The sequence below is a fragment of the Flavobacterium sp. UBA6135 genome, assembly GCF_002428305.1.
In the GTDB taxonomy this organism is placed as follows: domain Bacteria; phylum Bacteroidota; class Bacteroidia; order Flavobacteriales; family Flavobacteriaceae; genus Flavobacterium.
Genome location: NZ_DIVJ01000023.1, coordinates 115,344 through 173,014, shown reverse-complemented (window position 1 = coordinate 173,014; position 57,671 = coordinate 115,344). Strand labels below are relative to the sequence as shown.

General features: G+C 33.7%; 51 protein-coding genes and 2 tRNA genes (2 of these 53 cut by a window edge). 25 read left to right on the top strand and 28 right to left on the bottom strand.

Annotation, left to right across the window (positions count from 1 at the left end):
• From B3L86_RS06635 to B3L86_RS06620, 4 genes are all read left to right on the top strand, one after another.
• On the top strand, window positions 1–345 hold the 3' end of the coding sequence (locus B3L86_RS06635) for an Mrp/NBP35 family ATP-binding protein (RefSeq protein ID WP_291116652.1). The gene continues 798 nt to the left of window position 1, outside the view; only the last 345 of its 1,143 coding nucleotides appear in the window; its start codon lies off the left edge, out of view; its stop codon occupies window positions 343–345.
• Entirely contained in the window at window positions 345–584 is a 240-nt protein-coding gene (locus tag B3L86_RS06630; RefSeq protein ID WP_291116649.1) for a NifU family protein, read from the top strand. Before B3L86_RS06635 ends, B3L86_RS06630 begins: the two co-directional genes overlap by 1 nt.
• Window positions 585–845: 261 nt before the next feature.
• Window positions 846–1,904, top strand: coding sequence for an NAD(P)/FAD-dependent oxidoreductase (locus tag B3L86_RS06625; RefSeq protein ID WP_291116647.1), 1,059 nt, complete (start codon window positions 846–848; stop codon window positions 1,902–1,904).
• Window positions 1,905–1,908: 4 nt separating this feature from the next.
• Entirely contained in the window at window positions 1,909–2,241 is a 333-nt protein-coding gene (locus B3L86_RS06620; protein ID WP_291116645.1) for a 2Fe-2S iron-sulfur cluster-binding protein, read from the top strand.
• On the opposite strand, the gene B3L86_RS06615 is transcribed toward B3L86_RS06620, so the two are convergent.
• Both B3L86_RS06615 and B3L86_RS06610 read right to left on the bottom strand, forming a co-directional pair.
• Window positions 2,242–2,955 carry an SGNH/GDSL hydrolase family protein gene (locus tag B3L86_RS06615; RefSeq protein ID WP_291116642.1) on the bottom strand — a complete coding sequence of 238 codons (714 nt, stop codon included), beginning with the start codon at window positions 2,953–2,955 and terminating at the stop codon, window positions 2,242–2,244.
• A 27-nt stretch (window positions 2,956–2,982) separates the two neighbouring features.
• Complete coding sequence (locus tag B3L86_RS06610; protein WP_291116639.1) at window positions 2,983–3,768, bottom strand: DUF3050 domain-containing protein; 786 nt, start codon at window positions 3,766–3,768, stop codon at window positions 2,983–2,985.
• Between the two features lie 434 nt (window positions 3,769–4,202).
• On the opposite strand from B3L86_RS06610, the gene B3L86_RS06605 reads away from it, so the two are divergent.
• Window positions 4,203–6,035: a secretion protein gene (locus B3L86_RS06605; protein WP_291116636.1), complete on the top strand. Its 1,833-nt coding sequence runs from the start codon at window positions 4,203–4,205 to the stop codon at window positions 6,033–6,035.
• A gap of 49 nt (window positions 6,036–6,084) precedes the next feature.
• Here the strand turns inward: B3L86_RS06605 and B3L86_RS06600 are convergent, their stop codons facing one another.
• The 4 genes from B3L86_RS06600 to B3L86_RS06585 form a co-directional block, all read right to left on the bottom strand.
• Entirely contained in the window at window positions 6,085–7,263 is a 1,179-nt protein-coding gene (locus B3L86_RS06600) for an acyl-CoA dehydrogenase family protein (RefSeq protein WP_291116633.1), read from the bottom strand.
• Window positions 7,264–7,403: 140 nt separating this feature from the next.
• Complete coding sequence (locus tag B3L86_RS06595; RefSeq protein ID WP_291116630.1) at window positions 7,404–8,111, bottom strand: tRNA1(Val) (adenine(37)-N6)-methyltransferase; 708 nt, start codon at window positions 8,109–8,111, stop codon at window positions 7,404–7,406.
• A gap of 131 nt (window positions 8,112–8,242) precedes the next feature.
• Entirely contained in the window at window positions 8,243–8,767 is a 525-nt protein-coding gene (gene rimM, locus B3L86_RS06590; protein WP_291116627.1) for a ribosome maturation factor RimM, read from the bottom strand.
• A gap of 12 nt (window positions 8,768–8,779) precedes the next feature.
• Window positions 8,780–9,358, bottom strand: a complete 579-nt coding sequence (locus B3L86_RS06585) for a 30S ribosomal protein S16 (RefSeq protein WP_291116624.1) — start codon at window positions 9,356–9,358, stop codon at window positions 8,780–8,782.
• Window positions 9,359–9,557: 199 nt separating this feature from the next.
• On the opposite strand from B3L86_RS06585, the gene B3L86_RS06580 reads away from it, so the two are divergent.
• The 8 genes from B3L86_RS06580 to B3L86_RS06545 all read left to right on the top strand — a co-directional run bounded on the left by B3L86_RS06580 (window position 9,558) and on the right by B3L86_RS06545 (window position 18,717).
• A complete protein-coding gene (locus B3L86_RS06580; protein ID WP_291116621.1) occupies window positions 9,558–10,037 on the top strand; it encodes a DUF6252 family protein in 480 nt (159 codons plus the stop codon).
• 162 nt (window positions 10,038–10,199) lie between these two features.
• The gene (locus B3L86_RS06575; protein WP_291116618.1) at window positions 10,200–10,574 is read left to right on the top strand and encodes an RNA recognition motif domain-containing protein; all 375 of its coding nucleotides are present in this window, start codon (window positions 10,200–10,202) and stop codon (window positions 10,572–10,574) included.
• Window positions 10,575–10,734: 160 nt separating this feature from the next.
• Window positions 10,735–15,249: a DNA polymerase III subunit alpha gene (gene dnaE, locus B3L86_RS06570; protein WP_291116615.1), complete on the top strand. Its 4,515-nt coding sequence runs from the start codon at window positions 10,735–10,737 to the stop codon at window positions 15,247–15,249.
• 117 nt (window positions 15,250–15,366) lie between these two features.
• The gene (gene trxA, locus B3L86_RS06565) at window positions 15,367–15,684 is read left to right on the top strand and encodes a thioredoxin (RefSeq protein WP_112085032.1); all 318 of its coding nucleotides are present in this window, start codon (window positions 15,367–15,369) and stop codon (window positions 15,682–15,684) included.
• A gap of 179 nt (window positions 15,685–15,863) precedes the next feature.
• The gene (locus tag B3L86_RS06560) at window positions 15,864–16,658 is read left to right on the top strand and encodes an SDR family NAD(P)-dependent oxidoreductase (protein ID WP_291116612.1); all 795 of its coding nucleotides are present in this window, start codon (window positions 15,864–15,866) and stop codon (window positions 16,656–16,658) included.
• 67 nt (window positions 16,659–16,725) lie between these two features.
• On the top strand, window positions 16,726–17,652 hold the full coding sequence (locus B3L86_RS06555; RefSeq protein WP_291116609.1) for a DUF58 domain-containing protein: 927 nt from the start codon (window positions 16,726–16,728) through the stop codon (window positions 17,650–17,652).
• An 86-nt stretch (window positions 17,653–17,738) separates the two neighbouring features.
• Window positions 17,739–17,812, top strand: a tRNA-Asp gene (locus B3L86_RS06550).
• 293 nt (window positions 17,813–18,105) lie between these two features.
• Entirely contained in the window at window positions 18,106–18,717 is a 612-nt protein-coding gene (locus B3L86_RS06545) for a pseudouridine synthase (RefSeq protein WP_291116606.1), read from the top strand.
• Window positions 18,718–18,729: 12 nt separating this feature from the next.
• On the opposite strand, the gene B3L86_RS06540 is transcribed toward B3L86_RS06545, so the two are convergent.
• Together B3L86_RS06540 and B3L86_RS06535 are read right to left on the bottom strand one after the other, a co-directional pair.
• Window positions 18,730–20,016, bottom strand: a complete 1,287-nt coding sequence (locus B3L86_RS06540) for a hypothetical protein (RefSeq protein ID WP_291116604.1) — start codon at window positions 20,014–20,016, stop codon at window positions 18,730–18,732.
• Between the two features lie 67 nt (window positions 20,017–20,083).
• On the bottom strand, window positions 20,084–20,560 hold the full coding sequence (locus tag B3L86_RS06535; protein ID WP_291116601.1) for a TspO/MBR family protein: 477 nt from the start codon (window positions 20,558–20,560) through the stop codon (window positions 20,084–20,086).
• 84 nt (window positions 20,561–20,644) lie between these two features.
• On the opposite strand from B3L86_RS06535, the gene B3L86_RS06530 reads away from it, so the two are divergent.
• The 5 genes from B3L86_RS06530 to B3L86_RS06510 all read left to right on the top strand — a co-directional run bounded on the left by B3L86_RS06530 (window position 20,645) and on the right by B3L86_RS06510 (window position 24,995).
• A complete protein-coding gene (locus tag B3L86_RS06530) occupies window positions 20,645–21,733 on the top strand; it encodes a diphosphomevalonate/mevalonate 3,5-bisphosphate decarboxylase family protein (RefSeq protein ID WP_291116598.1) in 1,089 nt (362 codons plus the stop codon).
• Between the two features lie 30 nt (window positions 21,734–21,763).
• Window positions 21,764–22,702, top strand: a complete 939-nt coding sequence (locus B3L86_RS06525) for a mevalonate kinase family protein (protein ID WP_291116595.1) — start codon at window positions 21,764–21,766, stop codon at window positions 22,700–22,702.
• Between the two features lie 77 nt (window positions 22,703–22,779).
• A complete protein-coding gene (locus B3L86_RS06520) occupies window positions 22,780–23,700 on the top strand; it encodes a geranylgeranylglycerol-phosphate geranylgeranyltransferase (protein ID WP_291116592.1) in 921 nt (306 codons plus the stop codon).
• 56 nt (window positions 23,701–23,756) lie between these two features.
• Window positions 23,757–24,632: a pseudouridine synthase gene (locus B3L86_RS06515; RefSeq protein WP_291116590.1), complete on the top strand. Its 876-nt coding sequence runs from the start codon at window positions 23,757–23,759 to the stop codon at window positions 24,630–24,632.
• The gene (locus B3L86_RS06510; protein WP_291116587.1) at window positions 24,633–24,995 is read left to right on the top strand and encodes a nuclear transport factor 2 family protein; all 363 of its coding nucleotides are present in this window, start codon (window positions 24,633–24,635) and stop codon (window positions 24,993–24,995) included.
• Window positions 24,996–25,058: 63 nt separating this feature from the next.
• Here the strand turns inward: B3L86_RS06510 and B3L86_RS06505 are convergent, their stop codons facing one another.
• The gene (locus B3L86_RS06505; protein ID WP_291116585.1) at window positions 25,059–27,185 is read right to left on the bottom strand and encodes a M3 family metallopeptidase; all 2,127 of its coding nucleotides are present in this window, start codon (window positions 27,183–27,185) and stop codon (window positions 25,059–25,061) included.
• Between the two features lie 118 nt (window positions 27,186–27,303).
• Window positions 27,304–27,385: transfer RNA gene (locus B3L86_RS06500), tRNA-Leu, on the bottom strand.
• A 138-nt stretch (window positions 27,386–27,523) separates the two neighbouring features.
• Between B3L86_RS06500 and B3L86_RS06495 the strand changes: the two genes are divergently transcribed.
• Together B3L86_RS06495 and B3L86_RS06490 are read left to right on the top strand one after the other, a co-directional pair.
• Window positions 27,524–28,912: a dipeptidase gene (locus tag B3L86_RS06495; RefSeq protein WP_291116583.1), complete on the top strand. Its 1,389-nt coding sequence runs from the start codon at window positions 27,524–27,526 to the stop codon at window positions 28,910–28,912.
• Between the two features lie 231 nt (window positions 28,913–29,143).
• Complete coding sequence (locus B3L86_RS06490) at window positions 29,144–30,244, top strand: DUF4407 domain-containing protein (RefSeq protein ID WP_291116580.1); 1,101 nt, start codon at window positions 29,144–29,146, stop codon at window positions 30,242–30,244.
• A 32-nt stretch (window positions 30,245–30,276) separates the two neighbouring features.
• On the opposite strand, the gene B3L86_RS06485 is transcribed toward B3L86_RS06490, so the two are convergent.
• The 5 genes from B3L86_RS06485 to ruvC form a co-directional block, all read right to left on the bottom strand.
• Complete coding sequence (locus B3L86_RS06485) at window positions 30,277–30,636, bottom strand: MmcQ/YjbR family DNA-binding protein (protein WP_291116577.1); 360 nt, start codon at window positions 30,634–30,636, stop codon at window positions 30,277–30,279.
• Between the two features lie 9 nt (window positions 30,637–30,645).
• Window positions 30,646–31,410 (bottom strand): cyclase family protein, encoded by a 765-nt coding sequence (locus B3L86_RS06480; RefSeq protein WP_291116574.1) that lies wholly within the window; start codon window positions 31,408–31,410, stop codon window positions 30,646–30,648.
• An 87-nt stretch (window positions 31,411–31,497) separates the two neighbouring features.
• Window positions 31,498–32,631, bottom strand: a complete 1,134-nt coding sequence (hemW, locus tag B3L86_RS06475; protein ID WP_291116572.1) for a radical SAM family heme chaperone HemW — start codon at window positions 32,629–32,631, stop codon at window positions 31,498–31,500.
• 104 nt (window positions 32,632–32,735) lie between these two features.
• Window positions 32,736–33,104, bottom strand: a complete 369-nt coding sequence (locus tag B3L86_RS06470; RefSeq protein WP_291116569.1) for a four helix bundle protein — start codon at window positions 33,102–33,104, stop codon at window positions 32,736–32,738.
• A gap of 89 nt (window positions 33,105–33,193) precedes the next feature.
• Window positions 33,194–33,748 carry a crossover junction endodeoxyribonuclease RuvC gene (gene ruvC, locus B3L86_RS06465; protein WP_291116566.1) on the bottom strand — a complete coding sequence of 185 codons (555 nt, stop codon included), beginning with the start codon at window positions 33,746–33,748 and terminating at the stop codon, window positions 33,194–33,196.
• Between the two features lie 54 nt (window positions 33,749–33,802).
• On the opposite strand from ruvC, the gene B3L86_RS06460 reads away from it, so the two are divergent.
• Both B3L86_RS06460 and B3L86_RS06455 read left to right on the top strand, forming a co-directional pair.
• Window positions 33,803–34,735: a lysylphosphatidylglycerol synthase domain-containing protein gene (locus tag B3L86_RS06460; RefSeq protein WP_349679481.1), complete on the top strand. Its 933-nt coding sequence runs from the start codon at window positions 33,803–33,805 to the stop codon at window positions 34,733–34,735.
• The gene (locus B3L86_RS06455; RefSeq protein WP_291116560.1) at window positions 34,732–35,823 is read left to right on the top strand and encodes a glycosyltransferase; all 1,092 of its coding nucleotides are present in this window, start codon (window positions 34,732–34,734) and stop codon (window positions 35,821–35,823) included. The genes B3L86_RS06460 and B3L86_RS06455 overlap by 4 nt, the downstream gene beginning before the upstream one ends.
• Here B3L86_RS06455 and B3L86_RS06450 read toward each other — a convergent pair.
• Window positions 35,820–36,296, bottom strand: a complete 477-nt coding sequence (locus B3L86_RS06450; protein WP_291116557.1) for a hypothetical protein — start codon at window positions 36,294–36,296, stop codon at window positions 35,820–35,822. The genes B3L86_RS06455 and B3L86_RS06450 overlap by 4 nt on opposite strands.
• Before the next feature lie 59 nt (window positions 36,297–36,355).
• Between B3L86_RS06450 and B3L86_RS06445 the strand changes: the two genes are divergently transcribed.
• Entirely contained in the window at window positions 36,356–36,859 is a 504-nt protein-coding gene (locus tag B3L86_RS06445) for a DUF456 domain-containing protein (protein WP_291116554.1), read from the top strand.
• Window positions 36,860–36,897: 38 nt separating this feature from the next.
• Here B3L86_RS06445 and B3L86_RS06440 read toward each other — a convergent pair whose 3' ends face one another.
• From B3L86_RS06440 to B3L86_RS06410, 7 genes are all read right to left on the bottom strand, one after another.
• Window positions 36,898–38,850 carry a T9SS-dependent choice-of-anchor J family protein gene (locus tag B3L86_RS06440; protein ID WP_291116551.1) on the bottom strand — a complete coding sequence of 651 codons (1,953 nt, stop codon included), beginning with the start codon at window positions 38,848–38,850 and terminating at the stop codon, window positions 36,898–36,900.
• A gap of 150 nt (window positions 38,851–39,000) precedes the next feature.
• Window positions 39,001–41,271 (bottom strand): DUF7619 domain-containing protein, encoded by a 2,271-nt coding sequence (locus B3L86_RS06435; RefSeq protein WP_291116548.1) that lies wholly within the window; start codon window positions 41,269–41,271, stop codon window positions 39,001–39,003.
• Between the two features lie 48 nt (window positions 41,272–41,319).
• A complete protein-coding gene (locus tag B3L86_RS06430) occupies window positions 41,320–42,528 on the bottom strand; it encodes an NAD(P)/FAD-dependent oxidoreductase (protein WP_414655124.1) in 1,209 nt (402 codons plus the stop codon).
• Complete coding sequence (locus B3L86_RS06425) at window positions 42,528–43,214, bottom strand: glycerophosphodiester phosphodiesterase (protein ID WP_291116545.1); 687 nt, start codon at window positions 43,212–43,214, stop codon at window positions 42,528–42,530. The genes B3L86_RS06430 and B3L86_RS06425 overlap by 1 nt, the downstream gene beginning before the upstream one ends.
• Before the next feature lie 257 nt (window positions 43,215–43,471).
• The gene (locus B3L86_RS06420) at window positions 43,472–47,185 is read right to left on the bottom strand and encodes a BamA/TamA family outer membrane protein (RefSeq protein WP_291116543.1); all 3,714 of its coding nucleotides are present in this window, start codon (window positions 47,183–47,185) and stop codon (window positions 43,472–43,474) included.
• Window positions 47,186–47,307: 122 nt separating this feature from the next.
• Window positions 47,308–47,631, bottom strand: coding sequence for a hypothetical protein (locus B3L86_RS06415; protein WP_291116540.1), 324 nt, complete (start codon window positions 47,629–47,631; stop codon window positions 47,308–47,310).
• Window positions 47,632–47,738: 107 nt separating this feature from the next.
• On the bottom strand, window positions 47,739–48,293 hold the full coding sequence (locus tag B3L86_RS06410; protein ID WP_291116536.1) for a hypothetical protein: 555 nt from the start codon (window positions 48,291–48,293) through the stop codon (window positions 47,739–47,741).
• Window positions 48,294–48,483: 190 nt separating this feature from the next.
• On the opposite strand from B3L86_RS06410, the gene B3L86_RS06405 reads away from it, so the two are divergent.
• Window positions 48,484–48,822, top strand: a complete 339-nt coding sequence (locus B3L86_RS06405; RefSeq protein ID WP_291116533.1) for a type II toxin-antitoxin system RelE/ParE family toxin — start codon at window positions 48,484–48,486, stop codon at window positions 48,820–48,822.
• Window positions 48,823–48,824: 2 nt separating this feature from the next.
• A complete protein-coding gene (locus B3L86_RS06400) occupies window positions 48,825–49,124 on the top strand; it encodes a helix-turn-helix domain-containing protein (RefSeq protein WP_291116531.1) in 300 nt (99 codons plus the stop codon).
• Between the two features lie 55 nt (window positions 49,125–49,179).
• Here B3L86_RS06400 and B3L86_RS06395 read toward each other — a convergent pair whose 3' ends face one another.
• From B3L86_RS06395 to pgmB, 5 genes are all read right to left on the bottom strand, one after another.
• On the bottom strand, window positions 49,180–50,829 hold the full coding sequence (locus tag B3L86_RS06395) for an alpha-amylase family glycosyl hydrolase (RefSeq protein ID WP_291116528.1): 1,650 nt from the start codon (window positions 50,827–50,829) through the stop codon (window positions 49,180–49,182).
• Window positions 50,826–53,225 carry a TIM-barrel domain-containing protein gene (locus B3L86_RS06390; protein WP_291116525.1) on the bottom strand — a complete coding sequence of 800 codons (2,400 nt, stop codon included), beginning with the start codon at window positions 53,223–53,225 and terminating at the stop codon, window positions 50,826–50,828. The genes B3L86_RS06395 and B3L86_RS06390 overlap by 4 nt, the downstream gene beginning before the upstream one ends.
• A 3-nt stretch (window positions 53,226–53,228) precedes the next feature.
• Entirely contained in the window at window positions 53,229–55,091 is a 1,863-nt protein-coding gene (locus B3L86_RS06385; RefSeq protein ID WP_291116522.1) for a glycoside hydrolase family 13 protein, read from the bottom strand.
• 76 nt (window positions 55,092–55,167) lie between these two features.
• Entirely contained in the window at window positions 55,168–57,471 is a 2,304-nt protein-coding gene (locus tag B3L86_RS06380; RefSeq protein WP_291116519.1) for a glycoside hydrolase family 65 protein, read from the bottom strand.
• Window positions 57,472–57,539: 68 nt separating this feature from the next.
• Window positions 57,540–57,671: the 3' end of a beta-phosphoglucomutase gene (pgmB, locus tag B3L86_RS06375; RefSeq protein ID WP_291116516.1), read on the bottom strand. 525 nt of this gene lie beyond the right edge of the window; 132 of the gene's 657 nt are visible here — the last part of the coding sequence; its start codon lies beyond the right edge, outside the window; its stop codon occupies window positions 57,540–57,542.

Genomic DNA, 57,671 nt, shown 5'->3' with positions numbered 1-57,671 from the left:
ATAAATGTTCCTGTTTTGGGAATAATAGAAAATATGGCCTATTTTACACCGGAAGAATTACCTAATAATAAATATTATATCTTTGGTAAAGAAGGAGCAAAAAATTTGGCTGAAGATTTAAATGTACCTCTTTTGGGGGAAATACCGTTAGTTCAAAGTATTCGTGAAGCAGGAGATTACGGACGTCCGGCAGCTATGCAAACCGGGACTGCTTTAGAAGCCGCTTTTGAAGAAGTGACAAGAAATGTAGTACAACAAGTTGTGAACAGAAACGAAGGTTTGCCTCCAACTGAAGCAATAAAAATCACAACAATGGCTGGATGTTCAGCTGTAAATAAGAAATAATGACAAAAGAAGAAATTAGATTAGAAATCGAAAAAGCATTAGATGAAATCCGCCCTTTTTTAGAATCAGATGGTGGCAACATCTCTCTAATTGACGTCTTGGATGACAAACATGTAAAAGTTCGATTAGAAGGTGCTTGTGTTGGGTGTAGTGTGAATCAAATGACCCTTAAAGCAGGAGTTGAAACAACAATAAAAAAATATGTACCACAAATTGAAACCGTTGAAAACGTAGCCTAAATTTTTTTGATGTAACTATAAGGGGTGGACTATCCACTACGTCCCGATAGTTATCGGGATTGCTTCAATTCTGCAAGTTCCTTCGTAGCTTTGGGCTTTCCGCAACAATCACTTACGCAATTTGTGCCAACTGATAAATGTCATATACAAAAGAAAAAAGAAAAACTACTTTCGCCAAGTAAACCTAAAAAGAACTCAGCAACTCAGCTTCTCAGTAACTCAGAATCTCAGTAACTCAGAATCTTAGCAACTTAAAATAGAATGATACAAACTGATATACTCATTATTGGTGCTGGCCCGACAGGGCTTTTTACTGTTTTTGAAGCAGGACTTTTAAAATTAAAATGCCATTTAATTGATGCTCTTCCGCAACCCGGAGGTCAGTTGGCAGAACTTTATCCCAAAAAACCTATTTATGATATTCCTGGTTATCCCGAAGTTTTAGCAGGTGATTTAGTAACCAACTTAATGGAACAAATTAAACAATTCCAACCCGGATTTACTTTGGGAGAAACTGCTGAAACAATCGATAAATTAGAAGATGGAAGTTTTATTGTTACCACAAACAAAGGAACGCAACATCATGCAAAAGCGATTGCTATTGCCGGAGGATTAGGAACTTTTGAACCTAGAAAACCTTTGTTGAAAGATGTAGAGTTTTATGAGAAAGAAGGTCGTGGAATTGAATATTTTGTTAAAGACCCGGAACTTTTCAGGAATAAAAAAATTGTAATTTCAGGAGGGGGTGATTCTGCATTAGACTGGAGCATCTTTCTTTCTGACGTTGCTTCAGAAGTAACTTTGGTTCACAGAAGAAATGAATTTAGAGGAGCTTTAGATTCCGTTGAAAAAGTACAAGAATTAAAAAACGAAGGGAAAATAAAATTAATTACACCGGCAGAAGTAGTTGGTTTCAAAGGATCAGAACGAATTGAATCCGTTGATATAGAAATTAACGGAGCTCGAATGAATGTGGAAACAGATTATTTTATCCCCTTATTCGGACTCACGCCAAAGTTGGGTGCCATTGCAAATTGGGGTTTAGAAATCGAGAAAAACGCCATTAAAGTGAATAATGCTCTAGATTATCAAACCAATATTGAAGGAATTTATGCTATTGGTGATGTTAATACCTATCCCGGAAAACTAAAACTGATTTTATGTGGGTTTCACGAAGCCACTTTAATGTGTCAAAGTGTTTACAGCAGATTAAACCCCGGTAAAAAATATGTTTTAAAATATACAACGGTTTCCGGTGTAGATGGTTTTGATGGGACACGAAAAGAAGCTGAAAAAGCAGTTGTTAAATCGATTGAATAAAAATATGTCAAAAGACATCACTATTAAAATTACAGACCGAAATGGAGTTCAACACGAAGTGCAAGCTCCAACAGACATGAACATGAATCTTATGGAAGTGATTCGTGCTTTTGAATTGGCAGAGGAAGGAACGATAGGAATATGTGGGGGGATGGCAATGTGTGCTTCTTGTCAATGTTATGTTTTAAATGAAGTACCCTTGCCGGAAAAATCTCCTGATGAAGAGGCAATGCTCTGGGAGGCTTATCATGTTCAAGAAAACAGTAGATTAGGATGCCAAATTCATATTAATCAAGAAATAGAAGGTTTAGAAGTTCAAATAGCACCAGAACAATAGTTAAATCCCCAAAATATTTTTCGCATCAGGTAATATCCTTTCAACAAATTTTGAATAAGCTAATTTTGACGGATGTAAATTATCTGAAGCAACCAAATCTGGATTATTCAGTCCATTTCGTGTAATATCGGTAATGTTTATAAAAATTATTCCTTGAGATTCCGCATAATTTTTAGCAAACAAATTATAATTGTCCAATTCATTTGAAATTGATTGCGGATTTGAGCTTGATTGTCCAAAAGGAGTAAAAGCATAATCCGGAATAGAAATTACAATTACACGATTTTTATTTCCTTTTGCCAAAATAATTGCTTTCTGAAGTAACTCAGGAAATTCAGTTTCGTACAACAAAAAAGGTTTGTTTTGATATTGGTTATTAACGCCAATTAATAATGTTACCAGATCATATTCTGAAATTAAATTTTCATTAGTAATTGCTGTTTTTAAATTGCTCGTAGTCCAGCCGGTTTGAGCAACTACTTTTACCGTAATTTTGTCTGAAGCATTTAAATGATTTTTCAAACTGTCTTTTAATTGTTCAGGAAACCGACAAGTCTCACAAACACTTTGACCGATGGTATAACTATCCCCTAATGCTAGATAATGGTATTCATTTTGAATTTGAATTTCTTCTGTTTCCAAATGGTTTTCATTGTCAGAGCATCCTAATAATGTTAGAATGGTAAGAAATAGGCAAGCGAAAACTTTTCTCATGAATTACAACTTTTACTTTTTAAATAACTAGGGATGACAAACTTCTTTTTGAAGAATTTTCTCCTCTATTGCATCCCAAAGGCCAATACGTTTTTCTAACGCTAAAACAGAGACTTCTGCTACTTCTTTCCATTTTGTTTCATTTTCGCCACATAATTCTGCTATCATCTTCATAGCCATCGGGCCATGTTCGTCGCCATCTAATTCAATATGTCTTTCAAAATAGTAGATAAGTTTTGCTAAATTAGTTTCAGGGAAGTTTTCTTGGAAGTTTTTAAGTATTGAAGTAAACATATCCGGAATTAAATCTTCTCTGCCAAATGTAAAAGCAGCAGCGATTTTGTGAGGTTTTCCCTCTTCAATTATTCTAAAAGTAAAATCTAAAAATGATTTTATTTTAGGGTCTAAATTACTTTGCTTAATCGAAACAAAAATGTTTTGAGTTTCTTGAATGTTTTCTAAAAATCTAGCAACCTCTTGGGTGTTAGAATCACACGTATTCATAGCGTCTAAATACATTTCAAAGTGACTTTGTCTTTTTCCGTCAAGTGAAATATCTGTTTCTTCTGCCAGTACAATCTCGTTAATCAAATACCTAATCTCTGGATTTCCATAGGGAATCCAAGGTGTTGTAGTGCACGTTAATTTTGATTGAAGTGCCTTTAAAAGAGACATAAAATCCCAAACAGCATAAACGTGGCCTTCTAGAAAGCTATGTAAATCGTCTGCAGTTTTTATGTTTTTGTATAAAGAATGATTTAAAAGTTGTAAACGAAGTGGCTCAATAGTTTGCTTAATGTTGTTAAAGTTCATAGCTTTTTTACTTCAAAAATAGAAAAGCTTCATGGTTTTACGAAATTTATATGATTGAAATTAATTATACACCGGTTTGATTTACTTATCAAAAGAAACACCAGCACTTTTTTTCAAAATAGAGAATATAAATCAACCTCTTTAGTAATTAAAATCAAATTTTTAAGAATTTTAATATAATTAATGAATTAAAGAAATAGTAAATATGTAATGGATTGCATAAATATTTATAAAAAATTAATAATAATTAAATAAAAAGTTTAAAATTTACGATTATCATAATAAACAAACTTAATTACTGTTAAAATAATGATTATTTTGATTAATATACTATTTTTGGTTACCTCAAATTTAATATAATCTAGTTTTAACGAAGCCTTTTTATTCTTTACACTGAAAAGATAGATTTTAAATAATTTAATATGATATTAAAAATGAGAAAAGCAGTATGCTATATTTTACTATTTCTTCCTTTTTATGTAAAAGGACAGCTATATGTAAAAAATAATTCGTTTTTGTATGTAGACAATCAATATATAACTGTTAGTAGTTATTTAAACTTAGCACCATCTGCAGCAGTTTATCTGAGGAATAACGGACAATTATTACAGAAAGAAGTTGCTTCAACAAACGAGGGGTTAGGGCAATTGTCTGTTTATCAAGAAGGAACGGTAAACAATTTTCAGTATAATTATTGGTGTTCTCCAGTGGGTAGTACTTCTACGTTAGGTAATAATCCTTTTGGTATTACTTTATTTCAAAGACCGGTAACTAAAACACAAAGTTTACCTGTTGTAACAACTGCTTCAAATAACGGATCAACAACAGATACAAGTTTAACTATATCTTCAAAATGGATTTATCGATTTTTATCTTCTGAATTTTATTCGCAGTGGTTGCATACAGGTGCTGCAATAAATATTGTAACTGGACAAGGATTTACAATGAAGGGCAGTTCAGGTTTTGATTCCACACAGCCTTATGCTGGGATAGTTCCAAACAATGCATCTGGGACAAGTCAACGCTATGATTTTAGAGGTAGACCTAATTCAGGCACAATCTCTATTGAAGTAGCAGCAAATAAATTCACATTAACCGGAAATCCATATCCTTCTGCGATTGACTTAAACCTTTTTTTAACGGATTCTGAAAACACACCTTTTATTGACGGAACTGCTTTATTTTGGGAACACGACAAAACGGTGAATTCACATGTAGTATCGAATTATCGCGGAGGTTATGGTGTTTATAATGGTTCAACTAGTGTTTATACGCCTGCTACTTTTTATAATTATGATATTGGCGGAAATCAAGGCACCGTTGCCAGCAATCCATTGAATAGTTACGAAAGACGTTTTTCTCCCATAGGACAAGGATTCATGATAAGAGGTTTGGCAGACGGTACGGTTAAAATGAAAAATACCCATAGAGTCTTTAGAAAAGAAGGCTTTTCAAATCAATCACAATTTGAACGTAATGCTAACACTGCTTCAACTAGTAACCCTACTGAAGATAATGAAAGTGATTTCTTTGGAGAAATTCCAAATTTAGCAGGTATTGATTATACACAAATTAATAAAAAACCGGCTCCTCACATTAAAATAAATACGCTTTTGAACAACCAAGCAATTAGACAATATGCAATTTGTTTTCTTTCTAATGCTACAGAAGGTTTGGATAATGCAGATTCAAAATCAGGCGATGGCACCAATTTACCTTTTGATTCTTATCTTTATTTAAATCAGCAAGAATACGTTCATTCAACAATGCCTTTTGCGGTTACAAATGTGTATCCAATAGGATTTAAATGTAACACTGAGGCAACTTTCAAAATTGGAGTTGTTGAAATGTGTGGCGTTTCCGGGTTTTTAGATGTTTATTTACATGATAAAGTTACAGGGGTGTACTATGATATAAAAAATAGTGAACAAACAATAATATTACCTGCCGGCACAAACAACACGCGTTATGAAATTACTTTTTTGAACGCTACTTTAAATGTCCCTGAACTTTTGGATAGCCAACTACTTGGGTATTCCAATTTAAAAGATAATTTATTGGTTATTAAGAACCCTAAAAATTTAGAATTAAACACTATTGATTTATTTGATCTTTCAGGAAAAAAAGTACTTCATTTTAAAAATATGGGATCCAACAGTAACTATGAATTTGATACAAGTTTGTTAGGTGATAGCATTCACATCCTTCAAATTACAACAAATGAATCTAAAAAAGCTTATACTCAAAAAATACCAATTTTTAAATAATTAGGTTGTAAAGAAAAAAGTCCTTCTAGGTTTAGAAGGACTTTTTATATTATTTAAACGCTTGTATTCCAGTTATATCAGCTCCCGTAATCAATAAATGAATGTCGTGTGTACCTTCATAGGTAATCACTGACTCCAAATTCATCATGTGTCTCATGATGGAATATTCACCGGTAATTCCCATCCCTCCTAAAATTTGTCTTGCCTCTCGTGCAATTTCAATTGCCATATTTACATTGTTTCTTTTTGCCATAGAAATTTGGGCAGTTGTTGCTTTTCCTTCATTACGCAAAACACCTAAACGCCAAGTTAATAATTGGGCTTTTGTGATTTCTGTAATCATTTCAGCTAATTTTTTTTGTTGCAATTGTGTTGCTCCAATTGGTTTGTCAAATTGAATTCTTTCTTTGGCATAGCGTAATGCAGTATCATAACAATCCATTGCAGCTCCAATTGCACCCCAAGCAATTCCGTATCTTGCAGAGTCTAAACAGCCAAGTGGAGCACCTAATCCTGATTTATTGGGTAATAAATTTTCTTTAGGAACTTTTACATTATCAAAAATTAATTCACCTGTTGCCGAAGCACGAAGTGACCATTTATTATGAGTTTCAGGTGTTGTAAAGCCTTCCATTCCTCGTTCTACAATCAAGCCGTGAATTCTTCCTTCTTCATTTTTTGCCCAAACAATAGCAATGTCTGCAAACGGAGCATTTGATATCCACATTTTAGCTCCATTCAATAAGTAATGATCGCCTTTGTCTTTAAAGTTTGTAGTCATTCCGCCCGGATTTGAACCATGATCAGGTTCAGTTAATCCAAAACAACCCATCATTTCGCCTGTGGCTAATTTGGGTAGGTATTTCATTCGTTGTTCTTCGTTTCCATATTTCCAAATAGGATACATAACCAACGAAGATTGAACAGATGATGTAGAACGAACTCCTGAGTCTCCTCTTTCAATTTCTTGCATGATTAATCCATAAGATATTTGATCTAAACCTGCTCCGCCATATTCCTCAGGAATATAGGGACCAAAACCGCCAATTTCTCCTAAACCTTTAATGATTTGAGTTGGAAATTCAGCACGTTGAGCATAATCTTCAATAATAGGTGATACTTCACGTTTCACCCATGCTCTAGCAGAATCACGCACTAATTTGTGTTCCTCGGTTAATAAATCATCTAGTAAGTAATAATCAGGAGCTTGAAATAAATCTGGTTTCATAAGTTGTGCTTTTATGAGGCAAAATGCAATCTCATCTTGGTTAATATTGATAACGAAAACGTTTGCAAAAGTAAGTAAAGAAATGTAACAAATCAATTAACGATTGTTATAATTTCCAAAAACAGACAATAAAAATGAAGTTACATTTTTAAATAAAAGTCTTTTGTTAAATCAATGTAGTCATTTGTATATTGATGCCGAGCTGTTTCAATAATCACTTCGTCAGCTTCTAAAGTGCTTAGTTCGTATCGTTTAAAAGCCAACAAACTTCTGACAATTGGAGTTGAAGAATTGCCTCTTACTCTTGTAATTTTCACGGGAAACAATTCAAATTCAGCACATAAATCAATAAATCTCTGTTCTTCTTTAAAAGGAAGTATTACTGCAAAAATTCCGTTTTCAGAAAGTAACAAATCTGCAGCTTCAATTAATTCGTCAAAAGGTAACGCATCTTGAAATCTTGCTAAATCCCGTTGCGAATTTTCAGTTTTATAATTTTCAGTATAGAAAGGAGGATTGGAAATGATTAAATCATATTCATCTTCGGGCTCATCAATAAACTCATCCAAGCCGGCATGAAAGCAAAACAAACGATCACTCCAAGGAGAGTTTTCAAAATTTTCAACACACTGTTCATATGCTTCTTCATCAATTTCCAGAGCATCAATTTGTTCTGCATTGCTTCTTTGTGCCAGCATTAAAGCGAGTATTCCTGTGCCAGCTCCAATATCTAAAATTGAAATGGGGTTGTTTTCAATCGGACACCAAGCACCCAATAAAACGGCATCCGTTCCCACTTTCATGGCACATCGGTCTTGTTGAACAGAAAATTGTTTGAATTGAAACATTTGAAATTAAAAGGAGGAAGTCCAGTGGGCTTCAGGTATTTTTTAAGAATTACAAAATCAAAATTAACGATTTTTGAATGAAGATTTTTGATTTCAATACTTGAAACTTGAAACTTGAAACCTGAAACGTTCTAAAGATACATCTCCACCAAACCTTCCGGTAAATTCATGATTACCTTTTTATTTTCACGATCAATTTTAACCAAAAAGTGATCAATCATTGGAATAAGCATTTCCACCGCACCATTCAAAACTTCAAAAAGTGGCTGAGCGGTTGAATCGTTTATAGAAACAATTTTTCCAAAAACACCAAGACGTTGGTCTTCAATTTCGAAGCCAATTACTTCGTGATAATAAAATTGATTTCCTTCTAATTTTGGAAGAAAAGAGAGAGGCAAATAAAGCTCGCAACCCATAATTGCATCTGCATCAGCTTCATTTTCTACATCTTCAAATTTAACCCTGAGAAAATCATTTTTGTGTAGCGAACTATTTTCAATAAAAAATGGAACCAAGTTTTTGTTTAATTCAACAAAAACTGATTCCATATTTTCATATAACTCGGGTTCGTCAGTGTCTAAATAGACTAACAATTCCCCTTTGAAACTAAATTTTTTAGCGATTTTGCCAAGATAGAAACATTCTTCTTTACGCATTATCGCAATTTATTAAGCTTCTTTTTCTTCATTTGATTCTTCAACAGCAGGAGTTTCTTCTGCAACTACCTCAGCAGCCACTTCACTTACTTCTTCTGTCACTTCTTCAGCAACCTCTTCAGTTACTTCTTCAGCTTTTAAAGCTTCTGCAGCAGCATTTGCACGTTTGTCATTAGCCGCTTTTTCAGCTTTTAATGCTTCCGCTTTTGCTTTTTCTTGTGCTTTGCTTAAACCTTCTTTTTTAGAAGTAACTTTGTTTGCTTTTTCTTCAATCCAAACTGCTAACTTAGCATCTGCTTGTTCTTGAGTTAAAGCTCCTTTTCTAACGCCGCCATCCAAGTGATGTTTCAATAACGCTCCCTTGTAAGAAAGGATTGCTCTTGCTGTATCTGTTGGTTGAGCACCATTATGTAACCATTGAACAGCACCATCAAGGTTCAAATCAATAGTTGCAGGATTTGTGTTTGGATTGTAAGTTCCTAATTTTTCTAGAAATTTACCATCTCTTTTTGAGCGAGCATCTGCTGCTACGATCCAGAAAAAAGGTTTTCCTTTTTTTCCGTGTCTTTGTAATCTAATTTTTACTGACATAATCTTGTGATTAAATTTTGAGGTTCTCGACCTCTGTTAATTAAGGGTGCAAATATACAAAAGTTTTCAATGTGCCCAACTCTAAACTGTCTTTTATTAAAAAATGTTCTGTTTTTCAAATTTTTATACAAATATTGAGGGCTATTTCAGTAGAAAAACTATTTTTGTATCACTAATGCAATTCAAATTTACCGAAATAATGAAAAAAATAGTTTCTTTTTTTGTAATGATAACACTCTTAAGCTCCTGCGAAGAGAATGTTAAATTCAATAACCCTTCTGTTCAAGGAAGATTGGATAATGCTACTTGGAGAGCCATAGATTTTCAAGCTTTTGTTGATTTAAATGGAGCTTTGACTATAAATGCATATACTTCCAATCAAGAATTAATTTTAAAAACCCCTTCACGTAACCCCGCCATATATATTTTAGGAGAAAATAGTGCAAGAAGTGCTTCTTTTACAACTAATTTTAGTGGCACTCAATTGATTTATGCAACTGGTGCAAATATTGGTGGTGACGGACAAATTGTAATTGATGAATACGATGCAGTTAATAATACAGTATCCGGTGAATTTAGATTTAATGCCGTAAATATTGAGAATAATCCTTTAGGGGCTGAATTGCTTAATATGCAAGAGGGTGTTTTTTATAAAGTACCTGTGTTTCCGGCTCAATAAATTCTTTATGAGTATAGATAATACAAAGGCGTTCATGTTTAAATGAATGCCTTTTTTTATGTGTAAGGATGGGTTTAATAGCTTGAAATTCAAAATAAAGACAAAAATATTCAGTTGCATACTAAAATAGATTACCTTTGTAGGGAATTTTAATTTCAATTTATGAATATTTTTGTTGGAAGTCTTCCTTGGAGTATTGAGGAAGCAGATTTAAGAGAGTCTTTTGAGGCTTATGGTGCAGTTGATTCTGTAAAAGTTGTAACTGATAAATTTACTGGAAGAAGTAAAGGGTTTGGTTTTGTTGAAATGCCAAATGACGAAGAAGGTCAGAAAGCAATTGACGAATTAAACGGAGCTACTGTTCAAGGACGTGCTATCGTTGTAAATAAATCAGAGCCAAAACCGGAAGGTGAAAGAAAAAGCTTTAACAGCAACCGTTCAGGCGGTGGTGGTTACGGTGGTGGTGGAAACAGTCGTGGTGGCGGTGGCTACAGCGGAGGTGGAAACAGTCGCGGTGGCGGAGGAGGAAGATACTAAGAATTTTTCTTTATACGATATTAAAAACCATTCACTAAAGTGAGTGGTTTTTTGCTTTTTGTTAATAACTAAAGTTGATTTCTTCCCCCTTAAAATGTATTTTTGTTTCTATTCAAATTACTGCTTTTGGCCATTGCCTTTTGCCTAATTCGCTTCTAAAATGTATTTAATCTTCGATACTGAAACCACCGGCTTGCCCAAACGATGGGATGCACCACTAACCGATACAGACAATTGGCCCCGCTGCATTCAAATTGCTTGGCAATTGCATGACGAAATGGGGAATTTGGTCGAAAATCAAGATTATCTTGTGCAACCGGACGGGTTTAATATTCCATATGACGCTGAACGAATTCACGGTATTTCAACCGAATTGGCTCAGCAAAACGGAATTTCTTTAAATGAAGTACTCAAAAAATTCAACATCGCTTTAAGTAAAGCCAAATTCATTGTTGGTCAAAATGTTGGATTTGATGTGAATATTATGGGATGCGAATTTCATCGGATGAATGTAAATTCTCTACTGACTTCTAAACCGGTTTTAGATACTTGTACCGAAGTGACTGCAAATCTGTTGAAACTTCCCGGCGGACGTGGTGGGAAATTCAAATTACCAACCTTAACCGAATTACATCAATATCTTTTTGGCGTTCCTTTTTCAGAAGCTCATAATGCAACTGCCGACGTTGAAGCAACAACACGATGTTTTCTCGAATTAATCAAAAGAGAAATTTTCACCAAAGAAGAACTCGATGTTCCGGCAGATTATTTCAAAAATTTTAATGAACACAATCCGAAAGAAATTCAACTAATCGGATTAAAACATATTAATTTGAAAGAAGCTTCTGAAGTAATTCGGAAACAATTTCAAAAAGAACAACCAAAAGAACTTCCTAAAAAAGACTTAGTTGAAAACCAAAAAACATTAGTCGATGTTGATTTTGTGCATTTGCATAATCATTCACAATTTTCCGTTTTACAATCGACAATTTCCGTTGCTGACTTGGTGAAAGCGGCGGTTAAAAATAAAATGCCGGCGGTTGCTATGACCGATATCGGGAATATGATGGGAGCTTTTCATTTTGTTCGAGATGTTTTATACCATAATAAATCTGCCGAAGCGAAAAACAAAGCAGCAATTGAAGCCGGAGAAAATCCCACAGAAACAATTATCAAACCCATTGTAGGTTGCGAATTTTTCGTCTGCGATAATCACAAAGATAAAACCCGAAAAGACAATGGCTATCAAGTGGTTTTTCTGGCTAAGAATAAAAAAGGCTATCACAATTTAGCCAAAATGTCATCCATTGGTTATACGGACGGATTTTATTATGTTCCCCGAATTGACAAAGAAGTAATTCAAAAATATAAAGAAGATTTGATTGTTTTGTCGGGAAGTTTGTCCGGCGAAATTCCGAATAAACTTTTAAATATTGGCGAAAATCAAGCCGAAGAAGCCTTGCTCTGGTGGAAAAATGAATTTGGTGATGATTTGTACATCGAATTGATGCGACACAATCAAGAAGATGAAAACAGAGTGAATACATCGTTGATTTCATTAGCCAAAAAGCATGACGTAAAAATGGTGGCTACGAACAACGTTTTTTATGTAGATAAAGAAAATGCCAATGCTCACGACATTTTACTTTGTGTTCGCGATGGTGAAAAACAAGCCACACCGATAGGAAGAGGTCGTGGTTATCGTTACGGTTTGCCTAATCAGGAATATTATTTTAAGTCGGGCGACGAGATGAAAAAACTCTTTGCCGATTTACCGGAAGCAATTTTAAACATTAGCGAAGTAGTCGATAAAATTGAAATTTTCGATTTAGCTCGAGGAGTTTTACTTCCAAAGTTTGATATTCCTGAAGAATTTTTAGTTCCAGAAGATGAAGAAGATAGTGGGAAAAGAGGTGAGAATTTATATTTGAGACACCTCACGTATGAAGGTGCTAAAAAACGCTACGGAACCATCACTCCGGAAATTGAAGAACGTCTTGATTTTGAATTAAAAACAATTGAAAACACGGGTTATCCCGGATACTTTTTGATTGTTCAAGATTTTATTAGAGCCGCTCGTGAAATGGATGTTTCGGTTGGACCCGGTCGTGGTTCGGCTGCCGGTTCAGTGGTGGCGTATTGTTTATGGATTACGAACATTGACCCATTAGAATACGATTTGCTTTTTGAGCGTTTCCTGAATCCTGACAGGGTTTCGATGCCCGATATTGATATCGATTTTGATGATGAAGGTCGTGGTCGCGTGATGCAATATGTGATTGATAAATACGGTTCAAATCAGGTGGCTCAAATTATTACCTATGGTAAAATGGCTACTAAATCCTCGTTGAGAGATACCGCTCGTGTGCTCGATTTACCACTTTTTGAAGCGGATAAATTAGCCAAATTAATTCCGGGAATGATGCCTGGAAAATGGAGTTTAGCCCGATTTTTATCCGATTCAATCGAAGAAGTAAAAAAAGCCGTCCGTTCTGATGAATTTGATAACATAAAAGAATTAATTGCGATTGCCAATCAAGGTGAATTAGCCGGAGAAACCATTCAACAAGCAAAAGTATTGGAAGGTTCGTTGCGAAATACCGGAATTCACGCCTGCGGAGTGATCATTACGCCAAGTGACATTACAAATTTCGTTCCAGTAGCAACCGCAAAAGATTCGGATTTATATGTCACTCAATTTGACAACTCGGTGGTAGAAAGTGCCGGTTTGTTGAAGATGGACTTTTTAGGATTAAAAACCCTTACGTTAATAAAAGATACAGTTAAATTAATTAAATATCGAACCGGAAAAGAACTCGATCCGGATGCTTTTCCAATTGATGATGTTAAAACCTATGAGTTATTTCAACGTGGTGAAACAGTTGGAATTTTCCAATATGAATCGGTTGGAATGCAAAAATACCTTCGTGATTTAAAACCAACTGTTTTTGGTGATTTAATTGCGATGAATGCCTTGTATCGTCCTGGACCATTAGAATATATTCCGTCTTTCGTTCGCAGAAAAAATGGCGAAGAAGCGATAGAATATGATTTAGAAGCCAACGAAGAATTTTTGAAAGAAACCTATGGAATCACAGTTTACCAAGAGCAGGTAATGTTACTTTCGCAAAAATTAGCCGGTTTCTCTAAAGGTGATGCCGACGTACTTCGTAAAGCGATGGGTAAAAAGCAAAAAGATGTTTTGGATAAAATGAAATCCAAGTTCATTGATCAGGCTGTTGAAAAAGGTCATGATGCTAAAAAGTTGGATAAAATTTGGACAGATTGGGAAGCTTTTGCGAGTTATGCCTTCAACAAATCGCATTCCACTTGCTATGCTTGGATTGGTTATCAAACGGCTTATCTTAAGGCTCATTATCCTGCAGAATATATGGCAGCGGTGCTTTCTAACAACATGAACGATATCAAACAGGTTTCGTTTTTTATGGAAGAATGCAAGCGAATGGGTATGAAAGTATTGAGTCCCGATGTAAATGAATCGTTTTATAAATTCACCGTAAATGATGATGGTGCGATTCGTTTTGGAATGGGGGCAATCAAAGGAGTTGGAGCCGGTGCGGTAGAAACCATCGTGCAAAACCGATTGAAAGACGGAAAATATAAATCCATTTTTGATTTAGCAAAACGAATTGATTTACGTGCAGCCAACAAAAAAGCTTTTGAAAATTTAGCTTTAGCAGGTGGATTTGATGGTTTTTCGGCAACGCATCGAGCACAATATTTTCATCATGACGGTGATAATATCACGTTTTTGGAAAAAGCGATTCGTTACGGAGCAAAATTTCAGGAAAATGAAAATTCAGCTCAAGTGAGTTTGTTTGGTGAAGCAAGTGATGTTCAAATTGCGGAGCCGCAAGTTCCGCCTTGCGATGAATGGAGTACGATGGAAAAATTAGCTAAAGAAAAAGAAGTAGTCGGGATTTATATTTCCGGACATCCGTTAGATGATTTTCGATTTGAGATGAAATATTTCTGTAATTCAAAATTAGAATACCTTAAAAATTTAGAGCAACACGTGAATAAGACGTTGACTTTTGGCGGAATTATAACCAATGTGCAGCATCGTGTGGCTCAAAACGGAAAAGGCTGGGCATCCTTTGTATTGGAAGGATATGATGAAAGTTATGAATTTAGAATCTACGGAGAAGAATATTTAAAATTCCGTCATTTTATCATCCAAAATAATTTTACGTTTATGAAAGTGATGGTGCGTGAAGGATGGGCAAACAAAGAAACAGGTAAAAAAGGCGATCCGAGAATTACATTTCAATTGATTCAATATTTGCAAGATGTTTTGCCACAGTTCGCCAAAAAGCTTATCATTCAGATGAATATTGCAGACTTAAATAGTGCTCTTATTTCAGAGTTAAGTACTATTTTTAAATCCTATCAAGGTGATAACTCGGTAACTTTTGAAGTGTTAGAATTGGAAAAAATGATAAAAGGAATTGAGATAAAACCAGTTGTAATTGCTTCTGATGAAGATTTAGATATTGAAAATTTGGAAGATATTGAAATGGAAATCGAAGCTCCAAAAGATGATATCCAATTGGTGACAAAGTTAACGATGCCAAGTAGAAAGCTGAAAGTTCGAATTACAAATGAATTATTAAATGAGTTAGAAAAAAGACAAGTTGACTTTAGGTTGAACTAACCATCAATTCCACAAATACCTTCATAATCAAAACTAATTTTCAATTAACACTTCATTAAGTTTTAAATTTTTAAATTTGCATTATCAATAAATGAATATTAATTAAAAAAATATAAAATGGCATTAGCAATAACAGATGCTACTTTTGATGAAGTAGTTTTAAAATCAGATAAGCCGGTAGTAGTAGATTTTTGGGCAGCTTGGTGCGGACCTTGTAGAATGGTAGGGCCGGTTATCGACGAAATCGCAACAGAGTATGAAGGGAAAGCGGTAGTTGGAAAAGTTGACGTAGATGCAAACCAAGAATTTGCAGCAAAATATGGCGTTAGAAATATTCCAACAGTTCTTGTTTTTCAAAATGGAGAAGTGGTAGGAAGACAAGTGGGCGTAGCTCCAAAGAAAAATTATACTGATGCAATTGATGCATTGTTGTAATCTAAAAATTATATTTTACAAATTAAAGGTCCAACGAAAGTTGGGCTTTTTTTATTTTAAATGATTGATTTTCAGAATTTATTACTGATATTCTATTTGTTTTTTGTAATTTCAATTTTTGTAATTTAATTAATTTACTTTCGATGTAAAAAGATGTTGTTCATTTAAAACCTTAATCAATGAATTTTAAAGATCAAATCGTTTGGATTACCGGTGCTTCTTCTGGAATTGGAAGAGCTATGGCATTAACGTTTTCCAAAAACGGAGCTATTGTTGCCGTTTCCGCACGAAGAATGGTTGAATTAGATAAATTAGTTTTAGAAATTGAAAGTTCAGGCGGTAAAGCAAAAGCATTTTTCTGTGATATTTTGGATGAAGTTAGTATTAAAAACTGTGTGAATCAAATAATTGACACATTTGGTAAATTAGACGTAGCAGTTGCCAATGCTGGTTTTGGAGTATTTGGTAAAATGGAAGATTTGACGCAAGAAGAATGGCAACGCCAATTGCAAGGAAATGTAATTGGACTTGCTTTAACGGCCAAATATGCATTACCTCATTTAAAACAAACCAAGGGCAGACTCGCTTTAGTTGGAAGCGTTGGTGCTTATCTTCCAAATCCTTATGTTGGAGCTTATGGAGCTTCAAAAGCTGCGGTGAATTCCATTGGATTGACTTATCAAGTTGAATTACTTGATACCGGAGTAAGTTGTACCACGTTACACCCCGGTTTTGTTAAATCGGAAATAGCCCGAATTGATAACGAAGGAGTTTGGCATCCGGATCGCAAAGATCCCAGACCTGAAAAAATGATGTGGCCCACAGAAAAAGCAGCACAAGTTATGGTTTCAGCCATTTGGCAAAGAAAACGCAATTATATTTTTACGGCCCATGGCAAAATTTTCATAGGTATACAACGCTGGTTTCCGGGTGTTATGAGAAAAATGATGGCAAAAGGTCCTAAACCATCTTAACATAAAATTAGCGGAGTCTTGTTCGATTTTCTTTTGTAGCTCAAATGGGATTTGATATCTTTGAAAGATGAACATCGAATCTCAAAAAGAAATAATATCCGGATTTAAACACTTAGAATTACTTGCCAACCAAGTAGTAGAAGGCTTTATTTCCGGTATGCACAAATCACCTTTCCATGGGTTTTCTGCCGAATTTGCTGAGCATAAAGTCTATAACAAAGGCGAAAGCACCAAACACATTGATTGGAAATTATTTGCTAAAACAGACCGTTTATACACCAAAAAATATGAGGAGGAAACCAACCTTCGATGTCATTTAATTATTGATAATTCTTCTTCGATGCATTTTCCGAAGTTAAAAGATGACGAACCATTTTATGAAAGTAAAATAGGATTTTCGGTTTTAGCGTCTGCGGTTTTGATGAATTTGTTAAAGAAACAACGCGATGCCGTGGGTTTAAGTGTTTATTCAGATATGTATGAATACTATGCTCCCGAAAAAGGAAGTGATCGCCATCATCGAATGGTTTTAAATAAATTAGAAGAATTACTGGAAAAACCAAAAGAATCAAAACCAACGGAAACCGTTACATTTTTGCATCAAATTGCCGAAAAAATGCAACGCCGTTCCATGATTATTTTATTTACCGATATGTTTCAAAATGGCGATGAAGAAAAGCTTTTTAATGCTCTTCAACATTTGAAACACAACAAACACAAAGTGGTTTTATTTCATGTTGTGGACGAAAAAAGAGAGTTAAATTTTGATTTTGATAATGCTCCACGTAAATTTATTGATGTTGAAACTGGAGAAACTGTCAATTTGTTTGCCGAAAACATCAAAAAGGCTTACGAAAAAAGTGTCGATTTCTATTTCAAAAAAGTAGCGATGACTTGTGCTCAAAATAAAATAAAATATGTTCCGGTGAATGTTGGAGCAGATTTTGAAAAAATACTAACCACATATTTGGTTGAAAAACAATTGTTTGGATAGTATTGGGTTTTTTGAAGAAAAAAAAGTAAAAAAAATACTTGCGGATATAGAAATCAGTTGTATATTTGCAACCGCAATAAAGCGATGGTTTGGTAGTTCAGTTGGTTAGAATACATGCCTGTCACGCATGGGGTCGCGGGTTCGAGTCCCGTCCAGACCGCTAAATTGGGAAAAGCGATTCAGAAATGAATCGCTTTTTTGCCCAAAAAAGCAAATGCTATGCATTCGCCGAACACACATTAAAATAAAAGTTCAGTGAGGCATTTAAAATAGTTGTGTTGTTTTGGACGACCGTAAGGAAGTCTCGGTTTAGTAGTTAGACCAATGAAAAGCTTTTCACCTTTTGGTGAATGGCTTTTTTGATTTAAGGAAGTCCCTGTTTAGTAGTGAATTAAGGGTCTAGAAACTAAATCTGGGAGTTTAAAGTTGTATGTCAAAATCTACCAACTGTGAATGAAAACTGAAAAATGGCGAATGCCAACTCATAAAAGCATGACAAACCACCGTCACTTCTTAATTCACAAACCCTACGGCTACCTTAGTCAGTTTATCTATGAGCTAAAGCGGACCAAAAAGTTATTGGGAGAATTATACGATTTTCCTCCTGGAACTATGGCAATTGGTCGTTTGGACGAAGATTCAGAAGGCCTACTCATTCTTACCACAGATGGCATGATGAGCGAATTGGTGCGAAGCAAAAAAGTGGAAAAAGAATATTATGCTCAAGTGGATGGTATTTTCACTCAAGAAGCCGTTGACCAACTTCAAAACGGTGTTTTAATTGGTTTTAAAGGAACCAAATACAAAACCAAAAAATGTCAAGCTAAATTAATTGACGCTCCAAATCTTCCATTGCGTATCCAAAAAATTCGTGATGAACGACACGGACCCACTTCTTGGGTTTCCATTACACTTACTGAAGGAAAGTTTAGACAAGTGCGAAAAATGACTTCTGCTGTAGGTTTCCCCACTTTGCGATTGGTTCGAGTTCGAATTGGAAACTTCCATTTAGATAATTTGCAATCGGGAGAAGTTATGGAGATTGAAAGTGTTTTTGGTGTTTAATTTTTTTTGGAATTATAATATAGGATAAAATAATATGTTGAACAGAAAGCCTGATGATTTATCTCTTTTGTCAATTAATTTTTTTTGCTTAATTAGATTTGACTTCTGAGGCTCGTAGTAAAGTGTGTCAATTTCATAAATAGTGATAATTTCATTTTCATTAATCTTTAAAGGTTCAAGATGAGTTTTTTTATTAGTCAATATTTTTAATATGGAATCATTATTAACATAAGTCGAATAATATTTTTCTAAATATTTGAAATATGCCTGAAAATACTGCCTGTTGCTATTAAATTTCGCATGCAGTCTCAAAGAATCTGATACTTTCATATCAGTATCAACAATTTTTGTAAAAGATTTTTTAAGTGAATCTAACCTCATTTTTGTTGATTGAGCTTTTGTATTTGAATTTTTGGTTAAATTTAAACTTGATATATGAGATTTTTTTAACGAGAATAAAATAGAATCATATTCAATTAATTTTTTTTCACTTTTAATTTTAGATAATTCATAAAATTCACCTAATAGTTGATGATTAACAAATTGAGGACTAAAATTAATTAGCTGATTTAATTCATCAACTTCTAATAATACAAAATATTTATCATCTAATATAAATCTTTCAGCATGAGAAGAATTTATGAAAAAATTTCTAAATTCCGTAGTTGGAGTATTTAAAGTCGAATAATCGTCAGCATTTTTTAATTCAAAACTAATTTCAAAAATTGAAAAAATTAAGAAAACGGAAATAAAGATGACATAATTTATAAAAAAGCTTAATACTTTAACCCAAAGTTTCATTTTAGCAACTAGTAAGTATACAATCATATAACCTATAAGAACTAAAACGATAAAATTTTCAATTACAATAAATAAATTTTCTGAATCAAACCAATTTGTCATTAACAAAAAGAGAATTAATATTGGTGTACTTTGGAATTTAAAAATCAAAAATAATCTAAAAAGTCTGTTACTTTTTATTCTCTTCTTAGATAAAAAAATGCAAATTTTAAAAGATGGGTAAAATAAAATGAAAGGAACAATTGTAGTTAACAAGTCTAAAAATAATAACTGAATTGTTTTTTGTGGTTCTTGAATTATATAAAATAAAAAAATTCCATAATAAATAATGTTTAATATAATAAAATCAAAACTAGATTTTCTAATATTTATGGCTTTCATCCAAGATTTATAAGGATGAGTGAAAAGGCTGACATAAGTAGACAGATGAACTCCAAATTCCTTTATGGTCAATTTATCTATTATAGTTTTAGTTAAATCATGTTTTGATTTTTCCATTGATTGTTCATTGTAATTATTGTTAGATAAAGGGAATATTCTGTAAATTTTCAAAAATATTAAATATTTACCTATTCAACCACCAAATGCTTCCATTCAAAATCGTTGCAAAAACAACCCAAAGCAAATACGGAATCATCAATTTTGCAGCTAGAGCATCAATGGGTTTGAATTTTTTGATAGTTTCTAAAATCAATAATCCCAACAATAAAATTTCAATCAAGGCTAATAAAGTGTTGTTTAATCCAAAAAATAAAAAACTCCAAATGGCATTTAAAATTAATTGGATACTAAAAAGCAGTAAAGCATTTTTGACCAAATCTGGCGATTGACTTTTTTTTGACCAAATCAATCCGGCACTAATTCCCATCATTATGTATAGAACAGTCCAAACCGGTGCAAAAATCCAATTAGGCGGATTAAAAAAGGGTTTTGTCAAAGTTGGATACCAAGTTTGAATAGATGATTGTGTTGCCATTCCCGAAGCATATCCAACCGAAAGACAAACAACTACAGCGATTATAATTTTAATGGTTTTTGACATAATTCTTTTTTTTCAAAAGTAACAATTCTAGTTGCTAAAAACAGCTACTCCATCAAAAAATGTATCTTTGCCAAAAAAAGAAATATGCTGTCTTCTTCAGATTTTATTCCTAAAAATTATTCAAAAACAATCGAAAACGGTAGTTTTCAATGGTCGGCTCCCAGCAATATCGCCTTAGTGAAATATTGGGGAAAAAAGGAAAATCAGATTCCGGCCAATCCGTCCATCAGTTTTACGCTAAAAAATTGTAAAACAATCACAAAACTGTCTTTTTCTAAAATTGAAAGAACTAATAATTTTTCATTTGATTTGTTATTTGAAGGAAAACCAAAAGAATCATTCCGACCTAAAATTCAAAAATTTTTGGAACGAGTTGCCGTTTATTTACCTTTTTTAAAAGACTATCATTTTACGATTGATACACAAAATACATTTCCCCATAGTTCTGGAATTGCATCTTCAGCTTCCGGAATGGCTGCGTTGGCGGTGAATTTTATGAGTTTGGAAAAGGGATTAAATCCTAAAATGACAGAGGAATATTTTAACCAAAAAGCTTCTTTTTTGGCTCGCTTAGGTTCAGGAAGTGCTTGTAGAAGTATAAAAGGAGAAGTTGTTATTTGGGGAAATCATAATCAAACTGAAAACAGTTCTGATTTATTTGGGATTGAATTTTCTGAACTTCATCACAATTTTAAAAATTATCAAGACACGATTTTATTGGTTGATAAAGGCGAAAAACAAGTATCGAGTACGTTAGGTCACGATTTGATGAACGGACATTCGTTTGCCGAAAGAAGATTTGAACAAGCTCACAAAAATTTGTCGCAAATCAAAACCATTTTGGCAAATGGGGATGTAAATGAATTTGTCAAATTAGTGGAAAGCGAAGCTTTGACGTTACATGCAATGATGATGACATCCCTGCCGTATTTTATTTTGATGAAACCTAATACGTTGGAAATCATTAACAAAATTTGGAAATTTAGAGAACAAACTTCCATTCCAGTTTGTTTTACTTTAGATGCAGGTGCCAATGTACACGTGCTTTATCCCGCAAACGTTAGAGAAGAAGTTTTGCAGTTTATTAAGAATGAATTAGTTGTGCATTGTCAAAACGAGCAGTATATTTGTGACGAAATTGGTGTGGGAGCGATTGAATTCACTAAATTTTAACTACATTTACACGATAACATAACAGTTACTATGAAAGGACCACTTTTTTACTCAAAAATTCTTCTTTTTGGAGAATACGGAATCATTAAAGATTCAAAAGGACTTTCAATTCCTTATAATTTTTATAATGGTGCGTTAAAGGTGGACGAGAATCCTTCGCCTGAAGCAATCAAATCTAATGAAAGCTTACGTAAATTTGCTTCGTATTTGGATAATTTACAGGCAGAAAATTCAGAATTGGTGACTTTCAATTTAGAATTACTTAATCAAGACATTGAAAGAGGAATGTATTTTGATTCATCTATCCCACAAGGTTATGGTGTTGGAAGTAGCGGTGCTTTAGTCGCTGCGATTTATGACAAATATGCCAACAACAAAATCACCGTTTTAGAGAATTTAACACGCGAAAAATTATTGCAATTAAAAGCCGTTTTTTCGCAAATGGAATCCTTTTTCCACGGGAAAAGTTCAGGATTAGACCCATTAAATAGTTATTTGAGTTTGCCAATTCTTATTAACTCTAAGGATAATATTGAACCAACCGGAATTCCTTCACAAAGTATGCAAGGAAAAGGAGCGGTATTTTTATTAGATTCAGGAATAGTTGGTGAAACAGCACCTATGGTTACTATTTTTATGGAAAATCTAAAAGACAAGGGTTTCCGTAGCATGCTTAAAAATCAATTTGTGAAACACACCGATGCTTGTGTGGAAAACTTTTTGCAAGGCGATATAAAATCACTTTTCACCAACACCAAAAAATTATCTAAAGTGGTGTTGAACCATTTTAAACCAATGATTCCTGAACAATTTCACAATGTTTGGCAAAACGGAATCGATACTAATGATTATTATTTAAAACTTTGTGGTTCTGGAGGGGGTGGTTATATTCTTGGCTTTACTCAAGACTTGGAAAAAGCAAAAGCATCACTAAAAGACTATGAATTAGAAGTGGTTTATCAATTTTAAAACGTATTAGAATCAAGAGTTTATCTTGATTTTTTCCTTCTATTATGGCATTATCCAGAAAAAATAAATTGATTTTGATGAAAATAATCAGTTTATTTTCGGTGGTAAGAGGCTATAATATTCCGGTTATTGTTTTGGCTCAATATCTGGCAGCCATTTTTATACTTTCAGATGAAAAAAGAGCATTAGATGTAATTCTAGATTTCAATTTATTTATTATTGTATTGGCTTCTTCACTAACTATTGCTTCAGGCTACATTATTAATAGTTTTTATGATAGCTCAAAAGACTTAATAAATATGCCAAATAAAACAATGTTAGATAGATTAGTTTCTCAGAAAACGAAGTTACAGGTTTATTTTGGGCTTAACTTTTTTGTTTTTCTTATAGCAACATTGGTGTCATGGCGAGCCGTTTTTTTCTTTTCTGTTTACATATTTTTGATTTGGTTATATTCTCATAAAATTAAAAAATATCCCATAATTGGAAATGTTACAGCTGCATTGCTTGCAATTTTACCCTTTTTTGCGATTTTGTTGTATTATCAAAAGATAAATGAAATACTTCAAAATTTGAACAATGATAAGTATTATGTCATTTTTGCTCATGCCAGTTTTCTGTTTTTACTGATTTTGATTCGTGAAATGATTAAGGATTTAGAAAATATTAAAGGTGATTTGGTACAGAACTATCGAACGATTCCTGTGATTTTGGGGGAAAACTTTTCCAAAAAAATCATCACATTATTAGTGATTTGCACTGTTGTTCCGGTTTATATTCTCATTGAAGTTTATGATGTGGGTTATATGGATATTTATTTTTATCTTAGTTTTATAGTGTTGTTGTTTTTCTTAATTAAATTGTGGAATTCTGATTCAAGAGAAAACTATTTGCTGTTGCATAATGTCCTGAAATTTATAATTGTAGCCGGGGTTTTTAGTATTGTTTTGATTAAACCATCCGTAATTCTTCACAGCAGAGAGGTGTTAGACATTTAAAGAAAACACTTTCCTATACCAATTTCCAATTCCGTATCTTTGCAAAAATTTTAAAGATGAATAAAAAAGACGGAAGCAGCAGAAAATCAACTTCCAACAAAAATACAAAAGGTAAACCGGGTGGTTTTAGTAAGCCAAAACCAGCCATGGCTAAGCGTTCACAAAAACCTAAAAAAGTTTCTACAGATGAAAAACCTCCTGTAGCAAAACCAAAAGTAAAATCAGACAATATTCGTTTGAATAAATACATTGCCAATTCAGGAGCTTGTTCACGTCGTGATGCTGATATTTACATTCAGTCAGGTAACGTTAAAGTTAATGGTGTTGTGATTACAGAAATGGGCTATCAAGTAAAACCCGGTGATGTGGTTAACTTTGACGGAGCAACTATTGTTCCTGAAAAGAAAGAATATGTTTTGCTTAATAAGCCAAAAAACTTCACCACTTCGGTTGAAGATGATCGCGATATGCGAAATGTAATGGAATTGATTAAAAATGCAACTCCAATAAAAATTCAGCCTATTGGAAGAATGGATATGAACACAACCGGATTATTGTTGTTTACCAACGATACCGATATGATTCGAAAATTCAGTTTACCCAATCAAAAATCAACTAAAATTTATCAGGTTTCATTAGACAAAAATTTGAAATTTGAAGATTTAGAAAAAATAGCTGGTGGTGTTTCATTTGATGAACATAAATTATATGTGGATGAAATCAGTTATATCGAAGATCAACCAAAAACAGAAATTGGCATTAAACTTCGGACTCCAAACGTAAAAGTAGTTCGTGCTATTTTTGAAAAGTTTAGTTATAATGTACTGAAAGTGGATCGCGTTTCATTTGCGGGTTTAACTAAAAAGAATCTTCCCAGAGGAAATTGGCGTTTTTTAACAGAGCAAGAAATCATCAATTTGAAAAATTTTTAAATGAATTCCGAAAATTGTTTGTCTATTGCTTATAAATGGTTTGATGCTTTTAATAAAAAAGACATCGATCAATTGTTGTCGCTTTATGATGATAATGCGGAACATTTTAGTCCAAAGTTAAAAATCAGAAAACCGGAAACAAACGGATTGGTGGTTGGTAAGCTAGAATTAAGAGATTGGTGGCAAGAGGCATTTGACAGACTCCCAACGTTACATTACAAGGTTACTTCGCTTACAGCTAATGCCGATAGGGTTTTTATGGAATATGTTCGTTCCGTTGAAAATGAAAACGATATGATGATTGCCGAAGTACTCGAAATTCGAGAAAATAAAATCATAGCTTCACGAGTATATCATGGCTAACTAAAAAGTCCCGTTCGAATTTAATCAAACGGGACTTTTCCGAATTAATAACAACCTACTATATTATTTTGTTTGCGTATCCAAACCTCTTTTTCTTAATAAAGGTTCAATACTTGGTTCGCTTCCTCTAAATCTTTTGTATAAATCCATCGGTTCTTCCGTGCCTCCTCTTTCTAATATACTTCTTCTGAATAATTTTGCCTTTTCTTGATTGAATAAAGATGTTTTTTTGAATTGATCAAAAGCATCTGTATCTAATACCCCTGACCAGATATAACTATAATATCCAGCAGAGTAACCACCAGCAAAAATATGACTGAAATAATTGGCTCTATGTCTTGGAATAATTGATTCCGGCAAACCTATTTTTTTCATTGCCGCTTTTTCAAATTCTTCTGCCGTTCCCGAAATTGGTAAAGTTGCTGTGTGAAATTCCATGTCTAAAAATGATGATGATAAATATTCAACAGTAGAAAATCCTTGACCAAAAGTGCCTGATTTTTCCAATTTAGCAATTAATTCATCCGGAATAACTTCTCCGGTTTGATAATGTTTTGCATACATTTTTAATACTTCAGAATCAGCAGCCCAATTTTCCATAATTTGAGATGGTAATTCTACAAAATCTCTTGGAACACTAGTTCCTGCTAAACTTTTGTATTTTACATCCGAAAGCAATCCGTGTAAAGCATGTCCAAACTCATGGAAATAAGTTGTAACTTCATCAAATGTAAATAGTGCGGGAGCATTTCCGGTTGGTTTTGAAAAATTACAAACAATGGAAATTACCGGAGGAATTCGTTTTCCGTTTTCTGTTTTTTGTGGTCGATAAGAGGTCATCCAAGCACCACCTCTTTTTGAATCTCTAGGAAAGAAATCCATGTATAGCAATCCTAAAACGGTTCCGTCTTTTTCGGTTACTTCCCAAGTTGTTGCTTCAGGATGATAGGTTGGAACGTTTTTTAGTTGTTTGAATTGCAATCCAAATAATTTATCACATACCATAAAAACACCTTCTGTTACATTGTCTAGACTAAAGTAAGGTTTTAATTCTTGTTCGTCTAAATCAAATTTTTCTTTTCTGATTTTTTCACTATAATATCTCCAATCATAAGGTTGAACATTTCCTGATATTCCTTCTTTTTTCATCATTGTCGCAATTTCTGCTTCTTCAACTTTGGCTTTTTCCAAGGCAGGTGTCCATAATTGATTCAAAAAATCCATTACTTTGGTTGGTGTTTTTGCCATGCTTTCCTCTAAAACATAATGAGCATGAGATTCATAACCTAATAGTTTGGCTTTTTCAGCTCTCAAATTAGCCAATTGAATTCCATTAATGTTATTGTCAGTCTCACCACCATTATTTGCTCTGTTTTTATAAGCAGTCCAAATAATTTCACGAAGTTTTCTGTTGGAGCTGTATTGTAAAAAAGGCATTACACTGGAGTTAGAAAGCGTAAAGACCCATTTGCCTTCTTTTCCTTTCGCTTTTGCAGTTTCTGCTGCAGCTGCAATTAATTCGTCAGACAAACCGGAAAGGTCTTCTTTTTTTTCGATGACTAATTCATATTTATTAGTTTCAGCCAAAATATTTTGACCAAATTTTAATGTCAAAAGGGAAAGCTCACTGTTAATTGCTCTCAATCTCTCTTTGTCTTTTTCGTTTAAATTAGCACCACTTCTCACGAAACGCTTGTAGGCATTTTCTAAAAGTTTGGATTCTTCTGTAGATAGTTTTAATTTGTCCTTTTCATTCCAAACCGATTTTACTTTAGCAAATAGTTTGTCATTTAATACAATATTATCATTATGAGCAGAAGTTTCCGGAGCAATTTCTCTCGCAATTTTTTGAATTTCTTCGTTAGTATTAGCAGAATTCAAATTGTAAAATACAGTTGAAACATTGCTTAATAAATCACCTGAATTTTCTAAAGCCACAATAGTATTTTGAAAAGTTGGTTTACTTTTATTATTGACAATAGCATTAATTTCAGCTTGATGTCTTTTAATAGCTTCTTGAAAAGCAGGCTTAAAATGTTCGTTTTTTATTAAATCAAATGGAGGAACATTATAAGGTGTATTATAGGAGGAAAAAAACGGATTACTGGCAAATTTTTTGTCTAATTCTTGTGCTTGTGTTTGACTTGCAATTAATCCCATAATAAGTACTAAAAGATATTTTTTATTCATTATTCATATTTTTATAGAATGGCTAATTTAATTTAAATTTAAAAATCAGTCTTTCAAATTAACGTTATTTTATGACTGAATGACACAAAAAAAAGCCCAAACTTTCGTTTGAGCTTTGTGCGGGTAAAAGGACTCGAACCTTCACACCTTGCGGCACCAGATCCTAAGTCTGGCGTGTCTACCAATTTCACCATACCCGCGGGCGAATAAAAACAGTAGCTGTTTCAATAAGTGGGTGCAAATATAGAAATTATTTTGAACTTTAAATTATGAATGATGAATTTTTTTAGCCCTTTATTTTTTGTAATTTTGAACTTTATCATTTTTTACTTTTTACTATGAACAACATAAAAAACTACGTTCAACAAAACAAAGAAAGATTCATCGACGAATTAATCGAATTACTAAAAATACCTTCTGTAAGTGCCGATTCTGCTTATTCACAAGATGTTATTGATACAGCCGAAGCTGTAAAAACAAGTCTCGAAAAAGCCGGTTGCGATTTCGTAGAACTTTGCGAAACACCGGGATACCCAATTGTTTACGGAGAAAAAATCATCGACAAGAATTTGCCAACCGTTTTGGTGTACGGTCATTACGACGTGCAACCGCCCGATCCAATGGATTTGTGGACTTCGCCACCGTTTGAACCGGTCATCAAAACTATCGAAATTCACCCGGAAGGTGCCATTTTCGCACGTGGTTCGTGTGATGACAAAGGTCAAATGTACATGCACGTGAAAGCATTTGAATATATGATTGCCAACAATTGCTTGCCTTGCAACGTCAAATTCATGATTGAAGGCGAGGAGGAAGTGGGTTCAAAAAGTCTAAGCTGGTTCGTAGAACGCAATCAAGAAAAATTGGCCAACGACGTGATTCTAATTTCCGATACCGGAATGATTTCCAATCAACAACCATCAATTACTACAGGTCTTCGAGGGTTAAGTTATGTGGAAGTGGAAGTGACCGGACCTAACCGCGACTTGCATTCCGGACTTTACGGCGGTGCGGTTGCTAATCCAATTAATGTTTTGACCAAAATGATAGCGTCGCTTCACGATGAAAATAATCACATCACCATTCCCGGTTTTTATGACAAAGTAGAAGAATTATCGCTGGAGGAAAGAGCAGAAATGGCCAAAGCACCGTTCTCACTCGACGACTATAAAAAATCAATAGATATCAATGATATTCATGGCGAAGCAGGATATACCACAAACGAACGCAACTCCATCCGACCTACGTTAGACGTCAACGGAATTTGGGGCGGATACACCGGCGAAGGTGCCAAAACAGTAATCGCCAGCAAAGCTTTTGCTAAAATTTCAATGCGATTGGTTCCTAATCAAGATTGGCAAGAAATCACCGAATTGTTTAAAAATCACTTTGAAAGCATCGCTCCAAAATCCGTAAAAGTAAAAGTTACACCACATCACGGCGGTCAGGGTTATGTGACGCCAATCGACAGCATCGGCTATCAAGCGGCCAACAAAGCCTACACCGAAACGTTTGGAGTGCCTGCCATTCCGGTTCGTTCCGGCGGAAGTATTCCAATTGTGGCTCTGTTCGAAAAAGAATTGAATTCAAAAACCATATTAATGGGATTTGGTCTTGACAGCGATGCCATACATTCACCCAACGAACATTTCGGGATTTTTAATTATCTGAAAGGAATCGAAACCATTCCGTTGTTTTATAAATACTTTGTGGAGTTGAGTAAATAATTCAACCGCAGATTCGCAAATTGTATAACCGTTTATTCATCTGAGTAAGCGGTTTTTTTATTTCGATTAATATTCTACAAAAAAATGAATAGTAAATCAGCGAATCAGCAACTCTATTTAACCATCAATTTTTCAACTATTTATAACAATTTGAAACATTTTACGTTGAAGCAAGACTAATCAATCATCAATTTTGCTGTACTCGTTTCAGTAATTAAATCATCAATCATTATGCTCAAAAAATTCTTCATGCTTTGTTCGGGTGCCGACAAAGAAATCATCGAAAGTTGTTCTAACGGCGAACAAAACAAATATGCCGGAATTGGTGCGACGGTTTTCTTTACGGCAGTCATGGCTTTTATTGCCGGAAGTTACGCTCTTTACACCGTTTTTGATAACGTTTACACCGCTGTTTTTTTTGGAATCGTTTGGGGTTTACTCATTTTCAACCTCGACCGATTTATTGTTTCTACGATAAAAAAAAGAGACAGTTTTCTGGATGAATTGATTCAGGCTTCACCCCGAATTGTGTTGGCCATCATCATTGCCATCGTTATTTCAAAACCATTGGAAATCAAAATTTTTGAAAAAGAAATCAATACCGTTTTGTTGAAAGAAAAAAATGAAATGGCAATGAATAATAAAAAACAAGTTGCCAATTATTTTCAATCCGACTTAGATCAAAATAAAGCTCAAATTGACAGTTTAAAATCTGATGTTCTTAAAAAAGAAAAAGAAGTCAATGATTTATATACCGTTTTCATCACCGAAGCCGAAGGAACTGCCGGAACAAGAAAGCTAGGAAAAGGTCCGGTTTACAAAGAAAAGCGTGAAAAACACGATGCTGCTTTACAAGAATTAGCCACTCTAAAAACAACTAATCAAACAAAAATTGCTGAATTAGAAGAAAAAGGAAAACTACTTCAAACCAATTTAGATAAAAAAATTGCCGAAACCCAACCTATTATCGATGGTTTTGATGGTTTAATGGCTCGCATCAATGCGTTGGGAGACTTACCGTGGTTGCCATCCTTTTTTATTATGCTACTTTTCTTAGCCATTGAAACTTCACCCATTATTGCCAAATTAGTATCGCCCAAAGGCGAATATGATTTCAAACAAGAAGAAGGCGAATTGGCTGTTAAAAATGTTTTATCTCAAAACAAATACCAAAGCGATTTGCAAAAACAAACCGATGCTTCCATCTACGATAAAGTGTATGCCGATATTCGAGAAGACAAAGGCTTATACGATTATAAGAAAAAACGAGCCATCGAATTGTTAGAATTACAAGCCGATGGTTTTGTGGAAAAGCAGAAGAAATCGCTTTAAACCCTTCCAGAGTTTCAAACTCTGGAAGGGTTTTAACCAATTTCATTTTGCACCTTCTTAGTCAAGCTCTTAAAAACCAATTCATACGAATGGTTAATCAATTCACGCATCATTTTGTCACCCACATCGCTGTGAAAAGCAACCGTGTTCCAATGAATTTTACTCATATGATAACCGGGATTAATTGCATCAAATTCCGTTCGAAGTTCTAATGCTTTTTCAGGATCACATTTTAAATTTAAAGAAGGAGTTCCGTTTTCCCATTCTTTTAAAGAAGTCAAACAAAACATTTTCCCACCAACTTTAAAAACTAAAGTATCTTCATCAAAGGGAAAATGTTCGGTGACGCCTTTTTTGGATTGGCAGAATTCGTAGAGTTGCTCAATATTCATCATCTAAATTTATAAAATTTGAAAAAGGATTGGTTTCGAAGGTGAAGCATCATTTTCAAACGAAGCAATCTGCAAGTTCAACAAATAAGAACCATCTTTCACAACATCATCAACAAAAATCAACTCCGTTATCGTAGCATTTTTTCGTGCATCTTCATTCAAATTATTCACATCTTTCACATTCCAAAAGGCTTTATGAGCTAATAATTTGCCTTCGTCTTTTTCTTTGTCAACACTTGGTAAATCGATAAGCAAATGTTGAATGCCTTTTTCACGAATGAAAACTGCCGCTTCTTCATGCAAATAAGGCGGATTGGTATGCGAATAATTTTTAGATTTTTTTTCTGATAAATTAGGTAATGTTCGAATGATAATTGCTGCCGGAATTTCATTACCTAACACTTTTTCAACTTGATTTTTCGTAATCACAAAATCATCACCTTGTTTTTCGGGTTGGATGGAAATCAATTCTGCTGTAAAGAAAAATGTTTTCAGTGCTTGATTGATGCTGAAAAATTCTTTCGTAATATGTCCCAAGCATTCCGTGTGCGTCCCGTGTCCGTGAGGATTGAAAAAAATGTTGTTAAAATTAGTTGTAGCTCCACCTTTTACACTTCCTACCCACGAACCAAAACGAACGGGTTCAATTTGTGGTTTTTCAATGTACCACGCAATCGGATTGTTTTCAGTATTGGATAATGGAAGCGAAATATCAATGGGTTTTGATAAATCTACTTGGAAGGTTTTATTTTGGTGGGTTATTGTTGCTAGCATAGTTGAACGCGGGTTTACTGGATATTCTAACGCGGATATTTACGAATTAATCAGCGTTGCTAGCATCCGTAAAATCAGCGTTCCATTTTACTCCAAATTTAATAAAAATAAGTCTGATGCAATCCCATCACTCAAAAACTTTCCATTCCGTGTGGTTCGCAGAATGTTTTCATCTACAAAAAGCAAATGATCTTCTATGTATTTGGCGGCTTGTTGGTTGAGGTAATCTAAATAGGTTTGTCCAAATTCGGTTTGAATTCTATCTAACGAAATTCCCCAAATCGTTCGTAATCCCGTCATCACATATTCGTTATATCGATCGGTTTTTGATAAAATTTCGGTTTCAAACGGCAATTTTCCATCTTGAATGGATTTGATATACAACGTGTTATTCGATACATTCCAACCTCGTTTTTCGCCATCATAACTATGTGCTGACGGACCAATACCAATGTATTTTTTTCCCAACCAATAACTCGAATTGTTTTTAGAGAAATAGTTTTCCTTACCAAAATTGGACAATTCATAATGAATAAATCCGGCTTCTTCCAGTTTTTCTACTAAAATTTCAAAATGTTCTTGGGCAACTTCATCTTCTGGTGGTAGAATTATTCCTTTTTGAATAAACGAATGTAAAGCGGTTTTCGGCTCAACGGTCAATGCATAACTCGAAATATGCGGAATGCCAAACGATAAAGCAGTTTCAATATTTTGAATCCATTTTTCGTTACTCATTCCCGGAATTCCATAAATCAAATCGAGGGAAATGTTATCAAAATGTTGAGTTGCTTCTTCCAAACATTTTTTAGCTTCTTCCGCATTATGAGCACGATTCATCATTTTCAAATCTTCTTCAAAAAAAGATTGAATGCCGATGGAGAGGCGGTTAATTCGATTGTTGGATAGTTCGATTATTCGGTTATTCGATAAGTCGTCAGGATTCGCTTCTATAGTAATCTCTGGGTTTTCAATGACGTTGTAGTTTGTATAAACTTCATCAATCAACAATCTCAAATCTTCAATCGCTAATACTGATGGTGTTCCGCCACCAAAATAAATGGTTTCAACTATATCATTTTTGAATTCTTCTTTTCGCAACTGAATTTCTTTTGCTAAAGCCAAAACCATTTCGTCTTTTTTCTTCATTGAAGTTGAAAAGTGAAAATCACAGTAATGACAAGCTTGCTTGCAAAAAGGTATGTGGATGTAGATGCCGGACATTTTTAGTGTTCAGTGTTCAGTTTTTAGTATTCAGTATTCAGTGTTCAGATTTCAGTATTTTAGTATTCAGTTATTATTGACCACTAAAAGCTGGTTACTGCCCACTATTTTTTAACTCCAAATTTTTCAGGATTTAGCATCATATAGTTTATCAACTTTCCAACTTCTAAACTAAAGTTTGTCAATTCAATGAATTTTTCTTCAGAAATGTATTTACAAGCAAAACAAAACTCTAGCCATCCTTGTGTTTCAGAGTTTTCTGCATCGGCATCTGTTAATTTGCTATGGAAGTGTTTCGGATATTCTCTTTTTCTATAAGCTTCCGCAATTGTTATTGAAACACTTCTTGAGCTTCGCCTGATTTGATCGGTCAAAGAATAAATCTCTTCTTTTGGAAATGATTTTGATAATTCAAAAATGTTCATTGCTAAAGAAAATGATTTTTTATAGGCTAATAAATCTTGAAATTTCATATATTATGAATGGTTAATAAATTATAAAGTTCTTATAAAAGTATAATGATGCTTGGATTCACTGATCACTAAAAACTGACCACTGACCACTATTTCTTAACTCTAGTTTCATTCTGTTTTACAAATGCATCCCATCCGGAATAGCTAGTAGTACCAACAACTTTCCCTGAATTAAAAAAATGACAAACTGCCGCCGCCAAACCATCGGTAGAATCTAAATTTTTAGGTAATTCTTTCAAGCCTAACAATTGTTGCAACATTTTAGCCACTTGCTCTTTACTGGCGTTTCCGTTTCCGGTGATAGCCATTTTTATCTTTTTAGGTTCGTATTCGGTAATCGGAATTTGTCGCGATAATCCTGCTGCCATTGCCACGCCTTGAGCTCGTCCGAGTTTGAGCATCGATTGGACGTTTTTACCAAAGAATGGAGCTTCAATCGCAATTTCGTCCGGATGATGGGTTTCAATCAACTCGATGGTACGTTCAAAAATGACCTTTAACTTGGTATAATGGTCGTCGTATTTACTCAAAATCAATTCGTTCAACTGAATGAATTCCATTTTTTTGTTCACGACTTTAATTAAACCAAATCCCATGATGGTGGTTCCGGGGTCGATGCCTAAGATGATGCGTTCGTTTGCCAATCTTTTTTGTTTAAAGTTTAAAGTTTCAGGTTTAAAGTTTGTTTATTTGTGTTGATGAATTCAATTCCTTACAAAGCTAAACAATTCCTGCTGGTTCTCGTCAAACTTTTGATTGTGGGCTTTGCTTTTTATTATTTGTATGTTGAATTGAACAAAAAAGATTTGAACGACTGGCAACTTGTCTCGACTAAATTTACATTTTTCAGTTTAGTAGGAATTGTATTTTTAAGCGTTTTAAACTGGTTTTTTGAGATTTTGAAATGGCAAAACTTAGTGAATACTTTTTATAAGATTTCGTTTAAAGAAGCTGCGGTTCAGTCGTTAGGGTCATTAACTGCTTCGGTTTTTACACCTAATCGAATGGGGGAATACGGAGCCAAAATGTTATATTTTCCAAAATCAGAAACCAAAAAAATTATTCTTTTGAATTTTATCGGAAACAGTTCTCAAATGGCTGCAACTTCATTTTTTGGCGTTTTTGGATTGTTTATTACAGGGTTGTTTTATGATTATTTCAGTTATAAAATCAGCTTTGTTTTAATTCTGATTTTTTTGATTTTTTTCGTCTTTTTAATTTTTAGAAAAAAGATTTCCATTTATGGTTTTTCAGTTGAAAACTTAATTCAGAAAATTAGAACCTTTCCAAGAAATTCGCTCAAAACAACTATACAATTATCGGTTATTCGATTTCTGATTTTCTCCCATCAATGCTATTTTTTATTGTTGATTTTTGGTGTTGAAATTACGTATTCTTTAGCTTTGGCAACTATTTTTTCAATGTATTTTTTAGCCTCCATTGTTCCGAATATTCATTTGATGGATGTGGCGATAAAAGGAAGTTTCGCCGTTGTTTTGTTCGGAAAATTAGGGGTTAATCAATGGACAATTGTTTCTATAACAACATTAATGTGGCTTTTGAATTTGGTTATTCCGGTTTTGATTGGAAGCCTTTTTGTACTGAAATTTAAACCAAAATTAGAGCTATGATGTATTTACTAATTTTAGCGATTTCGGTTTATGTTTTTTTGATGCTCTTCTTTTGGATGGGATTTAAAAAAGTGCCAAAATCCAATGAAGATTCATCCGCTGAAAAGTTATCATACTCCATTGTTGTTCCATTTCGAAATGAAGCTGTAAATCTTCCATTTCTTTTAAAATCGATTGAAAAATTAAATTATCCGGTTGAAAATTTTGAGGTGATTTTAGTTGATGATGAGTCGATGGAAAAGTTTCAAGTTTCAAGTTTCAAGTTTCAAGTTCAAATGATTGTGAATCAAAGAATTTCTAACTCACCAAAAAAAGATGCGATTCAAACTGCAATTCAGCATTCAAAATTTGATTGGATTATCACCACCGATGCTGATTGTATAGTTCCTGAAAACTGGCTTTTGGATTTGAATTATTACATTCATAACACGAAAAAACAAATGGTTTGCGGACCGGTTTTTTTTAAAAGTAAATCTAATTTTCTCAATGACTTTCAGCAAATTGAAATGATTAGTTTGCAAGCCGTTACTATAGGTAGTTTTGATTTTAATCTAGCTTTCATGTGCAATGGAGCTAATTTTGGGTATTCCAAAAATCTGTATAAACAACTTAATGCTTTTGATGGAAATGACAAAATTGCTAGTGGTGACGATGTGTTTTTATTGCAAAAAGCTGTTAAAAATTTTCCGGATGAAGTTGGATTTTTACTCAAAAAAGATTTTCATGTTACAACCAATTCGGCAGAAAGTTGGACAGAACTTTTTCAGCAACGCATTCGTTGGGCCGGAAAATCAAAAGCGTATTCATCCGGTTTCGGAAAATTTGTGGCGTTGACAGTTTTTTTAGGAAATTTAGCTTTTATCATTTCCTTATTTCTACTTTTCTTTGGGTTTTATGAAATGATAATTTTACTTCTTTTAAAAGTCATTTCTGATTTACTAGTAGCCAATCAAACCGCACGATTTTATAAAATAAAAATGAAGAATACTTTATTGACGGCTTTAGTTTATCCGTTTTTCAGTTCAGCCGTTGCATTGTATTCTTTGTTTGGAACCTATGAGTGGAAGGGGAGAACATTCAATTCTTAATCCGCTTTTAAAAGAATAGGTAAAATAAATTGTGTTTTTACTGGAATTCCTTCTTTCTGAGCGGGTTCGATTTTAGGGAAATCTGTGAGTCTGTTTTTAAGAATGCTATCAACTTTAGCTTTATTGTAATTGGTGCTATCTGACGGGAATTGAGGTTCAAATGTAATGTTGGCATCCGGAAAAACAGTGACCAAAACATTTAAGGTGTCAAAGATCTCAGCACTATTTTCTGTTGAATCTGTTGCGATTTTCTGTTGAATTAGTTCAGTCAAAAATTGAAAGAAACACGCCTTTTTTTGCTCTTTATCCAGTAAACTATCACAAGCATTTACAGAGGGATAATCAGTAACTTCTTTCCAATCAATTTGTTTTAAGCGTTCCTGAAGCAATTCTTCTTCGGAAGGCACACGCTTTTCAAAGTATTGGCAGGAGGCCAAGAGGAAAAAAAAAGAATAAAAAAGAAATTTGTTCATTTTTCGTTTGTAATAAAACAACACGTATTTTTGATATATCAAAAGTAATAAAATTATTAATGGATTACGCACTTTTACTCATTGCTTTCATATTAATGATAGTTGGTATTCTTGGTAGTATTTTACCGGTTTTACCCGGACCTCCCATCAGTTGGGTAGGTTTGTTGCTTTTATATTTGACCAAAGCCGTTCCAATGAATTACACTGTTTTGGGCGTAACTTTAGCCATTGCACTTGTTGTCGGTATTCTCGATTACGTTATTCCAGCTAAAGGAACCAAACGTTTTGGCGGAAGCAAATACGGAATATGGGGAACCAATATTGGTTTAGTGATTGGTATTTTGGCTCCAATTCCTTTTGGCTTTATCATCGGACCGTTTGTGGGTGCTTTTGTTGGGGAACTGTTGAATGATTCTAAAGATTCGAAAAAAGCTTTTAAAGCAGCAACCGGTTCTTTTATGGGTTTCTTGGCCTCAACGTTTATGAAATTTGTGATTTCGGTGATTTTTTTAGGAATATTTTTGGTGAAGTTTTGGGAATATCGAGGTGCTTTCTTTTCATAAAAAAAGGGATTAAATTTTTTTTAATCCCTAAGTTCTATTTATTTTATTACTAGTTTTTTTGTTGTTTTTAAATTGGAATGTGTTACTATTTCAAGAATGTATGTTCCGGCATTTAAATGACCAATATCAAGGGTTGATTCAAATGTATGTAAAGATTCTTTTGAAACAATTTGCTTTCCTAAAACATCGAAGACGACAATTGATTTAAGGGCGTCTGTTGTACGGTCAAGTTTTATATAAACGAATTGATTTGATGGATTTGGATAAATTGCAACAGAAAAAGGCTCTTTATCAGTAACGCTTAAAACAGAGATAAACTCCGTTTCAAAGGTATTTGTTATAATCGCTGGATTGTAATCAAAATAAATTTCTGCGGTATTCGGAATAATATCTCCAACTGCAAAACCAGGGTTTGGTTTGATTTTAAAATGTACAAATCCTTGACTTAAATCTGGATTTTGGCTTGTTGGGGGTAAATCAATATCATAAAAATTCCAAGTTAATTGATTGCCGTTTCGGGTGACATTATAGTCATGACTAGCATGAATCATCTCAAAAGTTGATGTATTTAAGCTAGAATTTAATGCGTCTTCAATTCTAACTAATTCAGCTGAAGCAGTACCAATATTTTCAAATCGAATGGTGTAAAATAAATAATCATCTGCACCAAATTCGTCAATATTAATTGTTGGCCCATGGTTTTCCATTTTATCGTTCGGGTCATAAGCCGCTGTTATTACTTGAGAAATTGAAGCTAGATTATTAGCTGGAATAACATCAGTAAATGGTGATATTGAGACACTGTTGGTTAGTATATCTCCAATTGAGACAATGGGTAAATTTGGAACTTGCATAGTTACAGTAATACTTCTTGTTTCATTTATTTGTAAATTAATGTAATCAAAAGTAAATCCAGTTGGCGTTAAAATTGTACCATCAACACTAATATTTGTTATTGTTACAGCAGGATCTTTTGTAAAAGTTATAGTTCCTGTTTCTTGTACAAATTGTCCTGTGTTTTTATATGTTAGTGTATTAATATAGGGTAAATTAGGCCTTGGGTTTGAATTACTAATGAATGAAATACTTACATCATTATAGTTTTGCAAAATAGTTATGGGAAAATACAACACAAAAGAAGAAGAGTCGTTTGGATTTATTGTACCCGTGAATGTTGCATTTGAAGCATAATAAGCGTTTAAATACGATGGTATAACATAGCTGAATGAATAAACAAAAGTTGTTGTAGGAAAAAAGACTAAGTAAGTTCCTGATGAGGAGTTACCATAAGTTGGATTTTCAGAATTTAGTTGTGATTGAAAAGTTCCATAACTAAAATTTGGTTCGTTGTTATCTTGAACTCCGTTGTTATTTAAGTCTAAAAATGAAACTAAAGTTATAAAATCAATAGTAGTAGTAGATGAAACAGAAACGGCATCTAAAAGCCATCTGTCTCCTCCAAGAGCACTAGAGGGTTGAGTAAATACCATCACAAAAGCAATGAAGACAGATTGATTTTCAAAGGCACTTAATGAAATGATTTTTTCTTCATAAATATTATAAACACTACTTAATTCATTCTCTGTGAATTGTTCTAAAATAGTATAGGCTCCTAAGTTTGATTGTTCAGAATTTGTTGAAACCCTAATTTGATATAATGTTCCTTGATTCCCGGATAATGTGCTTCTTGATTGAAAAGAAAGCGAACTAATATTATTTACGAGCATTTGAGGCATAATTAACCAATCTTCTGAGGTGTTTCCTAAACCATTTTGATCACGTGTCATATAGGCAGCAAAATTGCCCTCAAATACGGAGGGTGGTGATGTTATGATGCTTGTCCTTTCCCAAGAATATGAAGTGCCAATTCCATTATCAGCTATCAACCAACCCGGAGGCGGAAAGGTGACACCTTCAAAGCCTTCATAAAATTGGGAAAATCCTTGAAATGTAGTTGCTAGTAAAAGCAAAAAGAGTAGTGTTTTTTTCATAGTTTGGTTATGTAGGTTGTATCAAAAATAATGATTTTTTCTCAAAGATTGCCTAAAAAGATTGCAGTATAAATGACAAATGAGTATTAATAAACAAAAAAACCCAAAAAAGTTATATTTTTTGGGTTTGCTGATTGTTCCTTTTTTGGGCTACTTTTTAATAAATTTTCGGATATGTTCTGTATTGTCAGGATTTATAATTTTAATAATATATATTCCCTTACTTAAGTTTGCAACATCTAAATCCATTTGATTTTTATTTACTTTTTTAAGCAAAATTTCATTTCCCAACAGATCGTAAACTGTAATATCTTTTATTGTATTGTTTGAATTGAAATACAAAATATCAGATGCGGGATTTGGATAAATTAATAAATCGGAAACCACATAGTCAGATATACTTAATGTCTCCACAAACTCTGTTTCAAAAGTATTAGTAATAATCGCAGGATTGTAATCAAAATAAATCTCCGCAGTATTTGGAATAATATCTCCAACAGCAAAACCGGAATTTGGTTTTATTCTGAAATGAACATAGCCTTGGCTTAAAATTGGATCTTCAATGGTGGGAGGCAAATCAATATCAAAAAAGTGCCAAACCAATTCATTGCCATTACGAGTAACATTGTACGTATGACTGGCATGAATCATTTCAAAAGTTGCCGGATTCAAATCAGCATGAAGCGTATCCTCAATTCTTATAAATTCTGCTGAAGCGGTACCTGTATTTTCAAATCGAATGGTATAATATAAATAATCATTAGTTGTAAAAGTATCAATGTCAATTTCAGGGCCTCTTGATTCCATTTTATCATTCGGGTCATAAGAGCCCACCACCACTTGCGAAACACTTGACTCATTATTTGAAGGAATGGTGTCGGGACTTGGCGTAATCGTAACACTGTTGGTTAAAATATCACCTAAATTTACAGTTGGAATCACCGGAACTTGCATTGTTACTAAAATCTGTCTGGTTTCAAATGGAGCTAAATTGGTATAATCAAAGGTAAATCCACTAGCCGTAGGTGTAGCTCCGCTTTGAGAGATATTGGTAATGGTTACAGCGGGGTCTTTTGTAAAAGTGATTGTACCTGAAGGGACACTTTGATAACTGTTGTTTTTGTAAATAATGGTGTTGCTATAGGTAAATCCTGGTCTTGGTTGATTGTTCCCAATAACATTCACTTGTACGTCTGAAAAATTTTGTTGAGAAGTAACTGGGAAATAATACGTGGTGGATCCACTTCCAGCTGCTACACTGATGTTTGTATAACTTGTTGAAGTAGAAAAATAGGACGAGTATTCAGGATTGATTTGAAAATTTAAAGTATAGCTGTTTGTTACATCCGGAACTAAAATACTATGAGTACCACTTGAACCATTTGCAGAAATGACATCTCCTGAATTAACTTGATACGTGAAAGAACCATGAATGAAATTTGGTTCTCCAGAATCCTTAACTCCGTTAGCATTGGTGTCCAAAAATGCATTTAAGATAATTTGTTCAGCACATTGAGCATTATTCGTACAATCCATTAAACAAAAAGAAAAAGGTTCAGACCAAGTGCTTGAAAAGCCAACATCACATACTGTTTTTACTGAAGTTGTATAGCAAGAATTTGGAATCAAGCCGGTTAAGATAAAAGATGTATTTCCTTGAACAACAAAAGTAGAGGTCATGTTGTTTTCTAATGATTGAATCAATATTTCATGATAAATAAATGAAGAGTTAGTTGTTAAACTCCAATTCAATTGAACACTGGTATCACTTATATTAGCAGCAGTTAATTGGTCAGGAGCTGTACAGGATGTATCGCAATTGTTAGTGGTCAATGTTAAAGTTGTGATACTAAAACAATCCGTATTTGGGTCAGTAACCCGAACACTTAAAATTTGAGTCAGCGGTACAACAGGTGAATAAAAAGATGAAGTGATTTGATTTACACCCATTATTGCATCTGACTCGGTTTCATGAAACGTTACAATTAAATTTGAGATCCCATTTGTGATTTGTTGACTAGCGTCTTCCAAATTAAATATAGGGAGTGCGGTCGGGTCACACCATATTAAAGTAGCATTGTTAATGATAGGATTTGCACCAGCAAAAACGGTAAAACTTTCAATATAAAAAGTGCTATTTGTATTATTTGAACTTCTGGCAAAAATAGTTGTTGAACCAAAGGAAACTATAAAAGATGTAGGATTGTTAATCGGACTCAAATTAGCTAAAGCATCTACATTACTCAAATGAAAAGATATAGTATAATCATTTGGTGAATTTGCTCCTAAAATTTCAGCATTTTTTGTAGTCAAATTTACACTAACAGGTGAATTATTACTACATATATTGATGTTGTCTAAAGTGGTTTGAGCTTGTAAAACAGAAAAAGATAATAATAATAGGAGGTAAATTTTTTTCATAGTTTATCGTTTAGGATAATCAAATATATAAAATAAAAAGGACTTAATCTAGTCATTATTAATACTCTCACTCACAATAAACCCACTTGTCCACGCATTTTGAAAATTAAATCCACCAGTTATCGCATCGATATTTACAATTTCACCGGCAAAATATACTTTTGGAAGTAATTTACTTTCCATAGTTTTAAAATTAATTTCTTTTAAATCGATTCCTCCGGCGGTGACAAATTCTTCTTTAAAAGTGCTTTTTCCGTTTACTTGAAATTTTCCATTCGTTAATTGCAAAGCCAAATTTTGAAGTTGTTTTTTAGATAAATCCGCCCATTTTGTTTCTGGAGAAATCTCTGAAGCAACAACCAAACTTTCCCATAAGCGATTCGGGAAATCAAAATGTGATTTTTTGACGACTACTTTTTTGGCATGTTCCAATTTTAAATCTTTCAACTGGTTTTCGGTTGCTTCTAAAGTGGCATCGTTGAGCCAATTGACTTCTAAAACAAATTGGTAATTTTTATCAAATAATTCTCGTGCCCCCCATGCAGAAAGTCGCAAAATACCGGGTCCGCTCATTCCCCAATGCGTAATCAAAAGTGGGCCCGAAGCTTCAAGTTTAGAGTTTTGGACTTTCACCGTTGCAAAAGCAGAAACACCCATTAAATCTTTAATTCGTTTGTCTTTGATGTTGAAAGTAAATAGGGAAGGGACAGGTGGAACAATGGTATGGCCTAATTTCTCCAACATTTCCCAAATTTTCGGGTTGCTTCCGGTTGTCATTACTAAATTTTCACAACGAAAAGTTTGCTGATTGGTTTCCACTTTCCAATGATCTTCTGAACGAAAAATAGACTGCACACTTTGTCCGGTTAGGATTTCAATTTTGTGTTTTTTAGTGGCATTCAAAAAACAGTCAATAATTGTTTGCGAAGAATCGGAAACGGGAAACATGCGTCCATCTTCTTCGATTTTTAATTCGACGCCGTGTTTTTCAAACCACTCAATTGTATCCCCGGAACAAAATTGATGAAACGGACCACGCAATTCTTTTTCGCCACGCGGATAAAATTTTACTAAATCATTCGGAACAAAACACGCATGCGTCACGTTGCATCTTCCGCCACCCGAAACACGCACTTTTGTGAGCACATCTTTTCCGCGTTCGAGAATAGCTATTTTATAATTAGGATTTTTTTCGGCAAGGTTAATAGCAGTAAAAAAACCGGCTGCTCCACCACCCACAATCAGGACATCATACATTAGTGTAATCTTTCGGGGAAATTACAAAAAATTCCATCCACACCCAATTCGGTTACAAATTTAATGTCGGATGGTTCGTTCACGGTGTACGTAAAAATTTTAAATCCTTCGTTATGAATTTGATGCACGTTTTCTTTGGTCAAGGTTTTCCACCACGGATTGATGGCAACGGCTTTTAATTTTTTCCCAATGGAAATCGCAGCTATCGGATTTTCTTCAGTAAGAATGGCGATGGAAATTTTATCGTCCAATTTTCTGAAGGTTTCCAATTCCTCCCACAAAAAACTAGAGATAACGAAATCATCTTTTTTCCATCCTTTTTGATAGCATTTTTTCAATAATTCAAAAGTCGGTTGGACTGTGTTTTTTCCTTTCAATTCAATGTTAAGCTGTACTTTCCTGTCAATCGTTTCAATTACTTCTTCTAACGTTGGAATGTGATGATTTCCTTTCACAATCACTTTTTGTAATTCTTCAAAAGTAAAATCTTCTATTCTCCCGGGAGTATTGGTTAAACTGTCTAAAATTTCATCATGAAAAACAACCAACTCGCCACTTTTAATCAAAAAAACATCAATTTCAATCATATCCACATGCAACTCCAATGCTTTTTTAATGGAAGCAATTGTGTTTTCGGTTTCGTGTCCCAATGCACCTCTATGACCAATGTTAAGTGGTTTTTTCATTTTAGAACAATTGATGAATGTCAAAGCTAAGATAAGTAACAAATAACAATTTGGTTTCATGGGAAAGGATTTTTACAAAGATGGAAAATCAATTTTAAAGAAAGCATTTTTGATTATGAAGGGAATATTAATTTTTTGAACACAGATTTAGGAAATTCAAGAAATTTTAAAAATTAAAAACTGATTATTTCAATTTCTCCAATTATAACAATCGGTGTTCTTTTTTAATTTAAATTCAGATGTTGTAAAATTAAAACCTAAAAATTAAACTTCATCCCAAACGCAATCCGACCTCCATCTGTAGCATGAAAATAAGATAACTTTGCAGCCACAACATTACTACTATTCAACCACAAACCGAAACCGGAAGATTGATGCCACTTATCTGAGTTTTCAGCAGGAAACCAAACTCTTCCGTAATCAAAACCAATAAAAGCTCCATAATTTATAGGTGCAAACGGATTTTTTATTTGACCAATAAAATACCGCAAATCAGAACTTTGAAAAAAGGCCGATTTACCTGAAAAACGATTGTCTCTAAATCCGCGTAAATCTTCATCACCACCCAAAGAAGCGGCTTGATAAAATTCAAAATCATCACTAAAAATAGATTTTCCTTTTAATGTGGTTTCAAAAATCCATTCTTTGTTGGGGGTTAATTTGTAAACCAAATTTAAGGCTGCTTCAACCGTTGGAACATGTCGGGAAAAATCAGAAATATTCATAATCCATTTCCCATTGGCATTAAATCCCATTCCTAAAGACGGAACGAAAGCATTGTCATAATTTTTAAACTGATAGGTCAATCCGGCTCCTGCAAAAGATTGAAAGTTAAAAACTCTTGAATTTATAGGAGTTTCAGATATAAAACGGTCTGCAGTATTTTCTACTTGATACGCTTCAAAATGAGCTTTCGCGGTAAGAGTGGTTGCTTTGCTTTTTGTCCAAACCAAACCGGGATTGACTTTATACGAAGCAATTCGAACACGATTATAGTCAAAATCATTGTTGTTATCATTACTTGTTTCGTTTCCAAAGCCAAAGAAATTCATAACAAAATTAGAACTTGTTGCTGAAGCATCTATCACAAAATCATAGTCGCCAAAAGCTTTTTTAACCAATCCACTATATGCTAAATCATAACCTTGTGTGGCAAAATAGTAATTGGTTTGCAAGCGGTGTTTTTGGGAATAGGGGTTGCCCAAAAACCCTTTTTGTGTAAAGTCAAATCCCAAACCTGTTCTAATGCCATCATCCGGATTGAAACCAAGTAAAGGCACCACCGAAAAAGTGTTGAATTTTGGACGTTTGTAGTTATAGGTGTTTGTTTCGTAATTGTTTGAAAGTAAAACAGTTGTTTTGCCATCTGCTAAAATTGTAGAAGCATTAGAAGTAAAATCGTGAATTTTGACTTTCTTGCCGTCTTCAACCAAATAAGAATCCTGACTTAATCCGCCTATCAATCTTATTTTTATGGCTTTAGATTCGTTTCCTTCCATGCTAAATTCATCTTTGCCTTCTAAACCAAAAAGCCAAATTTCTTTGGTTTGATTTTTATAAAACGTGCGTTCAAAAATAATATTGGCAGGTATTTTTTTTCCGTTATACACCACAACAGTGGTTCTTCCGCCCGATAATCGGTTGATGACAAATACATCATTTTCCATCGTTCCCACAACCAACACTTTTTTATCTAAAATCTTCTGATAGTGTTGAGCGGTTTGCGGCAATTTTTTTATTCGGTTTCGCAAGTTGAGCTTTAATTTGGTAGTGGTTTCATCCTGCAATTCATAGGGCAATTTCAAAAAGGCTTTGTTGATGATGTTATTGGTCAAGTTTTCTTGTATAAATTTGGCCTGTTCCACCCATAATTTCTCATCTACAGACGAAAGCAAAGCCAAATCTAACGCATAGGCTTGTTCGTTAAATTTTTTTGGATTGGAATGATTGTAGGAATACGAATGCATCTGTCCCATAGCCGGAATAGTTTTTAATAATCGTATAAACGCTCCGTCATATTTGGCAAAAGCCTGATCACGATTGATTGGAATTGGGCGGTATATCACGTTGTTGTTTTCTTGATAAACACCCCAACGCCAGTTTTTAGCTTGTCTGTCCCAATCGCCAATAAGCATGTCTAAAAGTCGGGCTCTGATATAATTTTCCTTATCCAGCTTGTGATTTTTGTTGGTTCGAATCAAATGCAACATTTCGTCGGTATCAATAATTGAAGTTGGTTTGCCAAAGTTCGGGTTACTTTTTTGGGTGGCATTTGTTTTGGGTGAAACATAATACAATGCTCCTCCAAAATCCGTATTGTATTTTCCAAGGAGGTTTTGATTCGGAATATAATACAAACCGGGTTGCGAAGCACTTACTTGAATAGCTTTAGACAAGGTTGGAATTACCAAGGGTGTAAACGGATGAATAGTGGTGAAATAATCTCTCAAAAAATCTTCGGATAAGGCATTTGTTGCTTGATTTTTTGAAGTGTCATTTTTATAGGCGATGGATTTAAAAAAGGAATTGGCATCTTTTTCAAGTGGTGTCATGACAAATTCTTTACCGTTTTTATCAACAAGCAAAAGAGAATTTGTGGCATGTTCTGTGTCCAACCCTAGAGGTTTTAATCCGCCAAACAACGTGTCTAGTGTAGCGGTTTGAATAGCAATGTTTTGTTTGTAATACTTTTTATAATGTTTTCCCCAAAGAAATTGATAGACATCACTTTTTCTGCTGACCGATTTTCCAAAAACAGATCGCTTGATTTCACTGTCAAATTGTTTAGGATAATTGCGATGTTGTTCCTCCGATTCGGGTTCGCTGATTTTTTGTTTGAAAAGCAACACTTCTTTTCGATTGGAAGTGGTGTAATAAGAAACTGTTGAAGCTCCGTTAGCATAAATGTCAACAACAGCATAACCATTTCCGCCGTAACTAAAATCTTTTGGATTAACCGCTCTCGCTTCGGTAAAATGAGCACCGGAACCGCTAATTATTTGCTGAATACCATCTTTATTGATGTATTGTAAATTTTGCTCGTGTCCCGAAACTACTATTACATTTTGATATTTTTGAACAATCGATTTCATTCGGTCATTCATTTCTTTGTAGTTTATGTTTTGTAAATCTTGCGGATTGGTACCACTGGCTTTTCTAAAAAGGTTGTAAAAACTTCCAACAACAGGCAACGGAATGTTTTTTTCTAGTGGAAAAATTTGTTGCTGTAAAGAATAATGACCACCATAAATGCCGTTACTCATTAACGGATGGTGTGTGGCTAAAAGAATGGTTTTTTGTGGATTTTGTTGTAAAAAATCATCCAATTCTTCAAAAAATTGCTCTCTGGTTTTGATGGGGCAACCGCTGTTGATTTCGGTGTGTTTGTCCCAATCTTCCATAAACCATTGGGAGTTGATGGCCACTAATTCAACGTCATTACTTAATGATATAAAAGCAATACCACATGCGTTTTTTGGGATAAGTTGACTGGTTTTTTTCTTGTAATTATTTATAAAATTTTCTTGAGCAGTTAAATTCACCACGCCATTTCCCCAATCTTTTTCACCGGGAATGAAGTACACATTTCCTTTAAATTTTTCGGTTAAATCGAGTTGTTTGGTGATTTTTTCTTCAGCTAACCTACGATTTTCACCAAAACCATCTAGCGGAAAAATGTTATCTCCTAAAAAAAGAAGACTACTCTTTGTTGAAGCGGCTTCCAACCTTTTTTTAAAATTAGTAAGCATCGGACTGGCTCCATCGTTTAATGTATTTGCTGCATTCCCGGTCAGAAAAACGGAATATACAATGGAAGTGGTGTCAAGTGATTGGTTATTAAAAAAAGAGGTTGCTTGGCTTCCCATTTGGGTTTTGTAACTGGTGCAACTTGTAATCAAACCAACGAAAAGTAAAAATAGAATGAACTGCCTAACCGTTCTTGAAGTCATTTTATTTTGTATTACTTTCATGAAGTGAAATCTTTTTTTGAGGTTTTCAAATATAGGAATAATGCCGTTTGATTCATGTACAAATAAACAAGCGTTTATAAACTTTATATGTTCATAAACGCTTGAAAGGTTTAAAAAAGTATTTATTCTAAAATGATGATATATTTTTCTTCTTTAAAGTTGTTGATTATATAGGTATTCCTGACCAAGATAGTTGAAGTACAAACTTCATTAGAATTTGAAAATGTTTTTAAAATAATAGTATCATTTTTTATTTCGATATTTCCATTACTACCGCTACATGCATTTACTTCTGTTATATAACTCGCATAAATGATATCATTGAGATAGTTGATTTCAAGTTTATTTAGTTTTTTTTTCTTTAAAATTGAATCATATTTTTCACCATCACTTTCTGCCAAATAGCTTGATTTAAAAGTCAATAACCGTTTATTGGTTGGATTCATTTTTTTTTGATTACAACTAAATAAAAGAAACATTGTTAGTAAAAATAATTTTTTTTTCATGTAATTTTCTCTGCAATATATCTATTCAACATCACTTTATTCGAATCTCATCTAAAAGAATCTGTTTCCCAAATTTTCCAATTTGAATAACCTTCATTTTCTAAGCAAGGAATAATAGAAGGATTTTGTCCTGATTCATACATTTTAATAATTTCTTTTTTAAATGCATTTAAGTAAATCCTTAAATCATCACTTTTATAAAAATCCATTGCTTTAAAAAAACTTAAACTAGGAAAAATTTCTTTTTCGTTTTCAAATACAAAATGGAACTTGGGGTTATAATTTCTATTATCTATCCATTTTGACAAAACCTTTTCTCTTTCTTTTAAAATTAAACTGTTTTTTAGTTCTAAATGAATGTCATTTACACACATTTCATAAAAAAGCTTAATTTTTGTAACATCTTCAATCTCTGTTTTATTATATTCAATGTTATACTTTTCACTCATGAATTTCATGTCATTTTTATAAATCTCAAAAGTCATGATGACCCTTTCGTTTTCAACTATATTATTAATGTTTTCATTTGTCTTTTTATCTATATCGGAACCACCGCATCCCAATAGAAAGAAAAAATATAAATACATCATTAAATTTTTCATAATTATTTTTTTAATTCCTGATTCTATTTAAATTTTTATTAACTGAAAAATTTTATGCAAACGTTTCCGATTTTGCGGGATATAAACTTGACTAAAATAATAAAATTTGTGGAAACATTGATTCTATTTGCTTTCCAATAAAAATTAAAATAAATTTGTAATATGTTAACTTTTAAGATAACTTTGCGTGATGCAAAGAAAAATTATCTTTCATAAACACCATTTTATTGACTTTTACCAACAGCAAGATGAAAAGGTAAAAGTTAAAATACAATATGTACTTGAATTAGTTAAGCAAGTGGAAAGAGTTCCAGAAAAATTCTTAAAACATTTAACCGGAACAGATGGTCTTTATGAAATTAGAATAGAATATCAGTCTAACATTTACAGGATATTTTGTTGTTTTGATGAAGGTAAGTTGGTAATTTTATTCAACGGTTTTCAGAAAAAAGATCAAAAGACACCAAAAGGAGAAATTGAAAAGGCATTGAAATTAATGAACGAATATTTTCAACAGAAAAAAGAATAAAAATGAAAAAGTACGAAAACATAAAATCTTTCGATGAACTAATTGAAGCAGAACACGGAAAAATTGGAACTGAAACCAGAAACCAATATGAAGAAAATTCACAGATGTTTATCATTAGTGAAATGCTTAAAGAAGCAAGAAAAGATGCAAATCTTACTCAAGAACAATTAGCAGAAAAAACTGGAACAAAAAAAAGTTATATTTCAAGATTGGAAAATGGTAGAGGCAATATTCAACTTTCTACTTTAATCCGAATTTTTGAAGTCGGTCTCAATAGAAGAATTGGATTAACATTTTTATAAAAGTAAAGCCTATCATTTTTTTGATAGGCTTTATTATTTATAATTTAATCAACTCTTATTTCTTCTCCAACAAAACAATTCCCATCTGACTATCAATTATCACTTTTCCATCTTTTACATTAGTTGAAATACCGGAAAAAGCATCGTGAACTTCTGTGCCATCTTCAAAAATGGTTGAGACATTGATTTCTTTTTTACCAAACGGTAATTCCAAACCAATCACCACTTTATCGGTAAATTCACCTTTGGTAAAAGTTCTGCTAAATGTATAAAAAGGTGCTTTCGAAATTTCTTCATGAACTCCCGCTCCAACCGCAGGATGGTTTTTTCTAAACTGACCTATTTTTTGAAAATGCGTCAATACGTTTTTAGTGTTTGCATTGGTTTTGATGTCTTCCCAGTTCATAAACGAACGTAAGGTTGCATCGCCTTCGGTTCCTTCAATTTCTAATGAACGAGCGGTTTCATCACCATAATACACTTGCGAAATTCCGGGTGTTAATAATAATTTAGTTCCTGCATCAAAGGCTTTTTCTCTTTTTTTATCAAACGGCCAACCGTCGTCGTGAGAACTTACATAATTAGTGATGCTTACTCCTTTTAAATCAGATTGTAAGGCGTTTGAATAGTTTGAAAAAATTTCTTCATACCTTTTATTGGCATCACCTTTAAAATCAAAATTGATGAGGTTGTCAAATCCGTGAGCAAAATAATCTACTTTTTTGTCGCCAAAATCATAGTTGCGTTTGCCGTTTAATCCATAACCATAGACTTCACCAAGTAGGTAAAAATCATTATCATCTAAAACCTTATCAGGATTGTTTTTTTTGTATTGTGCAAAAGCGTCTTTACACACTTTTTCAAAATCAGCCCAAACATCTTCGGTGGTATGTTTCACGGTATCTACCCGATAACCATCAATTCCATAATCGGTGATGTAATCGGACAACCATTTCATAATGTAGTATTTCGGTGCTCTTGGATAACCTGTTCTTTTGAAAAATTCATCTAACTCGGCTACTTCTTGATCGTAACGGCCTTCTTTTTTCCATTTTTCTATCAAAGCCGGTGGCAATTCGACATCTTCATTGCTTTCAGTTTTAATGTCCGGAAGGTTTTCTACCAACGTACAATCAATGTAATTTTTATAGGTATCATACGAACATTTTGGACCGGTTCGCACCCAACTTTCCGGCCAAACGGGATCTAATTCAGTAACTGGTCCAGTATGATTAATTACTGCATCCAATACAATTCTGATTCCTTTGGCGTGAGCTTTTTCAACTAATTCTTTCAAGTCATCTTTTGATCCAAAACTTGGGTCGATCGCTGTCCAATCTTTGGTCCAATAACCGTGGAAACCATACGAATTTCCGGTTCCTTCATCCACTGATCCGTGAATTTGTTCTACGACAGGTGTCATCCAAATGGCATTAATTCCCAAATCGGTAAAATAACCTTCTTCAATTTTTTGCGTAACTCCTTTGATATCGCCACCCATAAAATTACGGAGAACGCCGGTTTCTTTATCTCTTCGAATGATTGAGTCATTTTCAGGATTTCCGTTGTTAAATCGGTCTATAAGTAGGAAGTACAAATTGGCACCTTCCCAAACAAAAGGTGTTTCTACTTGAACGGTTTCTTTTTTTGGTGAACATCCTACAATCATACAACATAAGATTAATGTGGAAAAGAATTGTTTCATTTTAATTTAATTTTTATAGTTGTTTTGTTACTGTTATGGGTATAATTAAACAATAAGATATCATACTCTTTATTGTAAATAAATTTTATTTTTTTATCATTTATTTTTACAGATTTTGGTTTGCTGTTAATATGATAAATTAAATAGGAACCAGATTTAGAACTTGATTTTGATGAATTACTTTCCATCGAAATCAAAAGTACTTCTTTGGAAATTTCTGTTTCGCAAGTAAGCAATTCTGGATTATTTTCAGATGAATTATTTCCTTCATCAAAATAGAATTGACGTTCGCTTGATGTTACTTTTTCATCAAAATAAAGTTGAAAATTTAAGTTGGAATTGTCATAATTTTGAGTGGTTTGAACTGTTTTTGTCCATGGAATCAAAACACCGTTTCGTACAAATGTTGGAATGTGAGACGTAACAACATTTATTTTTTCTGTTGAACCGCCACTATATTTTTTTGTGGAATTAGTTTCCGTCCAATTACTATTTTTAGGAAAATATACTTCTTTTGATTGCTGATTTGCTTCCATAATCGGATAAACCAGATAATCTTTTCCCCACAAATAACCGTCTGATTTAGTCAATAGTGTTTCATTTTCCGGTTCTTCAAAAAACAGCGGACGCATCAATGGAATACCGGTTTGCGAATTTTCAAAAGCCAAACTATAATTGTATGGAAGCATTGAATAACGTAATTCAATCGCTTGTTTCGCTAAATTTTTCGCCCAATCACTTCTAAAAATCGGCTCCGAAGCCACATCCGATTGTGCGTGCGGACGAAATATCGGATTGAAAACACCATATTGAAGCCAACGAACATATAATTCGTCATCTAAATTCGCTCCTGCAAATCCGCCTAAATCAGAATGCATATAGGCCAAACCTTGCATTCCCATTTGTAATGAAATCTCCACTTGACCTGATAATCCTCCCCAAGTTCGATTCACATCGCCACTCCACGGAATCATGCCATATCGTTGCGAACCCGAATAGCCGGAACGCATCAAAATAAAAGGTCTTTGCGTTGGAAAATCGTTGCGATAACCTTCAAAAACCAATTTTGCCCAATTGTGTCCGTAAATATTATGCACTTCATCTGCAGTTCCTCCAAAGGTTTGTGCAGCGGCCGGAAAAACTTCGGGTTCACCTAAATCTCCCCAAACACCACTCACACCTTTGTTGGCTAGTTCTTGGTAAATGTTCCAAAACCATTTTTTACCGGATGGTTTAAAAATGTCAATGATACCGGTGTTTCCAAAATAAAAATCATACGTAAAAGGATTTCCTTTCGTGTCGGTAGCTAAGATTTTTTTATCCACAGCTTCTTGCCATTTTTTGGAAGTTGTTAAAATAAAAGGTTCTGTAATCGGAATGGTTTTGATACCCATTTTATTGAAGTCTGCCACCATTTTTTCAAACGTAGGGAAACTGTCGCGATATATTTCTAAATTCCCCATTGTACCTTGCAATTCTTTTCCAAACCAATACAAATCTAAAATAATTGCATCTACCGGAATATTTTCATCTTGAAATTTCTTGATAGTTCTTCTGGCTTCCGCTTCAGAATGATAGCCAAAACGTGAGGAGAAATTACCCAAAGCCCAACGAGGAGGTAACGGTTGTCTTCCGGTTAATTCGGTGTAATTATAAATTAAATCTTCCCACGAATCGCCCGCAATCACTTGATAGGTTTTTCTGCCGGAAATGGTTTCGTATTCTAAAACATTTTCTTTTTTACTATCCAAATCCAAATAACCTATGGGAGCATTGTCAAAATGAACCATATATTTTTGCGAAGAAATGACTATTGGAATGGTAAAATTCATCAATTCTGAACGAGTTTCATAACCATAATCGGCTCTGTTGTAAAGTGCTAGACGGTTGCCGCGACGGTTCATCCCTAAAACTCTTGCTCCACCACCATATAGTTTTTCGGTTGAATTGATATTGAATTGAATTACTTCAGTGGAATCATAAACGATATTTCCTTTCACTTTTTCAAGGGGTTCGTGTTTGCGTTTGAAGTAACCTAATTTTTCAGAAAGTAGTAATTCACCTTTTTTGTAATACGAAATTTTAAAAGGTGATTTTACAATTTGAACTTCTAAATCATTGGTTTTAATTTCTAAATAGTCCGTTGATTGTTTAAATTCAAAACCATTACTATTTGGTTTTAAAACAACAGCGTGCGAATTTGGATTGAATTTTTCTCCGTTTGGAACGAAAGAAGTTTCAATGATTTTATCAGTATAAGATTGAATGAAATACGTGCCATCGGAAGTTTTTACTTCCAAAACGTTTTCATTTAATTGATGCGAAATGTATTTCCGATTTGCATTTTGAGCAAATCCAATAGTTGAAAGAAATAATAGTAAAAAGAGTTTTTTCATTCTTTAATTCATTTTTGTCGTAAAAAGATAGGCTCCTTTTTTGTTTAAAGTCAATTCTTTATCCCAAATAATTTCTTCTCCGGTTACAATGTTCTTCATTTTTTTACCTTCAAAACCTAATTCTTTATAGGTGGAAAGATCAACTTTTGTGGATTCGTTTTTATTTAAAATTAAAATAACAATTTCATCATTCAACATTCTAAATAAGGTATAAACGCCATTATTCGGAGCAAAATGAATGGTTTTACCGTCGTGTATGGCTTTGCTGTCTTTTCGGTAATTTAAAATTTTAGTCAAATAGCTTTGCATATCTTTTTGTTCAGCAGAAAGTCCTTCGCCTATAAAAGCATTTACTTTATCACCTTTCCATCCACCGGGAAAATCAGTTCTAATTAAGCCGTGATCACCTGGTTTGGCAGTGTTTTGCATTAGGATTTCTGTTCCATAATACAACTGTGGAATTCTTGGTAAAACCAAATAGGTTGCCAAAGCCATTTTAGTATTTTCAACATTTTCCTCCATTTGTGTAAAAATGCGATCCATATCGTGATTATCCGGAAAAATCATAATGTCTTTTGGCGAAGCATAATGAAAATCGTTGGCTAAACCATCGTAAATTTTCGCCAAACCTTTGTCCCAACTTTCTGTTTCTTTGATGGCTTGCGGAATGAGGGTTTGCATGGCAAAATCCATCGTCGAACGCAAGTTCGATTCATAACCGTCTTTATTATTTGCACCTTTTTGCCAATAACCAATCAGCAACGGATTCGAACTCCATTCTTCGCCAACAATATTAAAATTGGGATATTCATTCATGATTTCGCCAGCCCAATTTGACATAAAAACTTTGTCAGGGTAAGGATAAGTGTCTTGACGAATTCCTCCTAAATGCAAGGTTTCAATCCACCAAATGCTGTTTTGAATGATGTATTTTGCTAAAAAAGGATTGCGTTGATTCAAATCGGGCATGGTTGGAACAAACCAACCATCGGCCATTTCTTTTTTGTCTTTTTCGGAAGCATACAAATCTTGATTGCTTGTTCTTCGGTGATTGGAAGTGACGTATTTTTTTTCTTTTTCAAATAATTCCTGATAATTAACCCAATCGCCAAATGGTAAATCTTTCATCCACCAATGTTCGCTACCGCAATGATTCGCAACTTGATCCATAATGAGTTTCATACCATTTTGATGCAATTTTTTGGATAGATTTTTGTAATCCGCTAAGGTTCCGAATCGAGGATCTACTTGATAAAAATCGGTCATTGCATAGCCGTGGTACGAACCACTTTTCATATCATTCGTCAAAACCGGAGTTGGCCAAATAGCAGTAAATCCTAAATTTTTAATATAATCAATATGATTTGTAATTCCTTGAATATCACCACCGTGACGTTTGTAATCGTGGGTTCTGTCTAATGTAGTTTCTTGCATAGTTTTCACAACATCATTCGCTTCATTTCCGTTGGCAAAACGGTCTGGCGTGATGAGGTAAATGGCATCAGAACTATTGAAACCGATAAAATCTACTGAAGGTTTAGATTTCGGTTTTAATTCGTACGATTGTGTGATTTTTTTTCCTTTTTCCGATTCAAAAATGATATTGAATTTTCCGGGTTTAGTGGATTTATCAATTTTTAAATCGATAAATAAGTAGTTCAGACTTTTAGCTTTGTGAACTTTGATAATTGAAACACCATCGTAGGAAATTTTTGGAGTGGCATTTCCGATGTTTGGATGATGCACGAGCAATTGCAGATTTTCATTTTTGAATCCTGTCCACCAGTTTGTGGGTTCAATTCGATTGACTTGAGCGGATAAAAATGAAAATGCGAGACAAAACAGTAGTAATGAAATTTTTTTCATAATTGATTGTTTTATCTCGCAAAGTCGCAGAGACGCTAAGTAAATCTTTGCGACTTAGCGTCTTTGCGAGAATTTATTAAACGGTAACCAAACTATTCGGTTCCACCAAGATTTCTTTTCCTTTTACAAAAACAGTAATTGGTTTATTTCCTTCCAGAGAAAACTTCGTTTCATTAGATTGAACAGAAACTTTTAAAATTTGATTTCTGAAATTAATTTTAAACGAATAGCCTTTCCATTGTGTTGGAATTTTTGGTTCAAAATGTAAGGTTTCATTTTTCACTCGCATTCCACCAAAACCTTCTACAATACTCATCCAAGTTCCGGCCATCGACGTGATGTGTAAACCTTCGTGTACTTCTTTGTTATAATCATCTAAATCCAAACGGGAAGTTCGAAGATAGAAAGTATAAGCTTGTTCCATTCTATCCAAAACAGCCGCTTGAATCGAGTGAACGCAAGGCGAAAGTGAACTTTCGTGAACGGTAAATGGTTCATAAAAATCGAAATGTTTCTCTAATTGTTCTTTACTGAAATGATCTTCAAAGAAATAAAACCCTTGTAACGTATCAGCTTGTTTGATGTAAGGCGAACGTAAAATTCGATCCCATGACCATTTTTGATTAATCGGTCGCTGACTTTTATCTAAATCAGAAACTTTTACTAATTCTTTATCTAAGAAACCATCTTGCTGCAAATAAACGTCGTGTTCTTCCGAAAAAGGAAAATACATATTATCGGCAACTTCTTTCCAATGGTTAATTTCAGCTACAGAAAGTTTTACTTTATTTAAAATTCTAGTATAATCTGAAGAATATTCTTTTTCAATTTTTTGAATTTGTTCTACCGTATAATCAATACACCACTTGGCAATATAATTGGTGTAAAAATTATTGTTTACGTTATTTTCATATTCATTTGGACCTGTTACACCTAAAATTACATACTGATTTCGATAGGTAGAGTAGGTGGCTCTTTGGTGCCAAAAACGAGCAATTCCGATTAAAACTTCCAAACCTTTTTCAGGAATATAGCTGTAATCTCCTGTGAATCGGTAATAATTAAATATAGCAAAAGCAATGGCTCCGTTACGGTGAATTTCTTCAAACGTAATTTCCCATTCATTGTGACATTCTTCACCGTTCATCGTCACCATCGGATACAAAGCCGCACCGTTTTTAAAACCTAACTTTTCGGCATTTTCAATTGCTTTGTCCAATTGATTGTAACGATACGTCAATAGATTTCTAGCAACTTGTTGATCTTTGGTGGCCATATAGAAAGGAATACAATACGCTTCTGTATCCCAATAGGTTGATCCGCCGTATTTTTCTCCGGTAAATCCTTTCGGACCAATATTTAAACGAGAATCTTTTCCTAAATACGTTTGGTTTAATTGAAAAATATTGAAACGAATTCCTTGTTGAGCTTTCACATCACCATCTATGGTTATATCACTCATTTCCCAAATTTTTGCCCAAGCCTTGATTTGGTCTTCTAATAATTGGTTGTAACCGATGGAAATTGCTTCAGATACAACTTTTTTAGCCGCTTCTTCCGTATTTTCATGGTTCATTGAAACGGTGTAACCACCTATTTTTTGAATGGTAGCCGATTGATTTTGGGCAACTGAAACTTCATACGAAAATTCAATTTTATCATGTGGTGCGACAACATTCGATGGAGAAACATTTACATTTTTTCCACCCACCAAAATCGTATTGTGCATGAATGTAGTTGCGGTAAAATGCGTTTTGAAAGTTCTTGCTGTTACAAAAGCTTCGTTTCCATTATTTTTTACATGTAATGGTTCCCAAAATTTTTCTTCCCAGTTGGCATCTTCGTTGTGAACACCAGCATCAATATACGGTTTGAAAACAATTTTCGCATCCTGATTTAAAGCGGTAATTTGATAATTAATTACACCCACTTCATCTAAATCCAATGAAAGAAAACGACGCACTTGTACTTCAATTTCAGTTCCGTTTTGAAGGGTTGCTGTAAAAGAACGATGATACCAACCCTCTTTCATATTCAACTCTCTACGGAAAATTTTCACTGCTGCACAATTGGCTAAATCCAAATTTTCACCGTTAATTTCGATGTTAATACCAATCCAATTTGGAGCATTAAGCACTTTGGCAAAATATTCGGGATAACCGTTTTTCCACCAACCCACTTTTGTTTTATCTGGATAATAAATTCCGGCAATATAACTTCCTTGGAAGGTTTTTCCGGAATAATATTCTTCAAAATTTGCACGTTGTCCCATCGCACCGTTTCCAATGCTGAACAAACTTTCGGAAGACTTAACCAGGTCTTGTTCAAATCCTTCTTCAATAATCGACCAGTTATCTGGTATGATATAATCTTGGTTCATTAATTTTAGTTTAAAAGTTTCAAGTTTAACGTTTCAAGTTTTTAAAATTCGAAATCATTAAAATTTTACTATTTATTTATTAGGTTTTGTATAAAATTCAAATCGATGTGTGTGAAATCAGGAAATACGAATTGAGCTTCATGTAAAATACTTTCTTCGCCGATTCCAACACTCGTCATCCCGGCACTATTTGCAGCTTG

Excerpts from the sequence above, each read along its gene's own strand:
- dnaE (WP_291116615.1), top strand. The coding sequence starts at position 10,735 with ATGTATTTAATCTTCGATACTGAAACCACCGGCTTGCCCAAACGATGG.
- B3L86_RS06540 (WP_291116604.1), bottom strand. The coding sequence starts at position 20,016 with ATGGAAAAATCAAAACATGATTTAACTAAAACTATAATAGATAAATTG.
- B3L86_RS06610 (WP_291116639.1), bottom strand. The coding sequence starts at position 3,768 with ATGAACTTTAACAACATTAAGCAAACTATTGAGCCACTTCGTTTACAA.
- B3L86_RS06580 (WP_291116621.1), top strand. The coding sequence starts at position 9,558 with ATGAAAAAAATAGTTTCTTTTTTTGTAATGATAACACTCTTAAGCTCC.
- B3L86_RS06615 (WP_291116642.1), bottom strand. The coding sequence starts at position 2,955 with ATGAGAAAAGTTTTCGCTTGCCTATTTCTTACCATTCTAACATTATTA.
- B3L86_RS06400 (WP_291116531.1), top strand. The coding sequence starts at position 48,825 with ATGAAAAAGTACGAAAACATAAAATCTTTCGATGAACTAATTGAAGCA.
- B3L86_RS06430 (WP_414655124.1), bottom strand. The coding sequence starts at position 42,528 with ATGTATGATGTCCTGATTGTGGGTGGTGGAGCAGCCGGTTTTTTTACT.
- B3L86_RS06545 (WP_291116606.1), top strand. The coding sequence starts at position 18,106 with ATGAAAACTGAAAAATGGCGAATGCCAACTCATAAAAGCATGACAAAC.
- B3L86_RS06505 (WP_291116585.1), bottom strand. The coding sequence starts at position 27,185 with ATGAATAAAAAATATCTTTTAGTACTTATTATGGGATTAATTGCAAGT.
- B3L86_RS06600 (WP_291116633.1), bottom strand. The coding sequence starts at position 7,263 with ATGAAACCAGATTTATTTCAAGCTCCTGATTATTACTTACTAGATGAT.
- B3L86_RS06445 (WP_291116554.1), top strand. The coding sequence starts at position 36,356 with ATGGATTACGCACTTTTACTCATTGCTTTCATATTAATGATAGTTGGT.
- rimM (WP_291116627.1), bottom strand. The coding sequence starts at position 8,767 with ATGCGTAAAGAAGAATGTTTCTATCTTGGCAAAATCGCTAAAAAATTT.
- B3L86_RS06390 (WP_291116525.1), bottom strand. The coding sequence starts at position 53,225 with ATGAAAAAACTCTTTTTACTATTATTTCTTTCAACTATTGGATTTGCT.
- B3L86_RS06395 (WP_291116528.1), bottom strand. The coding sequence starts at position 50,829 with ATGAAACAATTCTTTTCCACATTAATCTTATGTTGTATGATTGTAGGA.
- B3L86_RS06455 (WP_291116560.1), top strand. The coding sequence starts at position 34,732 with ATGATGTATTTACTAATTTTAGCGATTTCGGTTTATGTTTTTTTGATG.
- B3L86_RS06575 (WP_291116618.1), top strand. The coding sequence starts at position 10,200 with ATGAATATTTTTGTTGGAAGTCTTCCTTGGAGTATTGAGGAAGCAGAT.
- B3L86_RS06480 (WP_291116574.1), bottom strand. The coding sequence starts at position 31,410 with ATGCTAGCAACAATAACCCACCAAAATAAAACCTTCCAAGTAGATTTA.
- B3L86_RS06525 (WP_291116595.1), top strand. The coding sequence starts at position 21,764 with ATGAAAGGACCACTTTTTTACTCAAAAATTCTTCTTTTTGGAGAATAC.
- B3L86_RS06425 (WP_291116545.1), bottom strand. The coding sequence starts at position 43,214 with ATGAAAAAACCACTTAACATTGGTCATAGAGGTGCATTGGGACACGAA.
- hemW (WP_291116572.1), bottom strand. The coding sequence starts at position 32,631 with ATGTCCGGCATCTACATCCACATACCTTTTTGCAAGCAAGCTTGTCAT.
- B3L86_RS06620 (WP_291116645.1), top strand. The coding sequence starts at position 1,909 with ATGTCAAAAGACATCACTATTAAAATTACAGACCGAAATGGAGTTCAA.
- B3L86_RS06605 (WP_291116636.1), top strand. The coding sequence starts at position 4,203 with ATGAGAAAAGCAGTATGCTATATTTTACTATTTCTTCCTTTTTATGTA.
- B3L86_RS06440 (WP_291116551.1), bottom strand. The coding sequence starts at position 38,850 with ATGAAAAAAACACTACTCTTTTTGCTTTTACTAGCAACTACATTTCAA.
- B3L86_RS06405 (WP_291116533.1), top strand. The coding sequence starts at position 48,484 with ATGCAAAGAAAAATTATCTTTCATAAACACCATTTTATTGACTTTTAC.
- B3L86_RS06385 (WP_291116522.1), bottom strand. The coding sequence starts at position 55,091 with ATGAAAAAAATTTCATTACTACTGTTTTGTCTCGCATTTTCATTTTTA.
- B3L86_RS06585 (WP_291116624.1), bottom strand. The coding sequence starts at position 9,358 with ATGTCAGTAAAAATTAGATTACAAAGACACGGAAAAAAAGGAAAACCT.
- B3L86_RS06490 (WP_291116580.1), top strand. The coding sequence starts at position 29,144 with ATGCTCAAAAAATTCTTCATGCTTTGTTCGGGTGCCGACAAAGAAATC.
- B3L86_RS06410 (WP_291116536.1), bottom strand. The coding sequence starts at position 48,293 with ATGAAAAATTTAATGATGTATTTATATTTTTTCTTTCTATTGGGATGC.
- B3L86_RS06535 (WP_291116601.1), bottom strand. The coding sequence starts at position 20,560 with ATGTCAAAAACCATTAAAATTATAATCGCTGTAGTTGTTTGTCTTTCG.
- B3L86_RS06420 (WP_291116543.1), bottom strand. The coding sequence starts at position 47,185 with ATGAAAGTAATACAAAATAAAATGACTTCAAGAACGGTTAGGCAGTTC.
- B3L86_RS06460 (WP_349679481.1), top strand. The coding sequence starts at position 33,803 with ATGAATTCAATTCCTTACAAAGCTAAACAATTCCTGCTGGTTCTCGTC.
- B3L86_RS06625 (WP_291116647.1), top strand. The coding sequence starts at position 846 with ATGATACAAACTGATATACTCATTATTGGTGCTGGCCCGACAGGGCTT.
- B3L86_RS06470 (WP_291116569.1), bottom strand. The coding sequence starts at position 33,104 with ATGAAATTTCAAGATTTATTAGCCTATAAAAAATCATTTTCTTTAGCA.
- B3L86_RS06495 (WP_291116583.1), top strand. The coding sequence starts at position 27,524 with ATGAACAACATAAAAAACTACGTTCAACAAAACAAAGAAAGATTCATC.
- B3L86_RS06595 (WP_291116630.1), bottom strand. The coding sequence starts at position 8,111 with ATGTTTCAATTCAAACAATTTTCTGTTCAACAAGACCGATGTGCCATG.
- B3L86_RS06555 (WP_291116609.1), top strand. The coding sequence starts at position 16,726 with ATGAACATCGAATCTCAAAAAGAAATAATATCCGGATTTAAACACTTA.
- B3L86_RS06450 (WP_291116557.1), bottom strand. The coding sequence starts at position 36,296 with ATGAACAAATTTCTTTTTTATTCTTTTTTTTTCCTCTTGGCCTCCTGC.
- B3L86_RS06415 (WP_291116540.1), bottom strand. The coding sequence starts at position 47,631 with ATGAATCCAACCAATAAACGGTTATTGACTTTTAAATCAAGCTATTTG.
- B3L86_RS06630 (WP_291116649.1), top strand. The coding sequence starts at position 345 with ATGACAAAAGAAGAAATTAGATTAGAAATCGAAAAAGCATTAGATGAA.
- B3L86_RS06520 (WP_291116592.1), top strand. The coding sequence starts at position 22,780 with ATGAAAATAATCAGTTTATTTTCGGTGGTAAGAGGCTATAATATTCCG.
- B3L86_RS06485 (WP_291116577.1), bottom strand. The coding sequence starts at position 30,636 with ATGAATATTGAGCAACTCTACGAATTCTGCCAATCCAAAAAAGGCGTC.
- B3L86_RS06530 (WP_291116598.1), top strand. The coding sequence starts at position 20,645 with ATGCTGTCTTCTTCAGATTTTATTCCTAAAAATTATTCAAAAACAATC.
- B3L86_RS06435 (WP_291116548.1), bottom strand. The coding sequence starts at position 41,271 with ATGAAAAAAATTTACCTCCTATTATTATTATCTTTTTCTGTTTTACAA.
- B3L86_RS06380 (WP_291116519.1), bottom strand. The coding sequence starts at position 57,471 with ATGAACCAAGATTATATCATACCAGATAACTGGTCGATTATTGAAGAA.
- B3L86_RS06515 (WP_291116590.1), top strand. The coding sequence starts at position 23,757 with ATGAATAAAAAAGACGGAAGCAGCAGAAAATCAACTTCCAACAAAAAT.
- trxA (WP_112085032.1), top strand. The coding sequence starts at position 15,367 with ATGGCATTAGCAATAACAGATGCTACTTTTGATGAAGTAGTTTTAAAA.
- B3L86_RS06510 (WP_291116587.1), top strand. The coding sequence starts at position 24,633 with ATGAATTCCGAAAATTGTTTGTCTATTGCTTATAAATGGTTTGATGCT.
- B3L86_RS06560 (WP_291116612.1), top strand. The coding sequence starts at position 15,864 with ATGAATTTTAAAGATCAAATCGTTTGGATTACCGGTGCTTCTTCTGGA.